General features: G+C 68.5%; 54 protein-coding genes (1 of these 54 running past the window's edge). 9 read left to right on the forward strand and 45 right to left on the reverse strand.

Features of this window, described 5'->3' with window-relative positions; all coding sequences use genetic code 11:
- Positions 1-547 precede the first annotated feature (547 nt).
- Positions 548-1,591, forward strand: a complete 1,044-nt coding sequence (locus E8D38_RS10330; protein WP_140629174.1) for an ABC transporter substrate-binding protein — start codon at positions 548-550, stop codon at positions 1,589-1,591.
- A 134-nt stretch (positions 1,592-1,725) separates the two neighbouring features.
- Here E8D38_RS10330 and E8D38_RS10335 read toward each other — a convergent pair whose 3' ends face one another.
- From E8D38_RS10335 to E8D38_RS10380, 10 genes are all read right to left on the reverse strand, one after another.
- The gene (locus tag E8D38_RS10335; protein ID WP_219851702.1) at positions 1,726-4,035 is read right to left on the reverse strand and encodes a response regulator; all 2,310 of its coding nucleotides are present in this window, start codon (positions 4,033-4,035) and stop codon (positions 1,726-1,728) included.
- 4 nt (positions 4,036-4,039) lie between these two features.
- On the reverse strand, positions 4,040-4,450 hold the full coding sequence (locus E8D38_RS10340; protein WP_140628871.1) for a hypothetical protein: 411 nt from the start codon (positions 4,448-4,450) through the stop codon (positions 4,040-4,042).
- Positions 4,451-5,206: 756 nt separating this feature from the next.
- Positions 5,207-8,797, reverse strand: coding sequence for a hypothetical protein (locus E8D38_RS10345; protein ID WP_140628874.1), 3,591 nt, complete (start codon positions 8,795-8,797; stop codon positions 5,207-5,209).
- 211 nt (positions 8,798-9,008) lie between these two features.
- Positions 9,009-9,533 (reverse strand): DUF4231 domain-containing protein, encoded by a 525-nt coding sequence (locus E8D38_RS10350; protein ID WP_140628877.1) that lies wholly within the window; start codon positions 9,531-9,533, stop codon positions 9,009-9,011.
- A 29-nt stretch (positions 9,534-9,562) separates the two neighbouring features.
- A complete protein-coding gene (locus E8D38_RS10355) occupies positions 9,563-11,095 on the reverse strand; it encodes a sensor histidine kinase (RefSeq protein WP_219851704.1) in 1,533 nt (510 codons plus the stop codon).
- 130 nt (positions 11,096-11,225) lie between these two features.
- Positions 11,226-12,503 (reverse strand): amidohydrolase family protein, encoded by a 1,278-nt coding sequence (locus E8D38_RS10360; RefSeq protein ID WP_140628882.1) that lies wholly within the window; start codon positions 12,501-12,503, stop codon positions 11,226-11,228.
- A gap of 1 nt (position 12,504) precedes the next feature.
- Positions 12,505-13,176 (reverse strand): TetR family transcriptional regulator C-terminal domain-containing protein, encoded by a 672-nt coding sequence (locus E8D38_RS10365; protein ID WP_140628885.1) that lies wholly within the window; start codon positions 13,174-13,176, stop codon positions 12,505-12,507.
- Positions 13,173-13,799, reverse strand: coding sequence for a uracil phosphoribosyltransferase (gene upp, locus E8D38_RS10370; protein ID WP_140628888.1), 627 nt, complete (start codon positions 13,797-13,799; stop codon positions 13,173-13,175). Before upp ends, E8D38_RS10365 begins: the two co-directional genes overlap by 4 nt.
- 10 nt (positions 13,800-13,809) lie before the next feature.
- Entirely contained in the window at positions 13,810-15,069 is a 1,260-nt protein-coding gene (locus E8D38_RS10375) for a URC4/urg3 family protein (protein ID WP_140628891.1), read from the reverse strand.
- Entirely contained in the window at positions 15,066-16,307 is a 1,242-nt protein-coding gene (locus tag E8D38_RS10380) for a GTP cyclohydrolase II (RefSeq protein ID WP_140628894.1), read from the reverse strand. The genes E8D38_RS10375 and E8D38_RS10380 overlap by 4 nt, the downstream gene beginning before the upstream one ends.
- Before the next feature lie 177 nt (positions 16,308-16,484).
- Between E8D38_RS10380 and E8D38_RS10385 the strand changes: the two genes are divergently transcribed.
- Together E8D38_RS10385 and E8D38_RS10390 are read left to right on the forward strand one after the other, a co-directional pair.
- Positions 16,485-17,078: a rhomboid family intramembrane serine protease gene (locus E8D38_RS10385; RefSeq protein WP_140628897.1), complete on the forward strand. Its 594-nt coding sequence runs from the start codon at positions 16,485-16,487 to the stop codon at positions 17,076-17,078.
- 109 nt (positions 17,079-17,187) lie between these two features.
- Complete coding sequence (locus tag E8D38_RS10390; protein ID WP_140628900.1) at positions 17,188-18,243, forward strand: S1C family serine protease; 1,056 nt, start codon at positions 17,188-17,190, stop codon at positions 18,241-18,243.
- Positions 18,244-18,258: 15 nt separating this feature from the next.
- On the opposite strand, the gene E8D38_RS10395 is transcribed toward E8D38_RS10390, so the two are convergent.
- Complete coding sequence (locus E8D38_RS10395) at positions 18,259-19,149, reverse strand: SDR family oxidoreductase (RefSeq protein ID WP_140628903.1); 891 nt, start codon at positions 19,147-19,149, stop codon at positions 18,259-18,261.
- Between the two features lie 101 nt (positions 19,150-19,250).
- Between E8D38_RS10395 and E8D38_RS10400 the strand changes: the two genes are divergently transcribed.
- Positions 19,251-20,282, forward strand: coding sequence for a CDP-6-deoxy-delta-3,4-glucoseen reductase (locus E8D38_RS10400; RefSeq protein ID WP_140628905.1), 1,032 nt, complete (start codon positions 19,251-19,253; stop codon positions 20,280-20,282).
- Positions 20,283-20,295: 13 nt separating this feature from the next.
- On the opposite strand, the gene E8D38_RS10405 is transcribed toward E8D38_RS10400, so the two are convergent.
- From E8D38_RS10405 to E8D38_RS10555, 31 genes are all read right to left on the reverse strand, one after another.
- Positions 20,296-20,988, reverse strand: coding sequence for a 4'-phosphopantetheinyl transferase family protein (locus E8D38_RS10405; protein ID WP_140628908.1), 693 nt, complete (start codon positions 20,986-20,988; stop codon positions 20,296-20,298).
- Between the two features lies 1 nt (position 20,989).
- Complete coding sequence (locus E8D38_RS28260) at positions 20,990-21,430, reverse strand: excinuclease ATPase subunit (protein ID WP_181179032.1); 441 nt, start codon at positions 21,428-21,430, stop codon at positions 20,990-20,992.
- Positions 21,431-21,461: 31 nt separating this feature from the next.
- Positions 21,462-21,869, reverse strand: coding sequence for a hypothetical protein (locus E8D38_RS10415; protein WP_140628914.1), 408 nt, complete (start codon positions 21,867-21,869; stop codon positions 21,462-21,464).
- A gap of 31 nt (positions 21,870-21,900) precedes the next feature.
- On the reverse strand, positions 21,901-23,139 hold the full coding sequence (locus E8D38_RS10420; protein WP_219851706.1) for a beta-ketoacyl-ACP synthase: 1,239 nt from the start codon (positions 23,137-23,139) through the stop codon (positions 21,901-21,903).
- The gene (locus E8D38_RS10425) at positions 23,136-23,879 is read right to left on the reverse strand and encodes a 3-ketoacyl-ACP reductase FabG2 (RefSeq protein WP_140628917.1); all 744 of its coding nucleotides are present in this window, start codon (positions 23,877-23,879) and stop codon (positions 23,136-23,138) included. The genes E8D38_RS10420 and E8D38_RS10425 overlap by 4 nt, the downstream gene beginning before the upstream one ends.
- Before the next feature lie 11 nt (positions 23,880-23,890).
- Complete coding sequence (locus E8D38_RS10430; RefSeq protein WP_181179034.1) at positions 23,891-24,439, reverse strand: hypothetical protein; 549 nt, start codon at positions 24,437-24,439, stop codon at positions 23,891-23,893.
- 23 nt (positions 24,440-24,462) lie between these two features.
- Positions 24,463-24,933, reverse strand: coding sequence for a hotdog family protein (locus E8D38_RS10435; protein ID WP_140628923.1), 471 nt, complete (start codon positions 24,931-24,933; stop codon positions 24,463-24,465).
- 13 nt (positions 24,934-24,946) lie between these two features.
- Positions 24,947-26,140, reverse strand: coding sequence for a beta-ketoacyl-ACP synthase (locus E8D38_RS10440; protein ID WP_140628926.1), 1,194 nt, complete (start codon positions 26,138-26,140; stop codon positions 24,947-24,949).
- Positions 26,137-26,718, reverse strand: a complete 582-nt coding sequence (locus E8D38_RS10445; protein WP_140628929.1) for a DUF3261 domain-containing protein — start codon at positions 26,716-26,718, stop codon at positions 26,137-26,139. The genes E8D38_RS10440 and E8D38_RS10445 overlap by 4 nt, the downstream gene beginning before the upstream one ends.
- A 6-nt stretch (positions 26,719-26,724) precedes the next feature.
- Positions 26,725-27,807 (reverse strand): methyltransferase, encoded by a 1,083-nt coding sequence (locus E8D38_RS10450; protein WP_219851708.1) that lies wholly within the window; start codon positions 27,805-27,807, stop codon positions 26,725-26,727.
- Positions 27,804-30,095, reverse strand: coding sequence for an MMPL family transporter (locus E8D38_RS10455; RefSeq protein WP_140629196.1), 2,292 nt, complete (start codon positions 30,093-30,095; stop codon positions 27,804-27,806). Before E8D38_RS10455 ends, E8D38_RS10450 begins: the two co-directional genes overlap by 4 nt.
- An 82-nt stretch (positions 30,096-30,177) precedes the next feature.
- Positions 30,178-30,813, reverse strand: coding sequence for a LolA family protein (locus E8D38_RS10460; RefSeq protein ID WP_140628932.1), 636 nt, complete (start codon positions 30,811-30,813; stop codon positions 30,178-30,180).
- The gene (locus tag E8D38_RS10465) at positions 30,810-31,226 is read right to left on the reverse strand and encodes an acyl-CoA thioesterase (RefSeq protein ID WP_140628935.1); all 417 of its coding nucleotides are present in this window, start codon (positions 31,224-31,226) and stop codon (positions 30,810-30,812) included. The genes E8D38_RS10460 and E8D38_RS10465 overlap by 4 nt, the downstream gene beginning before the upstream one ends.
- Entirely contained in the window at positions 31,216-32,769 is a 1,554-nt protein-coding gene (locus tag E8D38_RS10470) for an HAL/PAL/TAL family ammonia-lyase (RefSeq protein WP_140628938.1), read from the reverse strand. The genes E8D38_RS10465 and E8D38_RS10470 overlap by 11 nt, the downstream gene beginning before the upstream one ends.
- Complete coding sequence (locus E8D38_RS10475; RefSeq protein ID WP_140628941.1) at positions 32,750-33,757, reverse strand: lysophospholipid acyltransferase family protein; 1,008 nt, start codon at positions 33,755-33,757, stop codon at positions 32,750-32,752. The genes E8D38_RS10470 and E8D38_RS10475 overlap by 20 nt, the downstream gene beginning before the upstream one ends.
- Entirely contained in the window at positions 33,754-34,500 is a 747-nt protein-coding gene (locus tag E8D38_RS10480; protein WP_140628944.1) for a glycosyltransferase family 2 protein, read from the reverse strand. The genes E8D38_RS10475 and E8D38_RS10480 overlap by 4 nt, the downstream gene beginning before the upstream one ends.
- Before the next feature lie 13 nt (positions 34,501-34,513).
- Entirely contained in the window at positions 34,514-36,211 is a 1,698-nt protein-coding gene (locus E8D38_RS10485) for an ApeI family dehydratase (protein WP_140628947.1), read from the reverse strand.
- Entirely contained in the window at positions 36,204-36,770 is a 567-nt protein-coding gene (locus E8D38_RS10490; protein ID WP_140628949.1) for a COG4648 family protein, read from the reverse strand. The genes E8D38_RS10485 and E8D38_RS10490 overlap by 8 nt, the downstream gene beginning before the upstream one ends.
- A 10-nt stretch (positions 36,771-36,780) precedes the next feature.
- Entirely contained in the window at positions 36,781-37,041 is a 261-nt protein-coding gene (locus tag E8D38_RS10495) for an acyl carrier protein (protein WP_140628952.1), read from the reverse strand.
- Between the two features lie 58 nt (positions 37,042-37,099).
- Complete coding sequence (locus E8D38_RS10500; protein ID WP_140628955.1) at positions 37,100-37,360, reverse strand: phosphopantetheine-binding protein; 261 nt, start codon at positions 37,358-37,360, stop codon at positions 37,100-37,102.
- Positions 37,347-38,123: a lysophospholipid acyltransferase family protein gene (locus tag E8D38_RS10505; protein WP_140628958.1), complete on the reverse strand. Its 777-nt coding sequence runs from the start codon at positions 38,121-38,123 to the stop codon at positions 37,347-37,349. The genes E8D38_RS10500 and E8D38_RS10505 overlap by 14 nt, the downstream gene beginning before the upstream one ends.
- A complete protein-coding gene (locus tag E8D38_RS10510) occupies positions 38,116-38,877 on the reverse strand; it encodes a beta-ketoacyl synthase chain length factor (RefSeq protein ID WP_140628961.1) in 762 nt (253 codons plus the stop codon). Before E8D38_RS10510 ends, E8D38_RS10505 begins: the two co-directional genes overlap by 8 nt.
- Before the next feature lie 181 nt (positions 38,878-39,058).
- Positions 39,059-40,270 (reverse strand): ABC transporter substrate-binding protein, encoded by a 1,212-nt coding sequence (locus E8D38_RS10515; protein ID WP_140628964.1) that lies wholly within the window; start codon positions 40,268-40,270, stop codon positions 39,059-39,061.
- Positions 40,271-40,464: 194 nt separating this feature from the next.
- The gene (locus tag E8D38_RS10520) at positions 40,465-41,181 is read right to left on the reverse strand and encodes an ABC transporter ATP-binding protein (protein ID WP_246099426.1); all 717 of its coding nucleotides are present in this window, start codon (positions 41,179-41,181) and stop codon (positions 40,465-40,467) included.
- A 26-nt stretch (positions 41,182-41,207) separates the two neighbouring features.
- The gene (locus tag E8D38_RS10525) at positions 41,208-41,984 is read right to left on the reverse strand and encodes an ABC transporter ATP-binding protein (protein ID WP_140628967.1); all 777 of its coding nucleotides are present in this window, start codon (positions 41,982-41,984) and stop codon (positions 41,208-41,210) included.
- Between the two features lie 10 nt (positions 41,985-41,994).
- The gene (locus tag E8D38_RS10530) at positions 41,995-43,080 is read right to left on the reverse strand and encodes a branched-chain amino acid ABC transporter permease (protein ID WP_140628970.1); all 1,086 of its coding nucleotides are present in this window, start codon (positions 43,078-43,080) and stop codon (positions 41,995-41,997) included.
- A gap of 21 nt (positions 43,081-43,101) precedes the next feature.
- The gene (locus tag E8D38_RS10535) at positions 43,102-44,025 is read right to left on the reverse strand and encodes a branched-chain amino acid ABC transporter permease (protein ID WP_140628973.1); all 924 of its coding nucleotides are present in this window, start codon (positions 44,023-44,025) and stop codon (positions 43,102-43,104) included.
- Between the two features lie 302 nt (positions 44,026-44,327).
- Positions 44,328-45,635 (reverse strand): replication-associated recombination protein A, encoded by a 1,308-nt coding sequence (locus E8D38_RS10540; protein WP_140628975.1) that lies wholly within the window; start codon positions 45,633-45,635, stop codon positions 44,328-44,330.
- 7 nt (positions 45,636-45,642) lie between these two features.
- Entirely contained in the window at positions 45,643-46,251 is a 609-nt protein-coding gene (lolA, locus tag E8D38_RS10545; protein WP_140628978.1) for an outer membrane lipoprotein periplasmic chaperone LolA, read from the reverse strand.
- Positions 46,252-46,259: 8 nt separating this feature from the next.
- Entirely contained in the window at positions 46,260-48,653 is a 2,394-nt protein-coding gene (locus E8D38_RS10550; RefSeq protein ID WP_140628980.1) for a DNA translocase FtsK, read from the reverse strand.
- Positions 48,654-48,731: 78 nt separating this feature from the next.
- On the reverse strand, positions 48,732-49,400 hold the full coding sequence (locus tag E8D38_RS10555; RefSeq protein WP_140628983.1) for a Crp/Fnr family transcriptional regulator: 669 nt from the start codon (positions 49,398-49,400) through the stop codon (positions 48,732-48,734).
- Between the two features lie 249 nt (positions 49,401-49,649).
- On the opposite strand from E8D38_RS10555, the gene trxB reads away from it, so the two are divergent.
- From trxB to rpmG, 3 genes are all read left to right on the forward strand, one after another.
- Positions 49,650-50,600, forward strand: a complete 951-nt coding sequence (gene trxB / locus E8D38_RS10560; RefSeq protein WP_140628985.1) for a thioredoxin-disulfide reductase — start codon at positions 49,650-49,652, stop codon at positions 50,598-50,600.
- A gap of 184 nt (positions 50,601-50,784) precedes the next feature.
- On the forward strand, positions 50,785-51,018 hold the full coding sequence (gene rpmB / locus E8D38_RS10565; protein ID WP_104303251.1) for a 50S ribosomal protein L28: 234 nt from the start codon (positions 50,785-50,787) through the stop codon (positions 51,016-51,018).
- 25 nt (positions 51,019-51,043) lie between these two features.
- The gene (rpmG, locus tag E8D38_RS10570; protein WP_140628988.1) at positions 51,044-51,211 is read left to right on the forward strand and encodes a 50S ribosomal protein L33; all 168 of its coding nucleotides are present in this window, start codon (positions 51,044-51,046) and stop codon (positions 51,209-51,211) included.
- A 142-nt stretch (positions 51,212-51,353) separates the two neighbouring features.
- On the opposite strand, the gene E8D38_RS10575 is transcribed toward rpmG, so the two are convergent.
- From E8D38_RS10575 to purN, 3 genes are all read right to left on the reverse strand, one after another.
- Positions 51,354-52,565, reverse strand: a complete 1,212-nt coding sequence (locus E8D38_RS10575; RefSeq protein WP_246099427.1) for a DesA family fatty acid desaturase — start codon at positions 52,563-52,565, stop codon at positions 51,354-51,356.
- Positions 52,566-52,730: 165 nt separating this feature from the next.
- The gene (locus E8D38_RS10580) at positions 52,731-53,987 is read right to left on the reverse strand and encodes an RsmB/NOP family class I SAM-dependent RNA methyltransferase (RefSeq protein WP_140628994.1); all 1,257 of its coding nucleotides are present in this window, start codon (positions 53,985-53,987) and stop codon (positions 52,731-52,733) included.
- A gap of 12 nt (positions 53,988-53,999) precedes the next feature.
- Entirely contained in the window at positions 54,000-54,629 is a 630-nt protein-coding gene (gene purN, locus E8D38_RS10585) for a phosphoribosylglycinamide formyltransferase (protein ID WP_140628997.1), read from the reverse strand.
- Between the two features lie 66 nt (positions 54,630-54,695).
- Here purN and E8D38_RS10590 point away from each other — a divergent pair, with 66 nt between their 5' ends.
- Both E8D38_RS10590 and trpS read left to right on the forward strand, forming a co-directional pair.
- Positions 54,696-55,367, forward strand: a complete 672-nt coding sequence (locus E8D38_RS10590) for a site-2 protease family protein (protein WP_246099428.1) — start codon at positions 54,696-54,698, stop codon at positions 55,365-55,367.
- Positions 55,364-55,595, forward strand: the 5' portion of a protein-coding gene (gene trpS, locus E8D38_RS10595; RefSeq protein ID WP_140629000.1) for a tryptophan--tRNA ligase. Its footprint extends 764 nt past the window's final position; 232 of the gene's 996 nt are visible here — the first part of the coding sequence; its start codon is at positions 55,364-55,366; the stop codon falls past the right edge of the window. Before E8D38_RS10590 ends, trpS begins: the two co-directional genes overlap by 4 nt.

The following is a 55,595-nucleotide window of genomic DNA, read 5'->3' on the forward strand; positions in this document are numbered from 1 at the left end:
TAACAGAAATGCGCGCGTCATCCAGGCGTTGCTTAGCAGCGAGACGACATACCGTCGGCCAGTGACTGCTTGACGAGCAGCAACCACCACCCATCCCCCCGCCCTTCCCACCAGCGGGAAGGGAGCGCCCAACGACGTCCACAAGGAAAGACACCAACGCAGGGTCGGACCAGCATACTGAGACCCTGAACTACCTTCCGGTTGGGGCGTACGCCTCAAGCCGAACTGCTGCTGAGGACGGGATGCGCGAATCTCATCGAGGCTGCGGGCATGCGACAAACTTGCCCACCAAGCAAGCCGTATACATGTACGCAGAGCAACTTGACATCATCAGCGCGGGCCCTCTGGACCGTGGCCGCGTCGAGCTTGACAATGTGTCTGATGAGACCTAAAAGTTAAGTCTGCTTACGCGGCTGTGCGGGTGCTGCACCCTTCTCGTTCGAATGAAGCGGACGCGAATTCACACGGCTCCCAATGGTTTCGAAGGGGGTGATCTGTGAATCGCCGAACGCTTCTGCTCGCCTCAGCGCATGTGGGCTTATTCAGCATGGCTCGTCCGGTGCGAGCGCAGCAGCAACCGCGGATCGTTTTTCTAAACCCAGGCGAGTCCGTCGAACGCGGAGCCGGTCCGTATTGGCAACTCGTGGCCCAGGCGATGTCACATGCCGCGGCGAGCCTGGGTATGAACCTGGAAGTGCTCTACGGCGAGAGAGACCACCTGGTGACGCTGCGCCAGGCCGAGCAGTTGGCTCAGCGCGCCGACCCGCCGGACTATGTTGTGATCGTCAACGAGAAGCTCACGGCGCCGACGATTCTGCAGATGTTCGCCCGATCCTCTGCAAAGGTACTTCTGATCCACAACGACCTCACGCCCGAGCAACGGCGCGAGATCGGCAACGAGCGCCAGAAGATCAGCAACTGGATCGGCACGATAACGTCGAACGGGAGAAGCAGCGGCTACACGCTCATTGAATACCTGTACGGCCGGCTTGGCGATCGCGAGCCACGCATCATCGCCATCACCGGCGATCCACGGACCCCAGTCTCACGCGAGCGAGCCGACGGCATGGAAGACTATGTCGTTCATGCCAAACGCGGCACCATTCATCAGCTCATGTTCGGAGACTGGACCTATAACGACGCCGAGCAGAAGGCATCCGTTCTGCTCGCACGCTATCCGGACACGAACATCATTTGGGCCGCCAACGATGCAATGGCGCTCGGCGCGCTGCGTGCCGTGAAGGCGAAGGGCGCCCCGGTCCTCGTCGGCGGAATGGGCGGCTGGCCCAACGCATTGGTCAGCGTGCGCGAGGGCGGTCTTACGGCAACCGCTGCCGGCGGCTCTCTCATCGGCGCATGGGCGACGGTGCTCCTCCACGACTATTACCGCGGGCGCGATTTCGCGGGACATGGAGGACTGAATCAGTCATTCGATCAAGTCATCGTCCACCGTCAGAACCTCGATCGGTTCGATCAGGTCGTCATGAAGGGGTTGAACATGCTCGACGTCGCACGCTATTCCAAGTTCCTGAACCCGGCGCCCGGTCCTTATCGGTTCAGCCTGACAGACCTGGTGAACGGCCGCGGGTAGCAGCGCGCTCCACTTGGAACCCATCAGGACGTCTTTGCGCAGGCGAGCGAACGCCTGTTCGACCAGCGGTCTAGGGTCTGCGAACGCTATTTGGAGCTTCACGCCCAGGAATATCCCGCGGCGGCCGCAGCCATTTACTCGGCGGCTGGATGCACCCACCGCAGCAGCACGGCGCGCAGATCCTGCTCGTTGATGGGCTTGACCACGACGTCGTTCATGCCCGCATCCAGGCACTTCTGACGATCCTGCTGCATTGCGTTGGCTGTCATTGCGGCGATCGGCAGCTTCTGCAGTGCCCTGATCTTGCGGATTTCCCGCGTCGCCGTGACACCGTCCATGACCGGCATCTGCATATCCATGAAGACCAGGTCGTAGGACGCTTGCTGCACCATGTGCAGCGCGATCTGGCCGTTGCCGGCAACATCCACGACCAGGCCGAAGTCTTCCAGCAGTTCGGTGGCCACCAGTTGGTTTATGTCGTTGTCCTCCACCAGCAGCACGCGCGCGCCGTGCAGCGCCACGAGGCGCCCGTCGGCTTGGTCAGCCTCGTCACCCGCCATTGCCCTGACGCCCTGCCGTTCGCCCAGCGCGCTCATGGTGATGTCGAACAGGGGCGAGGCGGTGACTGGTTTGATCAGCACGTTGTCGATGCCGATTGCGTTCGCTTGCTGTAGCAGTTCCTCACTACCGTAAGCTGTCACCATCAGAAGCAGCGACGGCCCCTCCAGTCCGAGTGCCTTGATGCGGCGCGCCGTCTCCATTCCATCCATGCCCGGCATGCGCCAGTCCAGATAGATGACGTCGTAGGGCGTGGCCTGGGCCGCGGCCCACCGAACTTCGTCCACTGCGGCTGCTCCAGAGGATACTTGCATCGCGGTGAAGGTCATGCCTTCGAGCATAGTGACCATGGCGGCCCGGGCGTACGCGTTGTCGTCCACTACCAGGGCGCGCCGTCCCCGCAGCTCGGGGTTCGGCATGAGAGTGCGTTCGCGTGCGGTGCTGATCCCCAGCCGCGCCGAAAACCAGAAGGTGCTGCCCTTGCCGTATTCGCTCTCCACGCCAACCTCGCCGCCCATCAGCTGGGCCAGCCTCTTGGAAATCGCCAGGCCCAGGCCGCTCCCTCCGAATTTGCGCGTGATGGAAGTGTCAGCCTGCGAGAAGCTTTGGAACAGCCGGTCCAGCTGCTCGAGCCTGAGGCCGATGCCGCTGTCGCGCACCCGGAAATTGAGCATCACATGGTCTTCGGTGCGCTCGCTGGCCCGCACCGAAATGACGATCTCGCCTTTCTCGGTGAACTTCACCGCGTTGTTGGCGTAGTTCAGCAGGATCTGTCCCAGCCGCAGAGAGTCGCCGACCAGGTACGACGGTACGCCAGGAGCCACGTCAAACACCAACTCCAGACCCTTCTCGCGGGCTTGCTCGCCGATTACGCAGGCGAGGTTGTCCAGCAGAGGTTCCAGCTTGAAATCGGCGTGCTCCAGGTCCAGCTTGCCGGCCTCGACCTTGGAAAAGTCGAGGATGTCGTTGATCACGCCCAGCAGGTGCTGGCCAGAGGTCAGGACCTTGATGATGTGGTCACGCTGGGGCGGCGTCAGCCCGGTCTTGAGTACCAGTTGCGACAAGCCGATGATGGCATTCATGGGCGTGCGGATTTCGTGGCTCATGTTGGCCAGGAAGGCGCTTTTGGCCTCGCTGGCCTCCTCGGCACACCGCTTGGCTTGCTCCAGCTGCGCCGTGCGCTCGTGCACTGTCTGCTCCAGCCGCTGGGTGAAATCGCGCAGGCGGTCAGCCATGGTGTTGACGCGGGTCGCCAGCCGGCCCAGCTCGTCGCCGGACCGGACGGTGCAGCGCGCGTCCAGGTCGCCGCCGGCCACGCGGTCCACCATTTCCTCCAGCCTCGCAATCGGTGCCTGCACTATGCGCCGCAGCAGTACGAAGGTGAGGACATACACCAGGGCCACCATGCCGGCCAGCAGCGCCGCGATGGTGTTGCGCGCGTGCGCGATCGCCTGTTCGGCCACCGAGCGGCTTAGCACCATGCGCACCTGCCCGATCTCGCGCAGCGGGCCGCCCGGGGCCGCGTGGCGGATGACGACCACACGCTCCACGCCGTGGGCCAGCTCTTCAGGGCTGCCCTTGACCACTTCGGCCACGGTGCCGTAACTGACGGCGGTGACATGCAGCAGCGCGACCTCGGAATTGGGCGACAGCGCGGCGAGCTGGCGCGCGACGGAATCCCGGTCCACGTTCCACAGCGGCAGCGCGAGCGACTCACTGAGCAGCGCCGAGACGTGCGTGGCCCGCGCTTCGAGTTCCTGCAGGCGGCGATCCCGCTCGCGTTCGACGAACACGAAGGCGATGCCCGCGGCGAACAGCGCAACCAGCAGCCCGATGACCAGCATCAGCTTGGTCTGCAGGCCGGCTGCCAGTGTGAAGGCCGGCATGGGGTCAGCTTGTGCGGCTGCGCTCGGCCAGACGCTCCAACCTGAAGTCGAAGCCGCCGAGCCGCGGATTCAGGGCCTGGCCGGAGAAACCCACGCCGGGCAGCGCGCCCGGAGCCGGGATCACGTAGTCGGACGCGGGCACCGCCCGGGCCCGGAGTTGTGCCTGGCGCCGCATCAGCAGATGGTGGCCCTCGCCATACTGGACCTCCAGCCCCAACGCGTCGACCGCGGACTGCATGAAAGCGCTGACTATGCGCCACAACGGCCCGGCGCCGCGCCCTACCGACTCGCCGGGGTTGAAGAGTGCCAGCTGGGACACTGCCTGCTGGCCACGAAGTGCCGGCGCCGCTGCCAAGACTGCCGCCTGCCTGCCCAAACGCAACACATTGCGCCGGGGAATCCCGATCCTCTGCACGCTGTGCTCCTGACCCCCTGCAGCCGATATGAGAGATTACATCGCAGCGGGATGCGAATGGGGAAGATACCTAGGCGGTCTCCTTATCTACTAGTTCGGGTACGTATTGTTCAGGCTTGCGCCGCGCCCTCTCCGGCCCATCGGCCAAATGCTGCGGTGGCGCTTGCCGAGGCCTGTCAGGATGTGCCAGTTCGGCATCCTGGTGCACTGAGGCTGCGCTGCGCGCAATGCGGCCACGACAAGCTGCTCGCGTTCAGCTGCAAGCGCCGAGAAACGATGCAAGCGCTGTTGGCGGTGCGCTCGGTGCTCTGAAAATTGCTTGGTCCTTGCGGTAGCGGTCGTCCGCGTATGTCGGGTGTTGGCCGGGTCCGTGAGTTCGGGCCCACGCCCCGACAGCCGACCCTCGCGGGCGAAGGGGTGAGGACCAAGGTCAGCTATCTGGTCGCGCTGTTGACTGACGTACGCAGCTGTTTAGGGTTATCGGACACCTGCCCGGGTGCCGCGATCAAGCGTTGCGTTGTCCCGGGGGTACGGGTCGGGGTACCAGCAAGTATGGTTAAGCTAGAAACAATGCATGCATGCGCATTGCCGATGATCATTCGGGAGAGGCCCGAGCACCAGCTATAAATTCGCCGACGTCCGCAGAGTCCGCGAAGCTCTCCCAAAGCCCCGCCAGTCAACGACCGCCCAGCTCGCGGACCCTGAGCCGGCGTTCATCGCGCGCTTGACGCCGTCGTCCACCATCCAAGCCGCCGCTCAGGCGGGCGCACCGGCGCCGGGCTCGTCCGGACGCCGCCACATCGGCACGAAATGCGTGTCGTCGCAATGCAGGTAGACCGCCGGGTCGTCCGGCGAGCCGACCGACTGCAGCGCGCTGAGGCCGAGCCCCTCGCCCTGCTGCCGGAAGGTATGCACCTGCAGCTCGAGGGCGCGTGCGATCACGTGCATGGCGCCGTTGTCGTCCTCGAACATCTCCCCGTCGCGGCTCAGCCCGAGCCGGTCGGCCGCCTGGCGCAGGCGCTGTGCAAGGTGGTCGACCAGGGGCTGCCCGCCATCCGCACCGCGCGGGCGCTGCAGCTTGAGCTGGGCCATTGAGTCGAACCAGCAGGCATTCCCTCTCCCGCTCGCCTCGCCGCGCTTGAACAGGCGCTGCGCCTGCGACGCCGTCCAGACCTCCCCGGGAGGAACCGCCGCGGCCGGCAGCCCGTGGGCAGGTCGTCCCTGTTCCTGCAGCCAGCCTGTCTGTGCAAGGGAGCGGCGCAGCACGCCGGCCTGCGCGGCGATCTCCCGCACATCGTTCGCCACGGTGGGTGACGGCCGGAAGTCGGTCTCGCGCTCCAGCTGCCGCACGACACCGCGAAAGCTCCGCCGCCCCGCCTCCAGCAGGCCGTGCAGCACCTGCTGCACCTGCTCCCGTCCCACCGGCACATCGAAGGCCGGCGCCGCACCGAGCCGGCGCAGCACGGCCACGCCTGTCTCCGCGGCCTGGTGCAAGGCGACGATCTGTGCATCGCCCGGGCTCAGGGGCACATCGGCCGCAGCGACGGAGGAAGCCCGCGGCCGCAGCGGGGCCGCCACCGACGCATCGTCCTTGCGCGACGGCACATCCAGCGCACGCCGCTTGACGGGTTGCTGCGGTGCCGGCGCGCCGCGCTTGGCCGGCATGCGCAGGGCAACGCGGGAATCGGTGCGCGGTGGCTCGGCACGCGAGGCAGCACGCGGCGGCGTCCCTGGAGCGTCGGAGTCGCTGTCAGTGTCGTGGTCGACCGTCAGCCGGCCTTCGCGGCTGCGCGTGACATAGGTCGGGATCCCCTGCCGGACATTGCGGTCGATCACGCCCTCGGTGTCCGAGAAAGCTTGCGCCGTCCGGCCGAGCCAGAAGGGCCCGCGCCGCGCTTGGTCGTCGAGGCCGATCTCGTCGGCACAGGTGCCGCACGGGCGCATGGTGCCGGCCAGCTGGCTCGGGTCGAGCGGTCGTCCGCGGGCCTCCTTCGACCATTGATCGAGACGGCGCTCGGCATGCAGCCTCAGCTCCTTGCCGTCGAGCGCGAACGCCTCGATAGGCACCACGAAGGACTTGGCGCGGATCGCATCGAGCACCTGGCGGGCGGCCGGGTCGACCGCCGCGCCCGGGGTGTCCTCGGCCAGCCCTTGAAGCAGCTTTCGGGCGTGGCGTGCCTGGCGCGGTGCCAGCTGCCCGGTGTCGAGCGCCTGACGCGCCGCATCGGCCAGCCCCCCGCTGTCAAGCAGATCGCGGATCCGGCGCGCATCCGCGTTGCGCCCCGTCGCGATGGCGATGGAGCCCGAGTCCGGGTCGAACTGGCACTGCACTTCCAAGGTCCCCGGCAAGGCCTCGCGCAGGGCCGTCGACAGCCAGCGCAGCACCTGCCGGGATCGCTCGCCCTCGTAGGAGCGTGGATCGCGCACGAGTTCCGGATTGGCCGCATAGAGATTGTCGAGCTGCCTGCCCTTGCCGTCGGCCGGGTCGCCGGCAGGTACCACGAAGAGTTTCACCGGCTCGTTGAACGCAGGCGCGAATTCGACGCGCTTCATGGTCGAACGCTCCGAGGGACGCGGCGCCGTCCCGCCCTGTGCCAGCGTGCCCAGTGTGGCGAGCAGCTCGTCGAGGCCCTTCGAGAGATGGGGCTCGAGATGGGTGAGGTGCGGTTCGATCTCCGCGCGAGGGCGCACCCGGCCACCGGGAGCTGCCACGAGCGCGAAGACATCGGGCAACACGCCCCGCCGGCGCGCGGCCTCCTCGGGCGAGAGGGTGGCGTCGCGCCGCAGGTCCGCGAGCGCCTTGCCCGCCTCGGGCAGGCGGCCCCGCAACGTCTGCAAGACCTCGGCGGCACGGACAGGGGCGACCGGCAAGGCAGCGGCTTCCCGGGCCAGACCCACGCCCGCGAGCGCCTTGCGCAGCGGCTCACGCTGGTCCCGGTAGTCGGGATACGTCGCCACGGCCTTCGGATCGGCCAGCCGCACCTTGCCGTCCTGGACGGTGATCAGCTTGAGCAGAAGGGTGTCGGAGGTGTCGAGTTGACGGGACAGGCCTCTCGCGGAAAGTGGCCCGTCCGACTTCTGTTCCCAGCCCTTAGCTGCCCGCAGGGTACGCACCAACAGGCGCGCGGAGACGACGTTCTCGGCGGGGGCTTGCGGGGCATCGGGCAGCGCTTCGGCATGCTCCGCGTGCCCCAGGCGCACCAGGAGCTCCCGCAGCTCGGGCAGCCGCTCGGCATATCCGTCGAGGCGGGTAAGACTCGACACGCCGCTCCGCGGCGCGCCATTCGCCTTCAGCCAGCGGGTGATGGTGCTTCCCTTGGTGCCGATCTTCTGCGCAACGTCTGCCAGCGTATCCGGATTGCGAACCAGGTCCGGCCGCTCGATGCGATCGCGCATCGCCTGCAGTGCCCGCACCAGCAGGTCGGCGTCCACATGCTGCTTCACCTCCGCCGGCGGTGGCAGATCGCCCTGGTGCAGATCGAGCTTCCGGGCCAGTTCCTGCAATGGCGCGCGCAGACGCTCGTACTCCGGCATGCGAGCCAGGCTCTTCGCCAGGCCCGCCTTCTCCCATCGGCTCTTCCCCACCCATTCACGCACTCGCTGCACTGTAAACCCGCGTTCCGCCGCGATCTCGAGGGGCGCCTTCCTGCCCGCGAAATCGCTCAGGATCGCGTGCACGTCCTCCGCCGTGAACCGCTTGCGAGGCCCGGGGCCGCGGGGCGCCATGACGGCCTTCTTGATCTCCTGTCTTCGCACCGCCTGCTCAGGCAGGGCGTCCGCGGCGCCCTGCTGGCCCAGGCCGCGCAGCGCGGCCTGCAGCTCGGAACGATGGGCCTCATAGCCGTTCAGCGCGCCAATTTCAAACGCGCGTTTCTGGATGACGCCCTCTTCGCTCACCCAGCTCGCGATGAACTCCCGCGAATGGTTCATCGAGCGTGCCATGTCGGCCAGCGGATCGGCTCCGGCGCCGGCCCCCGCACGGCCCTTGGCGGCAAGGACGGCCTGCAGCGTTTCCGTCAGAGCCTTCGCATCGAACGTCCGGCGCCTGCCCTTCCCCCGGGCCGGCTGAGGCTTGGCGGCCGCCACGGAGGCGGTGTGGGGGCGGGCGCAGACCTGGTCCAGCCGGCCGAGCGCGACCCTCGGCGCGAGGTCCGACGATGCAGCGTCGCGCGCCGGTGCGCGCGCCTGGAGCTCATGGGCGCCCGCAGGTGCGGCCCTGTCCGCGCGGGTAAGCGCGGGTGTCTGCCGTGATGCAGAGGCCGGCGTTTGGGGGTTCCATTCCGCCGACGATGACGATCCGCTGCTGATCGCCGGCGATGAAGATCCGCCGCTGATGCGATGTGTCATGGATGCTCCTCGCCGCCAAGCATGCCTTGCAGGGAGATGGGCGGCTGCAAGACGGCGCAACGCTGTCCCGATTGGCGAAGCCGGCTCCTACTTCACCAACGGTGCGGTGCGGTGCGGTGCGCGATCGGCGGTGCGCGAGGTCGCGCACCGGCTGCGGCGGTTGGTCCGTCGGCCTCGGTCGCATGCCATCGACATCGCTGCGCGGAGGAGCTCATCGTGCCGGCCCCTCCTTGGGCTCGGCAGCCGGTCCGGCGTGGTCGGGCGTTTCGCTCTTCTCCTTCCCTGGATCGTCATTCGCCCTCGACGTGCGCATTTCTATGGTTTGCGCGCGCTCCTTCGCGATCGCGTCTTCGACGCGTTCGACGAGGAGCACGAAGGCTTCGTCGGACGACTTGCGGCGATAGGGGCCTGCGTTGGCCTGGAAAAGGCAAGCCTCCTGGCGCAAGAAGGACTTCATCAGGTCGTAGTTCTTCCAATGCTCCCTGAGATGGAAGACTCCTTCGAGCGTCACGAGCACGGTGACGAGAAGGCTCAGCAGAGTTGGAATGATGGACGGCACGTCCTTCACGTTGATCAGCACAGGCACGGCCGCAGCCGCGACGGCAGCGACCGACGCCACGCAGAGATAGCTCCATCGATAGCGATCGCCCTTGCGTGCATAGGCCTCCGTCTTGTAATCAACCCGCGTTTGAAGGTAGGCCTCGGGTGTCCGTGCGGAGTAAGGTGAAGCAACCATCTTGATGCCCTCCTGCCTATGCTTGATCGTCAGTCCCCGGGGATCGTGAAGTGGAAGGTGGCGCCTTCGCCCGCAGCGGCCAGGGCCCAGATCCGCCCTCCGTGCCGGCGCACGATGCGGGCCGCGGTGGAAAGACCGATTCCGCTGCCCGGAAACTCGGCCGCCGCATGCAGCCGCTGAAACGGCTTGAACAGCCTGCCGGCGTGCTCCATGTCGAAGCCAACGCCGTTGTCGCGTACGAAGTAGGTCCGGCCATCGGGCTGCGTGGCAGCTCCAAACGCGATATACGCCTGGGCCTGGCGGCTGGTGTACTTCCATGCGTTACCCAGCAGGTTGGCAAGGACCACCCGCAGGAGCCCTGCATCACAGGAGGTCACCAGCTCCGGCATCGCCTCGAACCGGACCTCCCGCTGCGGCTCGCGCTGGCGCATCGAATCGATGATCTCCTGTGCCAGCACGCTCAGGTCGACCGGCCGGCACTTCAACTCGGCACGCGCCACGCGCGAAAACACCAGCAGGTCTTCGATGCTCTGGCCCATCCTGCGGGTGGCCTGCTGCACGCGATCGAGGCATTCGCGGGCCCCGCCGGTGAGCGAGTCGCCATGGTCTTGCAGCAGCACATCGCTGTATCCGCTGATCTGGAACAGGGGTGAGCGCAGGTCGTGCGCCAGCGCGTGGCCAAACGACTCCAGCTCCTCGTTCGCGCGCGCCACCTGGGCGCTCAGCTCTTCGCGCGCGCGGGCTGCAGAAATCAGCGTGGAAACTTCCATGGCCACCCGTTCGATGAAGCGTTGGTACGCGTCGTCGTAAGCGAGGCTCGGGCTGAGGCCCACGACGAGCACCGCGACGGTGCCCTGCCCGTCGCCGGTGACGATAGGCAAGGTGAGCGTACGCACCGGCCGGTCGCCGACGAGGACCGGCGCTCGCTCATCGGCAGCCGGTTGCCACCGGCCGTCAGCAGGATCCACGGCGTAGAGGCGGCAGAACGGAAGGTCCGCGGCATGCTGGCCGAGCACTTCGGCGGCCCGGCGCATCACCTCATGGGGCTGGGCGGCATGCGCGGCCAGGCTCGACAACGCATGCAGCACGCCGGTTCGGCGCTCGCCCAGCACGGCCTCGGAGACCTCGGTCATGAGCACAAGCACGGCTGCGACCCGCCCGTGGTCGTCGCGCAAGGCGCTGAGCGAAATGTTGAACCAGGCGTCCTCGGTGAAGCCGGAGCGGTCCACCGGCACCTGCCTGCGATCGAGCCGGACGGCTTCTCCCGTTTCGAGCACCCGCAACACCGATGGATGAATCACCGCATGCGCCTGCGGCCAGACGTCCTGCAAGGGCGACCCCAGGTGCTGCGGGTGGCGCGGGCCCAGAAGGACCGAGTAGCCCTCGTTGTAGAGCTGCAGATGCTGCTGACCCCACAAGATGGCGGCGGCTGCGGGCAGATCGACCAGCATGCCGAGGCAGTGATGCAGGGTGACCGGCCAGCCGTCGCGCGGACCGAGCGGCGTGGCGCTCCAGTCCTTGGTGCGGATCAGGTCGCCGACGGGAGCGCCAGCCTTCGCCATCGGTCGAGCCTCCCCTCGCCTTCGTTGAAGCATCGCCCGCGGCATGGCCGCCGGCGAGCTCAAAGCATAGTCGGCCGGGTCGGGCATGTCACGCCCGCACACTGCCCCGCCCCGCCCCCGCACCAGGCGATCAGCGCTGGAACGAGATTTCCTCGTTCGGCCTGCGCCCCGGAAGGTTCAGCACGGCGGTCGCAGCCGGGGTGCGGGCCACCACCTGCCCCGCCTTCACCACCATGAGCCGTGTCGCGCGCAGCCGGATCGCCTCCACCGGGTCACGCGCCTGCAGCAGCACCAGGTCGGCCCGGGCACCCGCTTCGAGGCCGTAGCCCTGCAGGCCCAGGATGCGCGCCGGCGCGCTGGTCACCGCCTCGAAGCACCGGCGCATCGCGGCCTGGCCGGTCATCTGGGCCACGTGCAGGCCCATGTGCGCCACCTCCAGCATGTCGGCGCTGCCCAGGCCGTACCACGGGTCCATCACGCAGTCGTGACCGAAGGCCACCTCCACGCCGGCGGCCAGCAGCTCGGGCACGCGGGTCATGCCGCGGCGCCGGGGGTAGCTGTCGTGCCGGCCCTGCAGGGTGATGTTGATGAGCGGGTTGGCGATCGCCGCGACGCCCGCCTCCCTGATGAGCGGCAGCAGCTTCGACACGTAGTAGTTGTCCATCGAATGCATGGACGTGAGGTGGGAGCCGGCCACGCGGCCCTGCAGGCCCAGGCGCTGCGCGTGGAAGGCAAGCGTCTCGATGTGCCGGCTCTGCGGGTCATCGCTTTCATCGCAGTGCATGTCCACCCGCAACCCGCGTTCGGCCGCCAGCTCGCACAGCCACTTCACGCTCTCGGCGCCTTCGCCGGCCGTGCGCTCGAAATGCGGAATGCCGCCCACCACGTCGACGCCCATGTCGAGGGCGCGCTTCAGGTGCTCCTTCGCACCAGGCGAACGCAACACGCCGTCTTGCGGAAAGGCGACCAGCTGCAGCTCCAGGTAGGGCTTCACCCGTTCGCGCACATGCAGCAGCGCCTCCACCGCGAGCAGCCTGGGGTCGCACACGTCCACATGCGAACGGATCGCCAGCAGCCCTTTGGCGACTGCCCAGTCGCAATAGGCGAGCGCGCGCTCCACGATCGCGTCCTGGGTGAGCTGCGGCTTCAATTCGCCCCACAGCGCAATGCCTTCGAGCAGGGTGCCGCTCTCGTTCACCCGCGGCAGGCCGTAGCTCAGCGTGGAGTCCATGTGGAAATGCGCGTCCACGAACGGCGGCGACACCAGCTGCCCGCCGGCGTCCAGGGTGTGCGCGGACTGCGCCTGCAGGGCCGGCTGCAAGGCCACGATGCGGCCGGACTCGATGCCGATGTCGATGTCGCGCCGCCCGTCGGGCAGCGTGCAGCCTCGCAAGATGAGATCGAGCATCTCAAGCTCCTTCGGTGTCGAGCCCGCATCCTCGCAGGATCAGCTCCACCACGTGCCGTGTCGCCCTCTCCAGGTCGGCCTGGGTCAGCCTGCGCCTGCCGAGCACCGCGCACACCTGCGGCTCGAAGTCCGCATAGGTCTGCGTCGCCGCCCAGATGGTGAAGAACAGGTGCGTCGCGTCCACCGGCGCCATGCGGCCCTGGGCCACCCAGGCGTCGATCACCGAGGCCTTGGCGCGCACCAGCGTGCGCAGCTCGCGGCGCAGCAGGGCACCCACCTCGTGCGCCCCATGCAGCAGCTCGTTGGCGAACACGCGCGACGCGTCGGGCCGCTCGGCGGTCAGGGTCATCTTGGCGCGGATGTAGCGCGCCAGGGCCTCGCCCGGCTCGGCTCGGGGTTCTATGGCGTCGGTGCCGGCCAGCCACAGCGTGAGGATGTTGCCCAGCACCGCGCGGTAGATCTCCTGCTTGGTGCGGAAGTAGTAGTGCAGGTTTGCCTTCGGCAGGCCGGCGGCTTCGGCGATCGCGGCCATCGTGGCGCCGGTGAAGCCCTTGCGCGCGAACACCGATTCGGCAGCGCGCAGGATCTCCGCCTCGTTGGCCTGGCGGATGCGGCCCTTGCGTGCGGAGGTGTCGGCCGCAACGGCAACCGCAGCGGCAGCGGCGTGGGTCATTTGGTGCCGAAGATGCGGTCGCCCGCGTCGCCCAGCCCCGGCACGATGTAGCCGTGCTCGTTGAGCCGCTCGTCGATGGCCGCCAGCGTGATCGGGACGTCGGGGTGCGCCGCCTGCACCGCACGCACGCCCTCGGGGGAGCCGAGCAGGTTCACCAGCTTCAGCGAGCTCACGCCCACTTCCTTGAGCCGGTGCAGCGCGGCGATCGCCGAGTTGCCGGTGGCCAGCATCGGATCGACCACGATGACCAGCCGATCGTGGATGTCTTCGGGCACCTTGAAGTAGTACTCCACCGGCTCCAGCGTTTCAGGGTCGCGGTACAGCCCGATGTGCCCCACGCGTGCCCCCGGCAGCAGGTCGATCATGCCGTCGAGCATGCCGTTGCCGGCGCGCAGGATGGACACGAGGCACAGCTTCTTGCCGCTGATGACCGGCGACTCGCAGGTCGCCACCGGCGTGGTCACGGTGATCATCTCGGTGGGCAGGTCGCGCGTCACCTCGTAGGCCAGCATCGCGGCGATCTCGCGCACCAGGCGGCGAAAGTTGTCGGTGGTGGTGTCGGCGCTGCGCACATAGGTGAGCTTGTGCTGCAGCAGCGGGTGGTTGACGACGGTGACGGTCATGGTCTCCTCCTCAGAACACGGTGCCGTCGCTGTCGATCGCGACCGGCGGCGGCCCGCCCTCGCGCCGTTGCGCGGCGATGCGCCGGCCGGCCGCCCAGGTGCCGCCCTCGAGCACGCGCGCCAGCGGGAACTCGGCCTCGCTCCTGCCGAGCTGTGCGCGCACGGCCGCCGCGATGCGGTCGAGCGCGACCACGGTGACGGCGCGCCATTCGACGATGGGCTCGTCGGCCACCGTCCAGCGCCGGGCGAAGAAACCCGCGTCGCGCGGACGCAGCAGGCCGAGGTCGAGCAGCAGGCCGCCGTTGCGGTATTCGGGCAGGCCGGTCAGGGCATCGAGCCCGGTCACCTCGAGGCCGGCTTCTTCCAGCGGTTCGAGCAGCGAGTAGGTGAGCCACTGGGTGAGCTTGTGGAATGGGACCAGGCTGTCGCGTGCTGCCGGATGGCGCCAGCAATCGCCCAGCGACACCCCGCCCAGCTCGATGCGCCCCGGCCACACCGGGCCGAGCGCGCGCAGCAGGGTGGCGAGCACGAAGCCGGCTTCGATGCGCCCGTCCTGCGCATGCAGCCGGATGAAGTCGAGCAGGTGCCCGAGCCGGCCCGGCGAGCCGAAGACCACCGGCGTGGCAAACGCCACCTCGCCCAGCCGCCGCAGCAGCGCGGCCCGGCCCTCGAGGCCGACCAGCGGGTTGTCCGCCCCCACCTGGAAGGCCTCGGCCACCCGATGCGTCTGCAGGTGCGCCAGCGCGGTCGCATCGCTGCGCAGCGGCTGGCCGGCGTGGGACGAGAACGCGCCCGACTCGAACAGCGCCAGGCTCGCCACGCCCAGGCCTTCTGAGCGGGCCAGCGTCATGCCGTGCGGTGCATCGGCATAGCGCCAGGCAGCGCCGGCGCCGGCATCGAGCAGCACGCTGGGGATCACCAGGTCGATGCGGGTCCGGGCGCGCTCCTGCGCATCGAGGCTGCACGACGGCGTGCGGGCCACCAGCTCGGACCACCGGTCGATGCCGCCCGCCTCGAAATGGCGCCAGCGGCTGTGATACGGCACCCGCAGGTCCGGGTAGTGCTCGCGCAGCGTCTCGACCACGTAGGCGGCGGTCGGCTCCAGTTGCTGCGGCAGCCAGGCGAAGTGCGGCGACTCGCCGCGCTCCACGCGCGCCATGACCTGCGCGCAACGCTCCCGCACCGCCTCGGCGGTGAGCAGCGCGGAGGCCGGGTGGTCTTCCGGCACCGGCGTGTGCCACCCCGGCGCATGCGAATACGGCAGCCTCATTCCTGCAGCCCCCTGCCCTTGGCGAGCGCGAGCTCGGCAGCGTCGGGTGTGTATTGCGAGAAGTAGCCGGCAGCCTTCTTCGCGTCCATTTCCACGCGCGCATCGGCCGGGATCAGCGCATCGGGAATCGGCACCCGCTCAACCACCTCGATGCCCTGCGCGGTGAGCGCGCCGTGCTTCATGTTGCTCATCGAGGCCCAGCGGTCGATGCGGGTGATGCCGAGCCAGTGGAAGACATCGGGCATCAGCTCCTGGAAACGCATGTCCTGCACGCCGGCCACGCATTCCGTGCGCTCGAAGTAGGTTTCGGCGCGGTCTCCGCCGGCCTGGCGCTTGCGGGCGTTGTAGACGAGGAACTTGGTCACCTCGCCGAGCGCCCGGCCCTCCTTGCGGTTGTAGACCACGAGGCCCACGCCGCCCTGCTGCGCCATCTCGATGCACACCTCGATGCCGTGGGCCAGGTAGGGCCGGCAGGTGCAGATGTCGGAGCCGAAGACGTCGGAGCCGTTGCACTCGTCGTGCAGGCGGCAGGCCACCCGGGTCTCGGGCCGCCCCAGCTTTGCCACGTCGCCGAAGAAATACAGCGTCATGCCGCCGATGGGCGGCAGGAACACCTTGAGGTCCGAGCGCGTCACGAGCTCCGGGAACATGCCGCCGGTCTGCTCGAACAGGCTGCGCCGCAGCGTGCTTTCCTTGATGCCGAATCGCGCGGCCAGCCCGGGCAGGTACCACACCGGGTCGATGGCCGCCTTGGTGACCCGCACGTCGCCGTTGGCGGACAGGATCTCGCCGTCGGGCTCGAGCCGCCCCGCCGCAATGGCGCCCAGCAGCTCGGGCATGTTGATGTGCGCCTTGGTGACTGCGATGGTGGGCCGCACGTCCACCCCGGCGGCAATCGCCTCGCCGAACGCGCTCGACACGAGGTGGCCCCAGGGGTCGAGCGAGACGATCTTCGTCGGGTCCGCCCATTGCGGGTGCGGGCCGATGCTTTCGGCCGGCGCGGTGTTGGTGAGGTCGGGCCGGTGGTCGCGCTGCAGCGCGCCGGAGGCCACCGCCAGGGCGCGGTACACGGCGTAGGCGCCCGAATGCGTGCCGATGGCATTGCGCATCGCCGGGTTGGTGAGGCTGGCCACCACCGGACCGCGCTCCGCCGCGCTGGCCGCGCCCCAGTGCAGGTCGAGGAAGCCCCCTGCCTTGCGGCCGCGCGGGTGCGAGGTGAGGACGATGTGCTCGGACATGGAGACCTCCGGAACCTGACCGATCGGTCAAGTTTCTGCCGCTGAAGCGAGTTGCGTGCCAGCACTTACCCGGAGTCGTGCATGGGTGGGCGTGCTGAAGCGCACGCCGCACCAAATGCACGCGGCTATGATTCGCCCCACTCCGCCCTCCACTCCAGCCGCAAGCAGGCTCTGCGCATGCCTCAACTGCCCCCCGTGACCCAGGCGCTGCTCCTTATCAACACGGGCGTGTTCTGCCTGCAGTTCCTGTTCGGCTTCTGGATGGACCGCCTGTTTGCACTGTGGCCGCTCGGGACCGGCTTCCTGCCCTGGCAGGTGGTGAGCTATGCCTTCCTGCACGGCGACTTCGGCCACCTGTTCTTCAACATGCTCGGCTTGTGGATGTTCGGCTCCGAGCTCGAGCAAGTGTGGGGCCGCAAGCGCTTCATCCAGTTCTATACGGCCAGCCTGCTGGCCGGCGCGGTGGTGCAACTGCTGGTGGCGCCGCTGCTGGGCTCGCAGGCACCGGTGGTCGGCGCCTCGGGCGCGTTGTTCGGACTGCTGCTGGGCTATGCGCTGCTGTTCCCCAACCGCACCATCATGCTGCTGATCCCGCCCATCCCGATGAAGGCGCGCACCTTCGCCATCGTGTTCGGCGTGCTGGCACTGGTGCTGGGGGTGAGCAACACGATGCGCGGCGTCGCGCACTTCGCCCACCTGGGCGGCATGCTCGGCGGCTGGCTCATGATGCGCTACTGGCGGGGGCAGCCGCCCTTCGGCCGTCACCGCTGACGCGCCGGCCGGGGCATGCCCGGTCCGCACCGCGAATGCCCGTGCGCAAGGAAGGGCCTCGCACATCGCTCCATGCTTGCATGCATCGCGTCTTGCGCTGGAGGACGCCATGCATGCCCCCCACCCGTCTCGCCATCTGGTCATCGCCCTGCTGACCGCCGTGCTGCTGGGGCTTGCCTCAGCCACCCTCGCCGCGCCCGCCCCGCAGCCCGGCGCACCGACAGGCGACGCGCAGGTCCAGGCCCTCGCCCGTGCCAGCAATGCAGTGATCGGCGTGAGCGTGCGCGCCACCGACGGCGCGCTTTCGAGCGACACCCTGGGCCGCGAGCGCAATGGCTCCGGCGTCGTCATCGACGACGGCCTGGTACTCACCATCGGCTATCTCATTCTCGAGGCGGAAGACATCGACCTGCACCCCGACGACGGCGGCAGCGTGCCGGCCCGCATGGTGGCCTATGACGTGGCCACCGGGTTCGGACTGCTTCAAGCGCTGCTGCCGCTGCGGCTCGCACCCGTGCCGCTGGGCAATGCGCTGGACGTGGCTGAAAACGAGCCGCTGATGTTCGCCAGCGGCGCCGACGGCCAGGGCACGGCCGGCTCGCTGAGCGTGGCGCGGCTGGCATCGCGCCGGGCCTTTTCAGGCTACTGGGAGTACCACATCGAAGGCGCACTGTTCACCGTGCCGGCGCGGCCGGACCACAGCGGTGCGGGGCTGTTCAATTCACGCGGCGAGCTGGTGGGCATCGGCTCGCTGCTGGTGACCGACGTGCTCGGCAAGAACGAAGCCCGCTATCCGGGCAACATGTTCGTGCCGGTGGACCTGCTGAAACCCATCCTGTCGGAGCTGCGCGAACGCGGCAGCTCGCGTGCCAGCATGCGCGCCTGGCTGGGGCTCAACTGCCAGGAGGCCGAAGGCGCGGTGCGCGTGATCCGCGTCAGCAAGGAAAGCCCTGCCGAGGAAGCCGGCCTCGAACCGGGTGACCTCATCCTCAAGATCGACGGGGTGGCCGTGCAGTCGCTCGAGCATCTCTACAAGACCTTGTGGTCGAACGAGACGCCCGAGCGCGACGTGACCATCGAGATCTCGCGCGGCACCGACTTCCGCACGGTCAACGTGCGCGCGGTGGACCGCATGAAGACCTTGCGCAAGGCCAAGGGCATCTAGGGCCTGACTGCCCGGTCAGACCAGCCCCTCGCGCACCGTCGGATAGCGCAGGCGCACCCGCAACTCCCGCTTGAGCCTGGTGTTGTCGAGGCGGCGGGACTCGCTCATGAACGACAGCAGCACCGGGTTCAGCTGCTGCGCCGCCTGGGCCCGCGCGATGCGCGGCGGCCTCGGCAGCCCGCACAGGTCGGCCGCCAGATCGAAGTAGTCGCCCATCTTCAGCTCGGTGTCGTCGCTCGCGTGGTACGCGCGCTGGGGTGCGCCGCGGAACAGCGCGGCGATGCAGGCGCGCGCCAAGTCGTCGGCATGGATGTGGTTGGTGTACACGTCGTCGTGCGCCGCCAGCACCGGCGTGCCGCGCTCCAGGCGCTCCCGGGGGTGGCCGCCGGGGCGGTCGGCCGCGTAGATGCCCGGAATGCGCAGCAGGCTCACCCGCGCGCCGCCGGCACGGCCGAACCAGCGCAGCCGCTGCTCGGCCGACACCCGCCGGCGCCCGCGCGCGCTGGCCGGCGCGACGCGGCGGGTCTCGTCGAAGCGAGCGCCGCCGGCATCGCCGTACACGCCGGTGGTGCTGGCATACACGAGCCGGCGCACCACGCCGCCGCACATCAGCGCACGCAGCAGCGCGGCGGTGCGCGGGTCGCCTTCGCCCTCACCCGGCGGCGGCGCGAGGTGCAGCACCGCCGGCGCCAGCGCGGCCAGGCGGCCGAGCGTGGGCGGGGCGTCGAGGTTGCCCAGCAAGGGCCGCACACCCGCTTGCCGCAAGCCGTCGCGGCGTTCGGGCTGCGACGTGAGCGCCTGCACGCGAAAGCGGCCCTGCAACTGCCGCACCACCCGCAGGCCGACGTCGCCGCAACCGACGATCAGCAGGCGGGGACGGCGGAAGACGGCGGGCAGGCAGGCCATGTGTGAATTGGTGACGGTGGTTTGGGGCAGCACCGCAAAGGGGCACACCCGAGCGGGCAAAATCGCCTTCGTTTCTTTTCTTGCCGCTCGAGGATACCCAAATGACTTTCAAGGTGACGGTGCAGCCGGCCGAACGCAGCTTCGACGTCGCGCGCGACGAAGCCATCCTGCCGGCCGCCATCCGCCAGGGCATCGGCCTGCCCTACGGCTGCAAGGACGGCGCCTGCGGCACCTGCAAGAGCCGCCTGCTCGAAGGCCGTGTGATCCATGGGGCACACCAGCACAAGGCGCTGAGCGTCGAGGAAGAGGACGCCGGCTTCATCCTCACCTGCTGCGCCACGCCGCAGACCGACGTCGTGATCGAGTCACGACAGGTCAGCGCTCTCGGCCAGTTCCCGGTGCAGAAGATGCCCTGCCGGGTGGCCGGCATCGAGAAGGTCGCGCCGGACGTGGCGGTGGTGAAGCTGCAGCTGCCGGCCAACGTGGTGCTGCAGTACTACGCCGGCCAGTACATCGAGTTCATCCTGCGCGACGGCAGCCGCCGCAGCTATTCGATGGCCAACGCGCCACACCTGGCGCAAGGCGGGCTGGAGCTTCACATCCGCCACATGCCGGGCGGCAAGTTCACCGACCACGTGTTCGGCGCGATGAAGGAAAAGGAAATCCTGCGCATGGAAGGGCCGTTCGGCAGCTTCTATCTGCGCGACGAGTCGGACAAGCCGCTCGTGCTGCTGGCCTCAGGCACCGGCTTCGCCCCGATCAAGGCGCTCATCGAGCACATGCAGCACAAGGCCATCAGCCGGCCGGCGGTGCTGTACTGGGGCTGCCGCAGCCAGGCCGATCTGTACCTGCACGCCTGGGCCGAGAAGGCCGCGGCCGAGATGCCCAACCTCACTTATGTGCCGGTGCTGTCCGAACCCAGGCCGGAAGACGGCTGGCAGGGCCGTACCGGCTTGGTGCACCAGGCGGTCATGGCCGACCTGCCCGACCTGTCGGGTCACCAGGTGTATGCCTGCGGCGCACCGATCATGGTGGAGTCGGCCCACAAGGACTTCGTGGCGAAGTGCGGGTTGCCGGACGAGGAGTTCTACGCCGACTCGTTCACGTCCGAGGCGGACAAGCACGGCGACTGACGTCGAGGCTCGGCTAACCGCCGACCTGCCACCACTGCGGCGAAGCCCATTGCGGTGCTTCGCCGCTGCACTTCAGCTCCACATCGCCCGGCGCCACAAGCGCGAGCGTCAGCCCGCCGCCCGACCACACGCGGGCGTTCGCCTCGGCCGGTGTCGCCGGGCGCGTGTGCACCTGCGCCAGCCGCCCGGGGCTCACGCCTTCGGCATGCCGCTTGAGCCACGCTTCCTTCAGTGTCCAGATGGCGTGGAACAGGTCTGCCCGGGCCGAGGGCTCTGCGGCTGCGACAGCGGCCTGCTCCGATGCGGTGAACACCGCAGCCACCAGCCCGTCGAGATGGCGCCGGGGCTTCGGCACCTCGATGTCGAGCCCGATCGGCACCGTGGCCAAGGCGCAAGCCAGCCAGTCGCCGCTGTGGCTGATCGCGAGGTGAACGTCTGGGGGGCCCGCCGCCTGCAACCGCGGAGGCCCGTCATTGCCGGCGGTCAGCGGCCAGTCGCGCAAGGCATCGCCGCCCATCTCGCCGGCCAGCAGCTGGCGCAAGGTCCAGCGGCCTGCCACGAATTGAGCGCGCCGGCCAGGCGCCGTGATGGCGTCGAGCCTGGCGCGCTCTGCATCGGACAGCCACTGTCGCCCTGCGGCTTCTGCCACGGCGGCCGCACCGGCCACGCGGGCCAGCCGCAGCGAGACGACGGCGGCCGTCGTCACGTCACTTGGCGGCAACCTTGGCGTAGGTGCCCTTGAGCGCAACGCCGACAATGATGGCCCCCGCGTGGCATTCGTAGTCCTTGGGGCTCTTCGAAGGCTGGTGCTTGTAGTTGCTGACGATGTTCACCACGGCATTGGCGCCCACCCGGCGAGCCTGTTCCTGCATGGTGAGCAACACCGACAAGGCGGCCCACTTGCAGGCGGTCACGTCGTCCTTGTTGGCCCCATTCGTCTTCTTCGAGACGGACTCCTCGCCCTTCTTTTCGAGCACCTTGGGCGTCTTCTGACCGGACAAATAGAACTTGATGGAGCCGTCGAGCTTGCTTTGCGCCTCGGGCATTGCAAGAACGTCGGCGAACGGCAGGTGCAGCTCGGTGTCGCGTGCCATCGCAGGCGTGCCGATGGCCCCGGCAAGCAGCGCAAACATCAGAATGTTCTTCATCTTGTGTTCTCCTGTCCTGGGACCAAACAGCTCAGTTGCGAGGGGAGGTATGGGCCAGGCTCACCTTCCTGACGATGTTGTTGACCCACATGTTGTAGGTCGGATGAATCCTTGCAGCGGCCGCATCGTAGTTGAGGTTGGTGCTGTCGACGTACTTCACTTCGAAGCCGTTGGCGTCGTACAGCAGCGCCACCACGGCCACGTGCTTTCCGCCCCCCTTGCTGTACTTGATCTCGAGCCGTCCGGGTTCGTCCTTCACGATCGTCCAGCCGAGCTCAAGCACGGCACGCACGATGCTCGAGTGCGTGCGCTGGGCGCTCGGCGCTCCCTCGACTTGAGGCAGCAGAACACGGCCGGTTTCCACCATCTCCGTGCTGCGGGCATGAGCAACGCTCAGCGCAAGAGTGAAGACGACGGCGGCAAGTAGTTGGCGGATCACGGGTTTCCCTCCGGTGGTTGTGAAAGTTGGATCAGGCATTCCAGCGGCGGAAGATCAACGAGGTGTTGATGCCGCCGAAGGCGAAGTTGTTGCTCATCACGATGTCGGTCTGCAGCTCGCGGCCGCTGCCCATGACGTAGTCGAGCGCCGCGCACTTCGGGTCGGGCGACAGCAGGTTGACGTTGGGTGCGAACCAGCCCTCGCGCATCATCTCGATGGTGAGCCAGGCCTCCAGTGCGCCGCAAGCCCCTAGCGTGTGACCCATGTAGCTCTTGAGCGACGAGATCGGCACGCGATCGCCCAGCACGGCCAGGGTGGCGGCCGACTCGGCGACGTCGCCCTGGTCGGTGGCGGTGCCGTGCGCATTGACGTACCCCACTGCCTCGGGCGCGAGGCCTGCGTCGGCCAGCGCCAGCCGCATCGCCTGCGCCATGGTGTCGGGGTTGGGGTGGGTGACATGCGAGCCGTCGCTGTTGGTGCCGTAGCCCAGCAGCTCGGCATGGATGCGCGCGCCGCGGGCCTTGGCATGCTCCAGCTCCTCGAGCACGAGCGTGCAGGCGCCCTCGCCGAGCACCAGGCCGTCGCGTGCGGCATCGAAGGGGCGCGGCGTGAGCCCGGGCTGGTCGTTCTTGACGCTGGTGGCGAACAACGTGTCGAACACCGCCGCCTCGGTGGCATCGAGCTCCTCGGCGCCGCCGGCCAGCATGGCGACCTGCCTGCCGCTCTGGATGGCCTCGAACGCATAGCCGATGCCCTGGCTGCCCGAGGTGCAGGCGCTCGACGTGGTGACGATGCGGCCGGTGAGCCCGAAGAACACGCCGATGTTGACCGCCGCCGTGTGCGACATCATCTTGATGTAGGTGTTGGCGTTGATGCCTTCGGTGGTCTTCTCGGTGATCATGCGGCCGAAGTCGCCAATGGCCGCCGGCGTGCCGGCCGACGAGCCGTAGGAGATGCCCATCCTGCCGCTCTTCACCAGCGGATCACCCAGCAGGCCTGCGTCGATGAGCGCCAGTTCGCTGGCGCGGGTGCCCATCAGTGCGACGCGGCCCATGCTGCGCATGGTCTTGCGGTTGTAGTGCGCAGGCAGGTCGAAGGGCCGCGCCGGCGCGCCGAGCTGCGTGTTGAGGCCTTCGTAGTCCTTCCACTCGTCGATCACCTGCACGACGTTGCGGCAGCTCCTGAGCTGCTCGCGCGCCGTCGGCCAGTCGTGCCCCAGCGGGCTGATGGCGCCGAAGCCGGTGACGACCACCCTCTTCAAGGCCTTCATCCGACCATCCCCCCGTTGACGGAGATGACCTGGCGCGTGATGTAGCCGGCGTCCGGCCCCATCAGGAAAGCCACCAGCGCCGCCACTTCCTCGGGCTTGCCCATGCGGCGCAACGGAATGATCTTCATGGCCTCCTCCAGCACTTCGGGTGCCACCATCTCGGTGTCGATGAGGCCCGGTGCCACGCAATTGACGGTGATTTCGCGCTTGGCCAGCTCGATGGCAAGCGCCTTGGTGGCGCCAATGATGCCAGCCTTGGCGGCGCTGTAGTTCGTCTGGCCGCGGTTGCCCATCAGCCCCGAGACCGACGCCAGCGTGACGATGCGGCCCGGCTTGCGACGCCGCACCATCGGCATCACCAGCGGGTTCAGCACGTTGTAGAACGCATCGAGGTTGGTGTGGATGACGCTGTCCCATTCCTCGCCGGTCATGGCCGGGAAGGCGTTGTCGCGGGCGATGCCGGCGTTGCAGACCACACCGTAGTAGGCACCGTGCGTTTCCACGTCGGCCAGCAGCACCTCGCTGGCTGCGGCGCGGTCGGCCACGTCGAACATCAGCACGCGCGCCGTGCGGCCGAGCGCACGGATCTCGGCAGCCACCGCCTCGGCTTCGGCAGCGCCGCGGCGGCCGTGCACGACGATGTCGTGGCCGCCCTGGGCCAGGCGCAAGGCGATGGCGCGGCCGATGCCGCGTGTGGATCCGGTGACCAGGACGGTCCCTTGGGTTTGAAGCGTTGTCATGTCGTTGCTGCTCATCGATCTGCCGTGCGGGCCAGTGCCAGCTGTCCCTGCACGCCGACAATCAGCTGGCGAACCCACTGCTCGTAGGCGGGATGGATCACGCCGATGGGGGCGGGCCTGGCATAGACCGACTCGGGCCGCCCGGCAAAGGCCTCGCGCTGCCTCTGCACTTCGATGTCCCTTTGCGGCGGCGCGGCCTCCCGGCCGTCCCGCACCTTGGGATCGAAGTCGGCCCGGCTCGCCTGAGCGTAGTTCATGTTCACACTGCGCAGGTAGCGCACCGAGTACTTGGTGGCGTCATAGGCGATCACCACGCTGACGACGTGCTTCTCGGCCTTCCAGTACGTGGCCTCGAGCATGCCCGGCGCCCTGAGCGTCATCTGCCAGGACTTTGCGGCGCCCGCCGCCTCGATGGCCTGCCGAACCTCTTCGGCGCCCAGTTGCCGGCCGCTCGATCCGGCCACCGGGATGTCTTCGAAATTCATGACCGGCACGGGCTCACGCGCATGCAGCGCTGTGGCAGCCAGGCCGAGGCCGGTCAACAAGAGGGAGCGAAACATTCTTCTCATGGGTCCTGCAGCTTCTAGAGAGGGGTGTTGCCGCCTTCCGTGGCCGGGGGCTCGAACACCGACACCATCGCCTCGGCGATGTTGTGGCCGGTGGCCGCGTCGGCGATGCGGCAGGCGAATTGGCCCAGGCCGTTGTCGCCGATCAGCTCGCAGCGCGCGCTGACGCGCAAGGTCTGGCCGAAGGTGAATGCCGGCTGGCTGCTGCCGTAGCGCCGGCTGCCGAGCAGGTAGCCGATGCCGGGCTCGCGGCCGGCGCTGCGGGCACGCGCGCCGGCCCAGGCGGCAATGGTCTGGGCCATGTACTCGATGCCGACCCAGGCCGGCACGCCATGGTCCCGGGCGAACAGCGTCGCGGGCGTGATGTCGACCTCGGCCGTGGCCTCGTTGGCGTCCACCTCGACGAGGCGGCTGAGCAGGCTCATCGTGCCGCGGTGCGGCACGAACTGCTCGACCTGCAGCGGGGCGGACGGAGCCTTGTTCGTCATGGCGATCGTCTCCTCAGCCGCGCGCGAACAGCAGCGACGCATTGCTGCCGCCGAAGGCGAACGAGTTGCTCAGCACATGCTCGGGCGAGCGGCCCAGCGACTCACCCGGCGGCACCACCCGCAGATCGGGCAGCGCCACATCGCGCACGCCGTCCCACCAGTGCGGCGGCAGCCGGCCCTGCGGGTTGTCCACCAGGGTGCACCACGCGATGGCCGCTTCCACCGCACCCGCTGCCGCCAGCGCATGGCCGGTGAGCGGCTTGGTCGAACTGACCGGCAGGTCGAGCCCGAACACCTCGGCGATCGCCAGGCTTTCCATCGCGTCGTTGTGCGGCGTGGCCGTCCCGTGCAGGTTCAGGTAGTCGACAGCGCCCGGCGCAACGCCGGCGCGCTGCAGCGCCTGCCGCATCGCGTCAATGGCACCGCGGCCGCTGGGCTCCGGCGCCGACATGTGGTGGGCATCGGAGGTTTCGCCCCAGCCCGCGAGCCGCACCGGGCCGCCTTCGCGCGTCATCAGGAACAGCGCAGCGCCCTCGCCGATGTTGATGCCATCGCGATGGGCCGACAGCGGATTGCAGCGCGAGGCCGTCACGGACTCGAGCGCCGAGAAGCCGGCGATCGTGAAGGCGCACAGCGCGTCGACGCCTCCGGCCACCACCGCATCGACGAAGCCGGCGCGCAGCAGCCGCGCCCCCGAGGCCATGGCCTTGGCGCCCGACGAGCAGGCGGTCGAGATGACATGGGCCGGCCCGAAGACGCCCAGCTCGGCGGCCACGAAGGCCGCGCAGTTGCCCATCTCCTGCTGCGCATAGTCGTATTCCGGCGGGAAGTCACCTTGGGCCAGCAGGCGGCGCGCGGCGTGCTCGCCTTCTTCGACGCCGCTGGTGCTGGTGCCCAGCACCACGGCCACCCGCTGCGGGCCGTAGCGCCCGATCGCCGCATCCACCTGCGGGCGGATCTCGGCCAATGCGGCCGCCAGCAGGGCGTTGTTGCGGCTGCGCTGCTTGAGCGGCGCATGCGGGAGCGAAGGCAGTTCACGGTCCGGGGGCAGGCAGCCCAGGTGCAGCACACGGCCCGGCGTGTAGCGGTCGGTGGGGGCCACGCCCAGAGGCTGCGCCGATGCGAACAGCTGCTCGCGCACCGCAGCCGCGCCATGCCCCAGCGCGCACAGCACGCCCATCGCATTGAGGTAGACCGCCGGCGTCAAGTGAGACCTCCGAGCGGGCGCGATTCGATGCTGAGCCGGTAGCCATGCTGCAGGTTCACCAGCTCGGCATGGGCAGCGCTCGGGTAGCTGACGGTGGCCACGACGGTGCCCTGGCGACGCAGCACGCGTTCGGTGTCATGCGCATCGAGCGTCCAGCCGCCGGGCAGCGCCGCGCTGATGGCCTGGGCCGGCCACAGCACCAGCTGCAGGTCCGACAGGATGCGTTCACCCTTCACCGCCGCGGGCCACCACGATGCACGGGTTTCGGTGAGCTCGCGGCCGTCCCACTGGAGCCGCGCCACGGTCTGGCCGAGGTTCATCATGGCAAGCCGAACGCTGTCGGCGTCGGCTTCCAGGATCACGTCGAGCCGGTGGGTCTGCCCGCGCGCAGCCACCGTGAGCTGCTGATGCAGCGCCAGCGTGCGGCCGAGCGATGCAGGCGCCAGCCGCAGCAGCGGCGAGTCGGGTTCGTTGGCGGTCGGGGTGGGGGCCGACGCGCAGCCGGCGGCCAGCAGCAGCGCCAGCAGCGCCGAGAGCCAGGTGCCGCCGCGGCACAGGAAGCGGGTGAACTTGCCCATGTCGCCTCAGTCCTTCGCGAAGCGCAGCAGCGAGTGGCAGTAGCCGATGCCGTCGCGCGCGGTCACCAGCCGCAAACCGGCCGCCTCGCACAGGCGGATGTAGTCGGCGCTTTCGTACACCTTGCTGTTGCCGCTGGCCATGGCGGTGAAGTACGGCGAGGTGTTGATGAGGCAATAGGCCGCGATGTCGTAGCGCTGCCGGTCCCAGAAGGTGTCCATGATGAGCACCTGGCCGCCCGGCGCCAGCGCGGCCGCCGCACGCGCGAGGATGCTGGCGATGACACTTTCGCTGAAGCAGCTGAGGAACTGGCTCATCCACACCAGGTCCATGCCGCCGGGAAAGGCGGCTGCAGGGTCGAGCATGTCGGCTGCATGCAGGTGGGCGCGGTGCGCCAGGCCGGCGCGTTCGAGCGTGGCCTGGGCCAGCGCCAGCTGCTGCGGCAGGTCCACCAGGTGCAGCTCGACCGCGTCGTTGTGCGTCAGCGCCGCGCAGCTGAACTTTCCGGTGTTGGCGCCGATGTCCATGACACGCCGCGGCGCCGTGGCAAACACGTCGGGCAGGATGCTCGGGAACGAGGTGTCCGAATAGTGGTGGTCGAAGGCGAACCAGCTCGACTTCGCCGGCTCGGGCAGCGACGCCAGGCCCTGGTAGATGGTCGGCCAGTCGCCCAGCGCCTTGAGGCCGAGCGGCCGTTCTTCGTCGAGCGACGGGCCGAGGTCGAAGAGCCCCTGGTAGCACACGTCGTGCATGAAGTTCATGTTGACCTGCGTGATCGGATCGCTCAGCACGCAATAGCCGGCCTTGTCGAGCACGTAGCGCCCGTCGCGCAGGCTGACCACGCCGCAGCTGAGGCAGGTTTCGAGCACCACCTTGAGCGCATAACGTGTCCAGCGGCCGGTGGAGGCCAGCGCGTCCAGGCCGGCGCCGCCCTCGCCCGCTTCGGCCAGCGCCTGCAGGACGCCGCGCTTCCAGGCGTAGCGCACGCACTGGAAGACTGCCGGCCCGAAAGCGATCTTCTGGGCTTCGAAGCGGGCCTCGAAGACGGACTGTCCGTCGGGAGAGAAGGTTTTTTCGAGCATGAGCGTCATGAGGTTGCATCCACGGCCCCCGCGGGCCGCAACATGGGTGCCAGCACGGCCACCAGGGCCAGGCCGAAAAGCAGCGTGAGCCCGAAGGCGCGCAGCGCGGGCGTGCTGGACAGCCCCAACAGCCCGAAGGCCAGCCAGGTGCTGCCGGCGCCCAGCGCCACCGCCAGCCAGGCCGAGCCATCGCCTTCGTGTTCGAGCAGGAAGATGCCGTAGTCGGAGCCCACGCCCAGCAGCAGCAGCAGCGCGAGCACGGTGAACAGCTGCAAGGGCTGGCCGGCGGCGCCCAGCACGGCCAGGGCACCGACAGAGGCCAGCGCCGTGGGCAGCCAGGCCCGCCAGGCTGCGCGGCCGAAACGCCACAACAGCGCAGCCAGCACCACCGCATGGCCCAGCAGCAGCAGCCAGCTCATCGACACGCGATAGCGGCCCAGCAGCGACGAGACCTCGGCCGGCTTGTCGACCCAGCGCACGCCTTCGAGGCCCTCGGCCGCCGCCGCGAGGACGGGCAGCAGCGCCGCGTCTTGCAGGCCGCGCAGCATCACGACGCTGGTCTGCGCGCCATGGATCTCGCCCAGCCACAGCAGCCGTGCGCCGGCCGACGCCGGGTGTTGCAGCCAGCGCTGCACCGACAACGGTCCAGCCGCAAAAACGGGACGCGCCAGCGTTTCGCCCAGCGCCGCGTTCACCCGGGCCAGCACTTCGGATTCGACCCGGGCGGTGAGCTGCGCATCGGCGCGCTGGCGTGCCGCCGAGGGCACCCAGTCGGACACGGCGCTGTAGCCGGCCAGCCGGCCTTCGCGCACCAGCACGTCGAGGCGCGCCTTGAGTGCCTCCTCGCGCTGCAGCAGCTCCTCGTCGCCGGCGCCGCGCACGAGGTAGAACTGCGCCGGGCTCGCCACGCCGAGCAGGCTGCTCAGCTGGCGCTGCGAAGCCAGCAGCTCGGGGGGCGAATTCTGCAGCTGGCGCACGTCGTCGTTGGGACGCAGCTGCAGCAGGCCGGCCGCGCACAAGCCGGCCAGCACGGCATAGACGGCCCATGCCCTGCCCGACGCCGTGAGGCGCGGCCAGCGCTGCAGGCTGCCGGCCACCGACACCGCGAAGCGGCTGCTGCCCACCGTCCCGCGGTCGAGCCATGGGAACCAGCACACGACCGTCAGCATGGCGGCGACCAGGCCTGCGGACGAGAACACGGCCATCTGCCGCAGCCCCGGGAACGGCGCGGCGCCCATTGCCAGGTAGGCCAGCACGCTGGTCACCAGCGCCAGCAGCAGGCCCGGCAGCAGCTGGCGCATGAGGCTGCGCGGCTCGGCCCACGGCTGGCCCTGGCGGCTGGCGAAATAGTGGATGCCGTAGTCCTCGGCCACGCCCACCAGGCTGGCACCGAACACCAGCGTGATGAGGTGGACCTGCCCGAACACCCAGGCCGTGATCGACAACGCGGCGGCACAGCCAATCAGCAGCGACAGCCCCACCAGCACGATGGGCCGCGGTGAGCGGAAGGCGAGCCACACCAGCAGCAGCACTGCGGCCAGGGAGCCCCAGCCGATGGTGTTGATCTCGCGGCTGGCCTGCACAGCTGCAGCCTCGGCATGCAGCGGCACGCCGGCTCGCAGCGTCTTCACGCCCGGGAGGGCGGCACGGGCGGCAGTTTCCGCAGCTTGCAGGGCCTCGCCGTAGACGGCCCGGCCGTCGAGGCTGAAGGCCGAGCCGGCGATGTCGTAACGCAGCACCACCCACTCCACGCCATCGCCTGCGAGCCACAGCTCGCCATCGCGCGGGCGTGCACGCGTGTCGCCGGCACGGGCGCTCCACCAGGCCGGCGCCAGCCCCAGCGGGTCTGCCACCCATTCGGACAGCCGCGCCTGCGCAGCCGGCTGGTAGAGGGCCGCCAGCGCCGCCTGCGCCAGTTGCGGCAGCGGCGTGGCCTGCAGCTGCTCGCGCTGCGCCGGGGTGAGCAGGCGATCGCGCCACGGGCGGTAGAAGGCGAGCGACTCGGCCAGGCCGGTCTCGCCGGCACCCCAGTGCACTTCTGACAGCGGTGCCTGCTGCTGCGCCATCGCTTCGCGCCAGGCCCGGGCCGCGCCCTGGGCCTGTGCCCACTGCGGCGCTCCGAGCATCACCACGATCTGGCGCGAGGCGCCGTCGGCCAGCGCCCGCGTGGCCAGCGCCACCTCGGGCGCCTGCTCGTCGGCCGGCAGCAGCGCCATCACGTCGGCGTCGAGCCGGCCGGCCTGCCAGAAGCGCCACTGGTGCACGGCCACGCCCAGCACGAACAGCAGCCATGCCACGGCCGCGAACGCCCACAGCCGGCTTCGGCCTGCGTGGTTCGTCGCGCCGTCTCGAGGCGCTGGCAGTCCGGGCGTCACGGCGTCAGTCAAAGCGGGCGGCCTCTTCGCGGCTGAGGGACTGGGCGATCGCGTGTTCACTGAAGCGGATCACGCTGGCGTCGCCCTGCGCTTCGGCGAGCTTCACGCTGCGCACGAAACGCTCGCCTTCGAGTTCGACTCGCGCGAGCCATTGGGCGAGCGCCGCCTCGCGCGGCGTCAGCACGAGCCGCCAGCCTGCCGCCCCCTGCAGCTCGCCATCGATGCGAAAGCGCGCCGCCAGCGTCTGCAGGTCGGCCGCCATGAGGGCGAACAGCATCTCGTTGACGGCACGCAGGCCGGGTTCGTCGCGCGCCTCGACCTTGGTGTCGACCCGGCCATCGGCCTGGCGCGACAGCAGCCGCTCGCGGGTGACGACGAGCGACGACTCGAACGGCTCGCGCGTGTGCCAGACCACGCCGCGTTCCTTGGCCACCAGGAAGTCGCCTCGCGACACGAGCGGGCTCTTGAAGCCCTTGAGCGTCTTGCGCTGCTCGAAGCGGCCGCGCAGCACCGGCGCGTCTGCCAGGCGCTCGCGCACCTGCTGCACCAGCGGCGACACCGGCTCTGCAGCCGTCAGCGGCAAGGCGACGGCCAGCATGCAAGCGGCGGCAAGGCGACGGCGCGACAGCATCGGCTTCATGGCGTGACGCCCAGGCGCTGCCACAGCACCTCGGGGCAGACGAAACACATTTCGCGGGTCGCCATGTCCACCGCCACCTGGATGGTGTAGGCGCTGTTGAGCCTCGCACCCGTCTTCGCATCGCGGATCAGGTATTCGATGCGCAGCCGGTTCTCCCACTCGACGATCTGCGCACGCACCTTCAGCGCCTGGCCATAGGCGGCCGGCTTCACGTACTTGAGCCGCATGTCGACGATGGGCCAGGCATACCCGGACTCGCGCATGCGCGGGTAGTCGTAGTCGTATTTGGCGAGCAGCGCCGAACGCGCCAGCTCGAGGTACTTGACGTAGTGGCCGTGCCAGACGATTTCCATCACGTCGACGTCGAAGAACGCCGGCGTGACGTCGATCTCGTGGCTGAGATCAGGCTTCATGCACGCTCCAGGCGCGCTCGCGCAGCGCCGCCAGCAGCGACTGCAGGTCGGCGTCGAGAGCGCGATCCTCGACCACCAGGGCGATGCGGTCTTCGAGGTCGGCACAGAAGGCGGTGAGCGCCGGGCTCAGCGCCAGCTGCGCATCGAGGCGGCGGCGCAGCGACAGGCCCTGGCGTGCGGCGATGAGCATGGCGGCCACCACCTGCTCGGTGAGTTCGAGCACCCGCAGGCAGTCGCGCGCGGCGATGGTGCCCATGCTCACCTTGTCCTGGTTGTGGCACTCGGTGGAACGCGAGAACACCGAGGCCGGCATGGTGAGCTTGAGGGCCTCGGCGGTCCAGGCCGACACGCTGATCTGCAGCGCCTTCAGGCCGTGGTTGATGGCACCGCGCGGGCCGGTGGCTCCCGACAGGTTGGACGGCAGGCCGTGGTTGTAGCGGGTGTCCACCAGCAGCGCGAGCTGGCGGTCGAGCAGGTCGGCCACGTTGGCCACCGCGTTCTTGAGACCGTCCATCGCGAAGGCGATGTGGCCGCCGTAGAAGTGGCCGCCGTGCAGCACCTGCTCGCGCTCGCCGTCGATGATGGGGTTGTCGTTGGCGCTGTTGAGCTCGTTCTCGATGAGGGTGCGGAAGAAGGGCAGCGTGTCCTCGAGCACGCCGATCACGTGCGGCGCGCAGCGCAGCGAATAGCGGTCCTGCAGGCGCTGTTCGTTGCGGGCCGGGCGTTCGCTGGCGAGGTCGGCGCGCAGGCGCCGGGCCACCCGCTGCTGGCCGGCATGGGGCTTCACCGCGAACAGCGCCTCGTCGAAGTGGTGGGCGTTGCCGGCGCTGGCCAGCACGTTGCAGGCGGTGAGCCGGGTGGCCAGGCGCGACACGTATTCGGCGCGCTGCCAGGCCAGGCAGGCCAGGGCCGTCATCACCGCGGTGCCGTTCATGATGGCCAGGCCCTCCTTGGGCCGCAGCTTCAGCGGCTCGATGCCCAGCTGCGCCAGCACCTCGCGCGCCGGGCGGCGCTCGCCGCCGAACCACACGTCGCGCTCGCCGCACAGCACCGCGGCCACGTAGGACAACGGCGTGAGGTCGCCGCTCGCGCCCACCGAACCTTCGGCCGGAATGAGCGGCAGCACGTCATGCACCAGCAGCTGCTCCAGCTGCTGCAGCAGCGCCACGCTGACGCCCGACACGCCCTGCGACAGCGAAGCCAGCCGCGCGGCCAGCACGGCGCGGGTTTCCTCCGGCGTGAGGAAGCGGCCGGCACCGCAGCCGTGGTAGGTGTAGAGGTGGTGCGGCAGCTCGGTCACCAGGTCGGGCGGGATGACCACGGTGCAGGAGTCGCCATAGCCGGTGGTGACGCCATAGACCACGCCGTCTTCGCGCAGCAGCCGGTCGAGGAAGTCGGCGCCGCGCGCGATCCGCTCGCGGAAGGCAGGCTCGGGCGAGAGCTCGGCCACGGCGCGGCGCTCGGCCAGCGCGGCCACGTCTTCGATCGACAGCGGGCTGCCGTCGAATCGCACGCGCGGCAGGTCAGTGTGTGGTTGTCTCATGGTGGGCAATCGCATTCGGGCTCCGGTCAGCCTCGGCCGGCTGTTCCCAGAACGAAAAGAAGTTGAACCATTCGTATGGCGCTCGGCGCAGCAGCTCCTCGAGCCGCTGCACGAACACCGCGGTGTACTGCCGCAGCGCCGCCTCGCGCCGGCCTCGCGGCAGCTCCACGCGGTCGCACAGGCGGTCGAAATACACCGCATGCCCGGCGCCCTCGCGCACGCAGCCCATCAGGTAGACGGGGCATTTGAGCAGGGCAGCCAGCACGTAGGGTCCGACGGGAAACGCCGCCTGGGCACCGAGGAACTGCGCGCTGGTGGTCTTGCTCGCCACCACCGGCACGCGGTCGCCGGCGATGGCGACGAACTCACCCTGGGCCACCTTCTCGGCCAGCACGACCGCGGTGGCGGCGTTGACCTCGGTGACCTGCATCAGGTGCACGCCACTGCCGGGATCGAGCCGACGCAGCATGCGGTTGAATTGTTCCGCGTGGGCAGTGTGCACCAGCACGTTGAGCCGCAGGCCGGGCTGGCGCTCGGCGGTGGCCCGGCAGAGTTCAAGGCAGCCCACGTGGGCGGTGATGAACACGGCCCCCTCGCCCCGCTCGATGTGCCGTGCGATGGGCTCGGCCCCCACCATCTGCACCTGTTCGAATCGGTAGCGCCCGCTGAGCGCGAGCGTCTTGTCGAGGATGGTCTCTGCGAACGAGAAGAAGTGGCGCAGCGTGTGGCGCCAGCCCGGCGGCTGGCCGATCACGCCAAACCGGGTTTCGATGCGCTGCAGGTAGTCGAGCGAGGCGCGGCGCGCCCGGCCTTGCGTGGCCCAGTAGTACAGCACCACCGGGTACACGCACAGCCGGAACGGCAGCCGGCCGAACAGCTTGTGCACCCAGTAGAGGAACCACATGCCGGCGACGAAGGTCGATTCGCCGATCTCGGCCCAATGCGGGCTGGCCCCTCGCTCGCGCGGCGTTGACACAGGGTGTCTCATGCCGCACCCACCTTGCGCCACAACAGCAGCGGCGCGCGCAGCAGCATGCCGGCGAACAGCACCGCATGCATGCGCGAGATCAGCAGGTTGTCCCGCCCGAGCCTGAAGTGCGAGATGCCGTCTTGCGGATAGGTCACCCGGGTGGGCTGGTTGATCACCGGTACGCCGCGCCAGAACAGCCGCACCATGACTTCGGTGTCGAAGTCCATGCGCTTGCCGATCTTCACCTGGTCGATGAGCTCGACCACGCTTTGCAGCGGGTAGACGCGGAATCCGCACATCGAGTCGCGGATCGCGAGCGACAGCGTGTTGATCCAGACCCACACGTGCGTGGCGTAGCGTCCGTAGAGCCGGCCCTTCGGCACCGAGGCGTCGTACAGCGGGCAGCCGCAGACCACCGCCTGCGGATGGGCTTCGGCCTGCGCCAGGAAGCGGGGGATGTCGCGGGTGTCGTGCTGGCCGTCGGCGTCGATCTGCACCGCATGGGTGTAGCCGCGGCGATGCACCTCACGCAGGCCGGCCATCAGCGCGCCGCCCTTGCCTTCGTTGTGCGGCAGTTTCACCAGCGACACATGGCCCGCATGCGCGCGCACCAGCAGCTCGAGCACGGCGGCGCAACGCGGCTCGCTGCCGTCGTCCACCAGCAGGCAGTGCAGCCCGTGTTCCATCACGCCGCGCACCATCGCACCGATGGTGTCGGGGTGGTTGTAGACCGGGATCACGACGACGGGCTTGAACTGCATCGGCACGGACCGTTCATTCGCCGGCGAAGACGATGCGCCCGCTCGCGTGCGCACCGGCGTCGGACGTGTACTGGAAACCCAGGACGCCGGCGCCGGCGTTCCACTGCAGTGCGAGGCGCAACGCGGTGCCGGGCAGCACCGGCTTCTGGAACTTGAGCGCATCGGCGCGCAGGAAGTTCGCCGGCAGCGCGAAGCAGCCTCGCGCGAACTCGATGGCCCAGTCGAGCTGGGCGACGCCCGGCAGGATGGCCGCCTGTTCGAAGTGCCCGTCGAACACCATGAGGTCCGGCGTGATGTCGAGCACCGCCTCGGCCTGGTCCGGCTCGCGCCGCTGCCATGCCACCGCCGGCATCGCCGGGCGGAACAGCACCGACAGCAGGGCCTCGGTGCTCTTGCCCTGCGGGTTGACCGGCAACGCGGGCACGTAGCGCCAGTGGCGCGGCAGCGCGATGCGCTCGACGCTGCGCAGCAGCGCGGAACGCAGGCGCTCGTTGAGGGCGCGCTTGCCGTGCTCGCGCAGCAGCTGCCAGCCGCTCGCGCTGGGCACCACCACCATGCCCAGGCGCTGGTGGCCCTGGCTGGCAAGCAGCACGGCGCGCGCTTCGGTGACCTCGTCGCAGGCGGCGAGCGCAGCTTCCATCGCGGTCAGGGAGACGCGCTTTTCCTCGATCTTGACGATGCGGTCAGAGCGGCCGAGCAGGACGAAGCCGCCGGACTCGAGCCGGCGCACGCGGTCGGCCGTGCGCCACCACTGGTCGTCTGCCATGTGAGGCGAGCGCACTTCGAGCAGCTCGTCCTCGATACGCCATTCGACGCCGGGCAGCGGGTTCCAGGCGTCGCCGTGCACCGCCCTCTGCCGCCAGGCGATGCCGCCGGTTTCGGAGCTGCCGAACACCTCGATGGGCGACTGCCCCATCAGCGCCAGCGCCTCTGCCGAAGCCTCGGGCGGCAGCGGACCGCCGGACGAGAACACCGCGCGCAAGCCTTCCCGCGCGGCGCGCCAGTCGAGCGTGTCGGGCAGGCGCTTCAGGTGCGCCGGGCTGGTGATCAGGACGGTCGGGCGCCCACCCAGACGGGCCGCCATTTCTTCGGGGTAGACGATCCGCTCGGCCACGAAGGGCCGGCCCGCGGCCAGCGGCCACAAGGTATGGAACAGCAGCCCGTAGATGTGCTGGTGCGACACGGTGGCATAAACGCAGGCCGGGCCGTCGGCGTCGACACGCGGGCCGAAGGTGGCCTGCTGCGTGTGGATCTCCGCGTCGAGCTGGGCCAGCAGTTTGTGGATGGCCACCGGCTCACCGCTGGAGCCGGAGGTGTAGACCACGAGCCGCGTCGTGTGCGGGTCGAGCGGGGGCCGGCCGGCCAGGGGCTCCTGCACCGAGGCGGCCGGCTGCAGCGCGCCCGGCAGCGAACCGGCGCAGGCATCGACCTCGGGCACCAGGCGTTGCAGCGTGGCCGGTTGCGTGTCGCCGGGCAGGAAGACCTGCTTGCCGGCATGCCAGGCGCCATACAGCGCCGCGGCGAATTCATAGCCGTCGTCGAAATGCAGCGCGACCCGCTCGCCGGGCCGGGCCGCGAACGCCGCCTGCCAGCGGGCCACGTCGGCCAGGAACCGCGCGCGCTGCACGAGTTCGCCGCGGCGCCATGCCACCGGACGTTCGTCCAGCCCGAGCCGCGCGGCCACTTCGGTCAGGGCCAGCCATTCAGACATGCGCTTCTCCGGCCGCGATACGCGCCTTCACCCGCCGCCTCATCAACCATTCACCACCAAACAGCACACCCATCAGCACATAGGCCAGCAACCCGTTGTAGAGCGCCCAGGTGGCGGGCGAGCCCCACAACGCGGTGCCCAGCGACACCGTACCGTTGAACACGAAGAAGCCGCACCACACCTGCGTGACCCGGCGCGTGTAGGCCACTGCCGCAGGCGGCAGGTCGGGGTCGGTGAGCCGGGCCAGCCGCTCGATCGCCGAGGGCGGCCTTGCCAGGCTCGCGGCAAATACCGCAAACAGCACCGTGCTCACCAGCACCGGATACAGCTTCAGCGGCAGCACGCTGTTGCCCAGCAGCGTGACGCCGCCCAGCACGGCCGCGCCTGCCGCCGCCACCAGCCAGAACGGCTCGCGCGTGACCCATGCACGGGCGAGCCCCAGGAGCACCAGCAGCAGGGCCATCCAGCGCGGCTCCACCCGGCCGAGCGCGAGATAGATGACCAGCGGATAGGCCACGGTCGCGAGCGCGACCACGACGGTCAGGAACCGGGACGACAAGACGCGGAACTCAGGCGTGGGCGGCCGTGTCGTTGACGAGGCCGAACAGCGCGTCCACCACGTCCTGCACGGTGCGCACGGACTTGAAGGCCTCGGGCTGCAGGCGCTTGCCCACCAGGGGCTTGAGCTGCACGATCAGGTCGACCGCGTCGATGCTGTCGATGTCGAGGTCGTCGTAGAGCTTGGCTTCGGGCGTGATGCGCGAAGCCTCGATGTCGAATGTCTCCTGCAGGATCGCGACGATCCGGGCAAAGATGTCGTCCTTTGTCATGGTGCGGCCTATCGTGTGGTGATGTGGCAGTGAGGTGGCGGCTCGGCAGGCAGCCGCCTCAGGACTTGCGCCCGGCCGCCACGAAGGCAGCCAGCGCCTGCACGCTCTTGAAATGGCGGCGGGTTTCTTCGGAATCGGCCGACAGGCTCACGCCGTAGCGCTTCTGGAGCGCGAGGCCCAGCTCGAGCGCATCGATCGAGTCGAGGCCCAGGCCCTCGACGAACAGCGGCGCTTCGGCGTCGATGTCCTCGGGCTTGATGTCCTCGAGCGCCAGCGACGAAATGATCAGTTCCTTGATCTCGAGCTCAAGACTCTGCACGACGTGTCTCCAAAGAAAAATATTCGGTGAGGAAATCGGTGAGGCGGCGCGCCGCCAGCGCTTCGCCGGCGCAGCCGGCGGTGAAGTCGCGCACGGGGATGTCGTCGCACACCTCGATGATGAAATGCGCGCGCCGCTCCGGCACCCGGTACCAGGCCACGCCCTTGGTCAGCATGGGCGGTGCGCAGCGGATGCGCACCGGCGTGATGTCGATGCCTCCGCGCACGGCAATGTTGGCCGCGCCGCGCTGCAGGCGCGCCTCGCCGGACAGCGGCGTGCGCGTGCCCTCCGGAAAGATCACCAGGTTGTTGCCGCCGCGGACCGAGGCGATGCAGTCTTCAACCAGGCCGGCGCCCGAGTCGTTGCAGACGAAGCCCGCCGCGCGGATGGGCCCGCGGGTGAACGGATTGCGCGCCAGCGCGCCCTTGACGATGCAGTCGGCATGCCGCACGAAGGAGATGAGGAACACCACGTCGATCAGCGACGGATGGTTGGCCAGGATCAGCAGGCCGCGGCGTCGCAGCTTCTCGATGCCGCGCACCTCGTAGCTGATCACACCCACCAGCGCCATCAGGCCGACGAACATGCGGAACGACTGGTGGATCACCCACTTGGCGAGGTCGGCCCGGCGCTGCTCGTGCCAGACCACCAGCGACAGCAACGGGAAGATCACCACGCGCATGAGCAGGCCGCCCAGCCCGAAGGTCGAGAAGCAGAAGCCGGTGGCGCAGATGCGCCAGTACTGGTCGATGCGCTCAGCCATGGTGGTGGGGCCGCTGCCAGGTCCACAGGCGACCGGCGGCGCTGCGCTGCAGCTGCGCGTCGCCGCTGACGAAAAAGCGCAGCACGTCGAGGCCGAACGGCAGGCCGGCGTGGTCGCTCACCGGGCCCGGCTCGGGCGCCTGCGCTGCGTGCAGCTGCAGCTGCGCCGGCTGCGCCGCGTCGCCAGCGGGTCGCGCCACCTTCCAGGCCCAGGCGTAGCAAGTGGAAGGTTCGTCCTCGAAGCGGGCGTAGTCGCCCGGCAGGGGGGCTTCGTAGTTGACGACCAGCACTTCGCCGGCCCCGTCGGCCAGCAGGCCCGCGGCCTCGACCATCGCCTCGGCAGCGCCGGCCGCACCGGCGGCGATGGACAGGTAGTTGGAGCGGTCGCCGCGCGCAATGGAGTACTGCGCGCCGATGGCGTTGTGCACCGACAGCCCGAAGGCGGTGGGCGAGAGGGCCTGCCCGCGGGCGAGTTCGGCCAGCAGTTCGAGGGAGCGCGTGGCGTCGCCGTACCGCGAGGCCAGCACCACCGGCATGCCACCGGCGGCTGCGCCCTGGCACCACCAGGCCACCTGCACGGCGGCACGGCCGAGTGCGCCCAGGCGGCGTCGGGCCATGGCGGGCATTTCACGCAGGTCCGGCTGCTCGTCTCCCGTGGGCAGGTACGGGGCGGCAGCCCAGGCCTGCCAGTCAGCCGGCGCATGGAGGCCAGCCGCATAGGCCGCCCAATCTTTGATGACGAAGTCGAGGTTCACTGCTCTGATGCGGGTTCGGCATGTGGTCTGAGCACTTTGCCGAGCGAGGCGACAGCCTCCCCCTCAGAAGCCGAGGACACCTCGCTTGGTCTCCCGTAGAGCGCGATTTTATGAAGGAAGCACTTCCGTTCCTGCTGCAAATTTGGCACGCCCCCTAGATTGGGCGCACCAGGAAGCGCTGTTACAGCTCTTTCCGCCGTACAAAACCAACACGTTTGGCGTCTTCGGGGTAATAGAACTGCACTTCGCCGCGGCGCCAGACACCCAGCCAGATCATGTTGCGCGAGAAGGCATCGTGGTCCGACGGCGAAAACGGCTTGTCATGGGTGGTGACCACGCCGACGTAAGGCTTGCGCAGGTCCTCGAGGGCGCGCTTGAGAGCGTCGCCGGAGGTGTCGCCGTTGGTCTGGAACAGCACGCGCAGCATCAGGTGGACGGCGTCGTAGGTCTGCGCGGCGGCCATGAGCGAGCCGATCGGCTGCGCGCCGGCATGGCGCTTCAGCCTCGCAATGAACGACATGCGGCGCTCGTTGGAGAGGTCCTGGATGATGGTCTGCACCATCATCACGCCCTCGGCCGCGGCGCCCGCCTTGTCCCAGACGGTGCGAAACGACAGCGGCCAGGGACCGTACATCGGCCCCTTGAACCCCGCCTCGGCACGCGCCTGGGTCAGCACGGCGAACTCCGGCCCCACGGTGTAGCCGATGATCGCCTCGGCGCCTGCCGCCCTGGCCTCCTGCACCTCGGCAGCGAGCGTCTTCACGCCCAGGTCGAAACGCGCCGCGTAGACCAGCTTGAGCCGCTTGTCGGCCAGGAAGCGCTCGACGTCCTTGTAGCCGCCTTCGCCATAACCGGTCTTGTCGGCGAACACGGCCACCCGGGTGAACCCTCGCTTGGCCACTTCGTCGACCAGGAAGGCGGCCTGCAGCGTGTCGCGTGCCGACATGCGGAAGATGTAGCTGTCGGCCGGCGGGTACTTGGCGGTGACCGCCGAGCCGGTGGCAACGGGCACCACCAGCAGGTGCTTGTTGTCCTGGAAGACGTCGAGCGATTTCAGGGCGACGCCGGTGTTGCAGAAGCCGACGGTGAAGGCCACCCTCTGCTTCAGCACCAGTTCTTCGGAGACCTGGCGGCCTTCGTCCGGACTGGCCTTGTCGTCGCGGGACACCAGTTCGATCGAGCGGCCCATGAAGCCGCCCACCTCGTTGATCTCCTTGGTGGCCAGTTCGGCACCCAGGCGGGCGCTGTTGCCGAAGTCCGCCGAGCCGCCCGAAAACGGGCAGATGAAACCCACCTTCAAGGGCGGCGCCGAGGCCTGGGCCAGCGCCGGCCCGTGCACGGCCAGCCAGGGGACGGTGGCGGCGACGGCCGCCCGGAGTACACGCCTGAACATCAGCATCTCCTTCGCTCGCGATGAGGCGGCAAGCGTAGGAGTCGGTCGCACGGCGAGGCTTAAAGGCGGCCTAAAGCCTAGGGTTGGTCCCAAGCAGGCTTCCGTGCATTGCACACGGATCGTGCTACCCATAAAGAACGAACGCGGCCGGAGCCGCGTTCTTCATGAGGCGCCGTGTGGCCGCCGCGAAAGCGTCACTCGCCCAGGTAGGCGGCACGCACCTTCGGGTCGTTGAGCAGCATCTTGGCATCGCCGCTCATGGTGATTTCGCCGGAGTCCATGACGTAGCCGCGCGCCGCCAGCTGCAGCGCCCGGCTGGCGTTCTGCTCGACGAGCAGCACCGTCACGCCCTGCTGGTGGATGTCGTTCACCACCTCGAAGATCTTGTCGACCATGATGGGCGACAGGCCCATCGACGGCTCGTCGAGCAGCAGCACCTTGGGGCGCGCCATCAGCGCGCGGCCCATCGCGAGCATCTGCTGTTCGCCGCCCGACATGGTGCCGGCCAGCTGGTTGCGGCGTTCCTTCAGGCGCGGAAAGGTCGCGAAGACCTTCTCCATGTCCGCGTCGATCTCGGCCTTGTCGTTGCGCACGAAGGCGCCCATCTGCAGGTTCTCGGTGATGGTCATGCGGGTGAACGTGCCCCGGCCTTCGGGCACCATCACCAGCCCCTGCTTCACCAGGTCCCACGAGCCCTGCCCCTTGACGGAGCGGCCCAGGTACTCGATGTCGCCGTCGGCCGCCGGCTGGGTGCCGGTGACGGCCTTCAGCGTGGTGGTCTTGCCGGCGCCGTTGGCGCCGATGAGGCTGACCAGTTCGCCCTTGCGGACCTCGAGCGAGACGCCCTTGACGGCCTGGATGCCGCCGTAGGCAACCTTCAGCCCGCTGACCTTGAGCATGATGTCGGACATGCGTTGTTCTCCTGCTGTGCCCGTCATCAATGGGCGGTGTGACCGGCGCCCAGGTAGGCCTCGATCACCTTCTCGTTGCGCTGCACGTCGGCCGGCGTGCCTTCGGCGATCTGCTTGCCGTAGTCGAGCACGGTCACGCGGTCGCACAGGCCCATCACCAGCTTCACGTCGTGCTCGATCAGCAGGATGGTGCGGCCGTCCTTGCGGATGCGGTCGATCAGCTCGCGCAGCACCACCTTCTCGGTGGCGTTCATGCCGGCAGCCGGCTCGTCGAGCGCGATGAGCTTGGGGTCGGTGGCCAGGGCGCGGGCGATCTCGAGGCGGCGCTGGTCGCCGTAGCTGAGCGTGCGGGCCTTGTATTCGGCGTACTTGCCGATGCCCACGTAGTCGAGCAGCTCCTGGGCACGCTTGGCGATCTCGGCCTCTTCCTGCTTGAAGCCGGCCGAGCGGAACACCGCGCCGAACAGCCCCGAGTGGGTGCGGATGTGGCGACCCACCATCACGTTCTCGAGCGCCGTCATCTCGGCGAACAGGCGGATGTTCTGGAAGGTGCGCGCGATGCCCGCGATGGCGACTTCGTGCACCGCGGTGGGCTTGTAGGGCGCCCCGCCGAGCTCGAAGAGGCCCGAGTCGGGCGTGTACAGGCCGGTGATCACGTTGAAGAACGTGGTCTTGCCGGCGCCGTTGGGGCCGATGAGTCCGTAGACCTGGCCCTTTTCGATGGTGATGCCCACGTCGGACAGTGCCTGCAGCCCGCCGAAGCGCTTGGAGACGTTGGCAACCTTGAGGATGGTGTCGGTCATGGCATCTTCCTCACTTGCTGGGCACGGGGGTCGGAGCTGCCTTGCCGTGTTCGGGCGAGGGCCACAGGCCGCGCGGGCGCATCAGCATGATGATGATCATCGCCAGCGCAATGAGCAGCTGGCGCAGGATGGCAGCGTCCAGGCGACCGCCGGTGGCGTGCTGCAGCGGGTCGGCCACGTAGCGCAGCACTTCGGGCAGCGCCGCGAGCACGAAGCCGCCCAGGATCACACCCGGGATGTGGCCCAGGCCGCCGAGCACCACCATGGCCACGACCATGACGGACTCCTGCAGGCTGAACGACTCGGGCGAGACGAAGTTCTGGAAGGCCGCGAACATGGAGCCCGCCACGCCGCCGAAGGTGGCGCCCATGCCGAAGGCCAGCAGCTTCATGTTGCGGGTGTTGATGCCCATCGCCTTGGCAGCGATCTCGTCTTCGCGGATGGCCATCCAGGCGCGGCCGATGCGCGACTGCTCCAGGCGATAGCAGATCACCACGCTGGCCACCACGAGCGCGAGGAACAGGTAGTAGTACAGCGTCACCGAGGCGATCTCGAAGCCGAAGATCTCGGTGGGCCGGCCCAGGTTGACCGGGCCCAGGTGCATGGGGTCGATGCCGGCGATGCCCTTCGGGCCGTTCGTGATGTTCACCGGCGCGTCCAGGTTGTTCATGAACACGCGGATGATTTCGCCGAAGCCCAGCGTCACGATGGCGAGGTAGTCGCCGCGCAGCTTGAGCGTGGGAGCGCCCAGCAGCACGCCGGCAATGCCGGCCAGCGCCGCGGCCAGCGGAATGGCGATCCAGATCGGCGTGTGCAGGCCGTTCGGGAACATCGCCTTGACGGCCGGGAAGGTGTCGGTCAGGTGCGGCGATGCCAGCAGCGCGAACATGTAGGCGCCCACCGCGTAGAACGCGATGTAGCCCAGGTCGAGCAGGCCGGCGTAGCCCACCACGATGTTCAGGCCGAGCGCGAGCAGCACGTACAGCAGGGCCAGGTCGATGATGCGCACCCAGGCGTTGCCGAAGTACTGCGCCACCAGCGGCGTCAGCAGCAGCAGCAGGCCGCAGACGACGAAAACGACAAGCTTGTTTTTCATGATGTCTCGGGTCCTCGTCGGTCAGGCACGGTCGGCCACACGCTCGCCCAGCAGGCCCTGCGGACGCAGCGTCAGCACGAGGATCAGCACGACGAAGGCGAAGATGTCCTGGTAGTGGCTGCCCAGCACGCCGCCGGTGAGGGCGCCGATGTAGCCGGCACCCAGCGACTCGATGAGCCCCAGCAGCACGCCGCCCACCATGGCGCCCGGCAGGTTGCCGATGCCGCCGAAGACCGCTGCGGTGAAGGCCTTGAGGCCCGGCAGGAAGCCCATGGTGTGCTGCACCGAGCCGTAGTTGGCGGCGTACATCACGCCGGCCAGCGCGGCCAGCGCGGCACCGATGATGAAGGTGGCCGAGATCACCATGTCGGGGCGCACGCCCATGAGGCCCGCCACGCGCGGGTTCTCGGCGGTGGCGCGCATCGCGCGGCCGAGCTTGGTGTAGTTCACCACGTACATCAGGCCCGCCAGCGTCACCGCGGTGGCGATGAGGATCAGGATCTGGGTGGTGTTGATGACCGCGCCGCCGATGAAGAACGGCTCGCTGGGCAGCAGGATCGGGTACGGCTTGTAGCCCGGCTTCCAGATGATCATGGCCAGCGTCTGCAGCAGCAGCGACATGCCCATGGCGGTGATCAGCGGCGCCAGGCGCGGCGCGTTGCGCAGCGGCCGGTAGGCGATCTTCTCGATGGTGAAGTTGAGCGCCGCGCACACCACGATCGCGGCGATGAGCGAGATCAGCAACAGGAGCCAGCCCGGGAGTCCGCTGCCGGCCAGCACCGTGACGACCGTCCAGCTCGTCAAAGCGCCCACCATCAGCACTTCGCCGTGGGCAAAGTTGATGAGGTTGATGATGCCGTAGACCATCGTGTAGCCCAGTGCCACGAGCGCATACACGCTGCCCAGCACCAGACCATTGATGATCTGCTGTATGAGGATGTCCATCCTGCTGTCTCCTGTGTTGACGACAAACGGCGGGCTCTTGCGAGTCCCGCCGCCGACGATCCCGTCCGGCCTCAGACGAAAGAAGGGCTGGTGGGGAATCGTGCCGGCACTCTACCTACGCCCCACCCTGCCCAGGCCTATGGCTTGTGCGGGTAGCAAAAAGCCCGCCGCGAATGTGGCGGGCTTTGCTTTTGGGCAGGTCGGGCACCAAACGGCGCGCATTGTAACGGCGGCGCCTTCCGCACAAGACACTGAGTTTTCGGATCAACCCATGAATTTTTCGCCACGGGTTATGCGTTTCTTCAGGTTTTGTTCGATTCTTCGTTCAAACGGCGGAGCTCTTGAAGGCGCTCGCCTATGCGGATCTCCAGCCCCCTGGGTACCGGCTCGTAGAACCGCTGTGCCGCCATGCCGTCGGGGAAGTAGTTCTCACCCGCCGCAAAGCCGCCCGCCTCGTCGTGCGCGTAGCGATAGCCCTTGCCGTAGTCGAGCTGCTTCATCAGCCTGGTGGGCGCATTGCGCAGGCGCAGCGGCACCGGCCGGGTGACGTCCTGCTTCACGAAGGCGCGCACGGCGTTGTAGGCCGCATAGACCGCATTGCTCTTGGGCGCCACCGCGAGGTAGACGATGGCCTGGGCCAGCGCCAGCTCGCCTTCGGGCGAGCCGAGGCGCTCGTAGGTCTCGGCGGCGTCGAGCGCCAGGCGCAGGGCGCGCGGATCGGCCAGGCCGATGTCCTCGTTGGCCATGCGCACCATGCGCCGCGCGATGTAGCGCGGGTCCACGCCGCCGTCGACCATGCGCACGAACCAGTACAGCGCGGCATCGGGGTCGGACCCGCGCACGCTCTTGTGCAGCGCAGAGATGGTGTCGTAGAACTGCTCGCCGCCCTTGTCGTAGCGGCGCAGCTGCTCGCCGAGCGACCGCTCGAGCAGCGGCTCGTCGATCTCGGTCACCTCGCCCACCATGCGGGCGACGTTCTCGAAGGTGTTGAGCAGCCGGCGCGCGTCGCCGTCGGCGTAGGCGATGAGCCGCACGGTGGCCGCCTCCGAAAGCGGCGGCGCTTCGAGCAGCTTGCGGCCGCGCTCGAGCATGACCCGCAGGTCCTCGTCGGACAGCGACTGCAGCACGTGCACCGTGGCCCGCGACAGCAGCGCCGAATTGACCTCGAACGACGGGTTCTCCGTGGTGGCGCCGATGAAGGTGAACAGCCCGGACTCGACGTGGGGCAGGAAGGCGTCCTGCTGGGCCTTGTTGAAGCGATGCACCTCGTCGACGAACACGATGGTGCGCTGCGCACCACCCAGCAGCCCTCCGCGATGGCGCGCCTGCTGCGCCTGCTCGACCGCGTCTCGGATGTCCTTCACGCCGCCCAGCACCGCGGAGATGGGAATGAACAGCGCGTCGAAGGCGTCGGCCATCAGCCGCGCCAGCGTGGTCTTGCCGACGCCGGGCGGGCCCCACAGGATCATCGAATGGGGCTGGCCAGACTCGAACGCCGCCCGCAGTGGCTTGCCGGGCCCCAGCAGGTGCTGCTGGCCGATCACTTCATCGAGGGTCCTGGGGCGCAGCCGTTCGGCGAGCGGAGCCTCCAGCGCGTCGGCCGGCTTCATGGAAACGCTACTGGGAAAGCACGTCCGCGCCGGGCGGCGGCGTGAAGCGGAAGCGGTCGGCCGGCAGCGACGCGTTGGCCTCCACCTGGGTGAAGTCGAGCCGCGAACGCTGGCCGAAGCTGTCGACGATCTCGACCGCCGCCAGCTGCTTCGCCCTGAAGGCCACCTTCACCGACTGGAAGCCGCTGTCCTTCTGCCTGGGCGTGGCCAGCACCCACTGCAGCCCGCCCTCGTCCGGCAGCGCCTTCAGGGTGAAGTCCTTGTCGAGGTTGCTGCCGGCGAGCAGGGCGGCAGGCGTGGAGCCGAGGGCCTCGCCCATGGGCCGCACGGTCACCTGGTTCAGGTCGGGGTCGTGCAGCCAGATCTTCTGGCCGTCGCCCACGATGAGCTGCTCGTAGGGCTTGGCATAGGCGAACCGGAAACGGTTGGGACGCGCGAACTCGAAGCTGCCGTTGGACGACTTCTTCTTGGCACCGTCGGGCGAGGTGACCACCTGCGTGAAGCTGGCGCGGCCGGTCTTCACGTCGCTGACGAAGGCCTTGAGCGTGTCGATCGCATCGGCATGGGCCGCAGCGCCTGCGAACAGCAGCGCACCGGCAAGAAGCACTCGTTTCATGGACGGGATCATTCGGAGGGGCGGGCCGGGGCGAGGATGTCCCGGTTGCCGTTGGTGGACATGCCGGATACGAGCCCCGACTTTTCCATTTGTTCCAGCAGGCGTGCTGCCCGGTTGTAGCCGATGCGTAAATGTCTTTGAACCAGCGAGATCGACGCGCGGCGATGCTGCAGCACCACCGCCACCGCCTGGTCGTACATCGGGTCGGCCTCGCCCTCGCCGCCGCCGGCGGGCGAGCCGTCGAGGTTGCTACCTTCATCGTCGAGGTTGCCGCCCTCGAGAATGCCTTCGATGTAGTTGGGCTCGCCCTGGCTCTTGAGGTATTCGACGACGCGGTGCACCTCGTCGTCGCTCACGAAGGCGCCGTGCACCCGCACCGGCAGGCCGGTGCCCGGCGCGAGATAGAGCATGTCGCCCTGCCCCAGCAGCGCCTCGGCACCCATCTGGTCGAGGATGGTGCGGCTGTCGATCTTGCTGCTCACCTGGAAGGCGACGCGGGTGGGGATGTTGGCCTTGATGAGGCCGGTGATCACGTCGACGCTGGGACGCTGGGTGGCCAGGATGAGGTGAATGCCGGCGGCTCGCGCCTTCTGGGCCAGCCGGGCGATCAGCTCCTCGATCTTCTTGCCCACCACCATCATCAGGTCGGCGAGCTCGTCGATCACGACCACGATGTAGGGCAGCCGCTCGAGCGGCTCCGGCGCCTCGGGCGTCAGGCTGAACGGATTGGGCAGCTTCTCGCCGCGGGCGTTCGCCTCTTCGATCTTCTTGTTGTAGCCGGCCAGGTTGCGAACGCCCAGCTTGCTCATCAGCTTGTAGCGCCGCTCCATCTCGCCCACGCCCCAGTTGAGCGCATTGCCGGCCTGCTTCATGTCGGTGACCACCGGGCACAGCAGGTGCGGAATGCCCTCGTAGACGCTCATCTCGAGCATCTTCGGGTCGATGAGGATGAGGCGCACGTCCTTGGCCTCGGCCTTGTACAGCAGGCTCAGGATGGTGGCGTTGATGCCAACCGACTTGCCCGAGCCGGTGGTGCCGGCGATCAGGCAGTGCGGCATCTTCGCGAGGTCGGCCACCACCGGGCCGCCGACGATGTCCTTGCCCAGCCCCATGGTGAGCATGGACTGCGCATCGTTGTAGGCCTGCGAGCCCAGGATCTCGGACAGGCGGATCATCTGGCGCTTGGCGTTCGGCAGCTCGAGCGCCATGTAGTTCTTGCCCGGGATGGTCTCGACCACGCGGATGCTCACGAGGCTCAGCGAACGCGCCAGGTCCTTCGCGAGGTTGACGATCTGCGAGCCCTTCACGCCGGTGGCCGGCTCGATCTCGTAGCGTGTGATCACCGGGCCGGGCGAGGCCGCCACCACACGCACCTCGACGCCGAAGTCCTTGAGCTTCTTCTCGATGAGCCGCGAGGTCATCTCGAGCGACTCGGGCGTCACCGTCTCCAGGCGGCCGGGGGCGGCGTCGAGCAGGTCCACCTGCGGCAGCTTGGTGTCGGCCAACTCGCTGAACAGCGGCTTCTGCTTTTCCTTCACCACCCGCTCGCTCTTGGGCACCTCGACCACCGGCTTCTCGATCACGATGGGCACGTGGTCCTCGATCACGTGGCGCTCGATCTCGACCACCTGCTCGCGCTCCTTGATGGCCTGCTCGCCGATGCGGATGTCCTCGGCCCGCTCGATGCGCTCCTGGCGACGCTCACGCAGGCCCTCGATCGCCCCGCCCAGGCGCTCGGCCACTGCCACCCACGAAAAGCGGAAGGCGAGCGAGAGGCCCACCACGAGGGTGGCGATCCAGAACACACCCGACCCCACGAAACCCAGCAATCGCTGGCTCAGGGGCCCGAGCGTGTAGCCCAGCACGCCGCCGGCATGACCGCCGGGAACGGCGGCCTCCCATTGGTAGAGCCGGCTCCATTCGAGCGACGTGCTCGACACGAGCAGCAGGGCCATACCGAGCCAGAACACCCACACCGGCCGGTGCGAAGTGCCGAGGTTCGAAGCCGGCTCATGCGGCGCATCGGCGCGGAGCAGGCGCGCCAGCGCCCCCAGCCAGCCGCGGGCCCCCAGGGCGAGCAGCCACCACGCCGAATAGCCGAGCAGGAAGAACGCCAGGTCCGAAAGCCAGGCGCCGAGCACACCCGCCTTGTTGTGGATTTCCGGGCCGAGGCCGGAAGTGGAAAACGCGGCGTCACTGCCGCTGTGCGTCACGAAAGCCAGCGCCGCCAGCAGCCAGCCCACGCCGCCGAGCACGACGGCCAACTGCAGCTTCCAGCGCGGCGCGGGGTCGGCTGGCGCCGACGCTGCAGCAGCAGCTGCAGCAGCACGCCCCCGGCCCCGTTCAACGGTAGCGCCGGAGGTCGAGCCTTCCGAGCGCAAGGAACCCAACGGAAATGTCATGCCGCGATTGTGGCCGAACGGCCCGGGCGGCCACTCTTGCGAGCGGCGCGCTTGTCACCGCTCGTTTCGCTTTCACGCTCACTGGGCGGTCAAGCGTTCCTTCAACACCACGGAACCGTTTTCCTGAGTCTCGACGTAGCCGCGCTCTTCGAGGTCCTTCATCACGCGGCTGACCATCTCGCGCGAAGCACCCACGATCTTGGCCAGGTCCTGCCGCGAGACCTTGTTGCGGATGATCTTGATCTCGCCGTCCTGCTCGGACATGTCGAGCAGCGTGCGGGCCACCCGACCGTACACGTCGAGCAGCGCCAGCGACTCGATCTGGCGGTCGGCGTTGCGCAGCCGCGCCACCAGCCCGCGCATGATCGCGTAGGACAGGCTGGAGTTCTCGGGCAGGCAGCGCGCGAATTCGGTGCGGCCGAGCACCAGCACGTCCGTCTGCACCTCGGCACGCACCGTGGCGGAGTGCGGCTCGTTGTCGATGAGGCTCATCTCGCCGACGTAGTCGCCCGGCTGCAGCACCGCCAGGATCACCTCGCGGCCGCGCGAGTCGGCCGTCAGGACGCGTGCGCGGCCGGTCAGCAGGATGAACAACGCATTCGACTTGCGCCCCTGCTCGACGATGATTTCGCCACGGCGGAAGCGGCGCTTCACCACACCCTCGGCAACGGCCTCGGCCTGGTCGCTCGTGAGCATGGAGAACAGCGGCACGCGACGGATCAGGTCAAGGTTGGACAACATCGCCATGGGCACGCTCCTCTGAATGCGTTCTCTTCTCTATTGATGCGATTGCCTGCGTCAAGAATGAGGCGCAGGCGCCGTTCCTACAATGTGAGGCCTTGATTCCCCGGCCGGCGCGGCCAGTTGCCCTGAAAGCAACGGTGCCCTGCCAGCGGATCGTGACATCCTTCACGCGCCGAACTCTAACCGAAGCACGTGCGTGTTGGCATCAGGCGAGTCCCGTGCCAACCCGCTTTCTGCAGCAACGAGCAACACATGAGCACCAATCACCAGCATGCCCAGGTCCTGATTCTTGGCTCCGGCCCCGCCGGCTACACCGCGGCCATCTATGCGGCCCGGGCAAACTTGAAGCCGCTGCTGGTGACCGGCCTCCACCAGGGCGGCCAGCTGATGACCACCACCGACGTGGACAACTGGCCGGCCGACGTGATGGGCGTGCAGGGCCCCGACCTGATGCAGCGCTTCCAGCAGCATGCCGAGCGGTTCAACACGCAGATCGTGTTCGACCACATCAACCAGGTCGACCTTTCCAAGCGCCCCTTCACCCTCAAGGGCGACGCAGGCACCTACACCTGCGACTCGCTGATCATCGCGACCGGCGCATCGGCCAAGTACCTGGGCCTGCCTTCGGAGGAAGCCTTCATGGGTCGAGGCGTCAGCGGCTGCGCCACCTGTGACGGCTTCTTCTATCGCGAGCAGACGGTATGCGTGGTCGGCGGCGGCAACACGGCCGTCGAGGAAGCGCTGTACTTGTCGAACATCGCCGCCAAGGTGCACCTGATCCATCGCCGCGACAAGTTCAAGGCGGAGGCCATCCTGGTCGACAAGCTGATGGACAAGGTCAAGGCCGGCAAGATCGAGCTGCACCTGTTCAACACGCTTGACGAAGTGCTGGGCGACGCCAGCGGCGTGACCGGCGTGCGCCTCAAGTCCACCGAGGACGGCAGCACCACCGAGCTCAAGCTGCAGGGCTGCTTCATCGCCATCGGCCACCAGCCCAACACCGACATCTTCCAGGGCCAGCTGGAGATGAAGGATGGCTACATCCTCACCCGCTCCGGCCTGAACGGCTTCGCGACGATGACCAGCGTGCCCGGCGTCTTTGCCGCCGGCGACGTACAGGACCACGTGTACCGCCAGGCCATCACCAGCGCGGGCACCGGCTGCATGGCCGCGCTGGACGCGCAGCGCTTCCTGGAGCAGTAAAACGCCACGGCGGGGCCGTGCTTTCGCATTGCCGGCAAATCCGGCTATAATCGTCGTCTTTGCCGAACCAGCCCCAGTGCGCCTTCGCGCGCTGGAAGGGCCGCCACCAAGCCGGGGTCAGCACAAACCTGAAGCCCGGCCTGCTCTGGCAGCCGCATCGAAACACATCGTACGGAGAAGCGTCATGGCACGCGTCTGTCAAGTCACGGGCAAGGGCCCGATGGTGGGGAACAACGTTTCCCACGCCAACAACAAGACCAAGCGTCGTTTCCTGCCCAACCTGCAGTACCGCCGTTTCTGGCTCGAGACCGAAAACCGCTGGGTGCGCCTGCGCGTGAGCAACGCCGCGCTGCGCCTGATCGACAAGGTGGGCATCGACCAGGTGGTCGCTGACCTGCGCGCCAAGGGCGAACTCTGATTCACCGCTGATCTAGGAGCACATCATGGCCAAAGGCGCACGCGAGAAGATCAAGCTGGAATCCACTGCCGGCACCGGTCACTTCTACACGACCACCAAGAACAAGAAGACCACGCCCGAAAAGATGGAACTGATGAAGTTCGATCCGAAGGCACGCAAGCATGTGGCTTACAAGGAAGTGAAGCTGAAGTAATTCGGCCCTCTTTCACCGAGAAACCCGCCCGGTTCGCGCCCGGCGGGTTTTTTGTTTGTCGGTTGCTGAGGGGGGCGAAGAAGAGAGCACCAAAAGAAAAAGCGCCTCGATCGAGGCGCTTTGCTACCGGGAGCGGCCTGCCTCAGGCGTGGGCCGCGCGCAGCTTCAACGCGAATTCCTGCAGGGCGGCGATGCCGCTTTCCTCGGCCTTCTTGCACCAGGCCTGCAGGTCGCTCACCAGTTGCTCGGCCGACACGTTCGTGCGGGTCCACAGCTGGCGCAGCTCCTCACGCATCGTGACCAGCTTGTCGAGCACCGGATGCTCGGCACGGGTCGCGGCGATCTGGGCCCGCAGTTCCTGCGGGATCTTGTCGTCGTCGCGGTGCAGCCAGCGGCGCGCCAGGCGCATCTGCGTCCACTTGGCGCCGTTCTTGGCGCCCTGCGCCTTCAGGCGGTCGAGCTCGGCCCCGCAGGCGCGCTTGAGCTCCTTGGCGTACTTGGCCATCACCTCGTAGCGGTTGGCAATGATGGCCTCGAGCGTCTTGGAATCGGCCACCGGCTTCACCACGCCCAGCTTGAGCTCGGGAGGCGTCTTGCGGACCTTGGCCAGCCCCAGCATCTCGAGTCCGCGGATGTAGACCCATCCGATGTCGAACTCGCCCTTCTTCACCGACAGCTTGGCGCTGGTCGGATAGGTGTGGTGGTTGTTGTGCAGTTCCTCGCCGCCGATGATGATGCCCCACGGCGAGATGTTGGTCGAAGCGTCGGCCGCCTCGAAGTTGCGGTAGCCCCACCAGTGGCCCAGGCCGTTGATGATGCCGGCCGCGGTGACCGGGATCCACAGCATCTGCACGGCCCACACCGCGGCGCCCGCGGCGCCGAACAGCAGCAGGTCGAGGATCAGCGTGAGGCCGACGCCCTGCCAGCTGTAGCGGCTGTAGACGTTGCGCTCCATCCAGTCGTCAGGCGTGCCGTGGCCGAACTTGGCCAGGGTTTCCTGGTTCTTGGCTTCGGCGCGGTACAGCTCGCTGCCTTCGAGCAGCACCTTCTTGATGCCGTGGGTCTGCGGGCTGTGCGGGTCATCGACCGTTTCGCACTTGGCGTGGTGCTTGCGGTGGATGGCCACCCATTCCTTGGTCACCATGCCGGTGCCCAGCCACAGCCAGAGGCGGAAGAAATGCATCACCGCGGGATGCAGGTCGAGCGCGCGGTGAGCCTGTGAGCGGTGCAGGAAGATCGTGACCGAAGCGATGGTCACGTGCGTGAAGGCCAGCGTGTACAGCACGATCTGCCACCACGCGGCGTCCAGCAGCCCGTAGGCCAGCCAGTTCACGGTGCCGTCGAACAACGACATCAAAACGTCCATTCTGTAGAGCCTTTTCCGAAGAGTGCGGAATTGTAGGTGCCGGGGTCTCCAAGCGGCGCGTGGAACTACGCACTTTTGGCGACGCAGTTGTGAAGAGTGGGGCCGGGTTGCGCCAGCTCAAACCATCCTCTGCACACATGCCATAGCCAGCGGCTATTTTCGTTCCCAGACGGCGGCGAAAAAACCGTCGGTCTGGTGCCGGTGCGGCCACAACCGCAGGTATTCGCCCGCCACCAGCCCGTCGGCCTTGGAAACCTTGGCCCGCTCCAGCACCTCGCGTGCCTGAAGCGGAACGAAATCCTTGTGCTCTGCGCTGAAGGCTCCGGCGATGTCCTCGTTCTCCGCCTGCAACAGGCTGCAGGTGGCGTAGACGAGCCGGCCGCCGGGCTTCAGCAGCCGGGCTGCGCTGGCGAGGATGGCGGCCTGCTTGGCCTTGAGTTCATCGAGTGCCTGCGGCGACTGGCGCCACTTCAGGTCGGGATTTCGCCGCAGGGTGCCCAGGCCCGAACAGGGCGCGTCCACCAGCACGCGGTCGATCTTGCCGGCCAGCCGCTTGATGCGCTCGTCGCGCTCATGCGCGATCTGGGCCGGGTACACGTTGGACAGGCCGCTGCGCGCCAGCCGCGGCTTCAGCGCGTCGAGCCGGTGCCCGGACACGTCGAACGCGTAGAGGCGGCCGGTGTTGCGCATCATCGCCCCCAGCGCCAGCGTCTTGCCGCCGGCACCTGCGCAGAAGTCCACCACCATCTCGCCGCGCCGGGCCTCGGTGAGCAGGGCCAGCAGCTGGCTGCCTTCGTCCTGCACTTCCACGTCGCCGCGGGTGAACAGCTCCAGCCGGCTGAGTGCCGGCTTGCCTTCGACCCGCACGCCCCAGGGCGAATGCGGCGTGGCCGCTGCGGCAATGCCGGCCTGCGCCAGCACAGGCAGCACGTCTTCCCGCTTGGCCTTCAGCGCGTTGACCCGCAGGTCGAGCGGCGCACTCTGGTTGAGGCTGTCCACCAGCGGCCAGAACTCGTCGCCGAGCGTGTCCTGCAAAGGCGTCGCCAGCCAGTCCGGCAGGTTATGACGCAGCTTTGTGGGCAGCGTCTTCACATCGACGCCACGCGCGCGGCCGACCCACTCGGCTTCGTGCGGGCCCATCCCGCCGCGCAGGTAGCTGTCGCTGCCCTGCCAGCCGAGGATGGCCAGGCGCCGCTCCATGGCGCCGCTGCCCGACTGGGCCAGGTGCTGGTACAGCAGGCGATGCCGCAGCACGTTGTAGGCGGTCTCGGCGAGCGTGTGGCGTTCCCGAGGCCCCAGATCCTTGTGCTGGCGGAAGAAGGCCGACACCACGGCGTCGGCCGGCGAATCGAGCCGCAGCACGTTGCGCAGCAGTTCGGTGGCGAGATCGAGCAGGTGAGCAGGACGCATGGCGATGACCGATCAGAGTTCGAGCTGGGCCGCGGCGGCCTTGTGGCGCACGATGCCGGCCGCATCGACCTGCAGCTGGCCTTCGACCATCCACCGCACGGCGCGCGGGTAGATCACATGCTCCTTGGCTAGCACGCGGGCGGCCAGCGACTGCGGCGTGTCGTCGGCCAGCACCGGCACCGCCGCCTGGGCGATGACCGGGCCATGGTCGAGCTCGGGCGTCACGAGGTGGACAGTGGCGCCGTGCACCTTGCAACCTGCCTCGAGCGCGCGTTCGTGCGTGTGCAGGCCCGGGAACGCCGGCAGCAGCGACGGGTGGATGTTCACCAGCCGCCCCTCGTAACGCTGCACGAAACCGGGGGTGAGGATGCGCATGAATCCGGCGAGCACCACGACGTCGGGCGCAAACCCATCGATGCAGCGCGCCAGCGCGGCATCGAAGTCCTCGCGGGAGGCGTAGTCGCGATGGCTCACCACGGCGGTGGCAATGCCGTGCGAAGCCGCGAAGGCGAGGCCGGCGGCGTCGGCCTTGTTGCTGATGACAGCGGCCACGCGCGCCGGCCACTTCTCACGCGCATTCGCGTGGACGATGGCTTCCATGTTGGAGCCCCGCCCCGAGATCAGGATCACGATGTTCTTCATCGGCCGGCAGTTTAGTCGCCGGGGGTGCCCGGCCAGGCGTCCCGGCCTCCTAGAATCCGCCCCCACATGGAATCCGACGTCATCCGCACCCTCCTGGTGTACGCCCTGCCCGTGCTGTTCGCGATCACGCTGCACGAGGCGGCCCACGGTTATGTGGCGCGCCACTACGGCGACCCGACGGCCGAGCAGGCCGGCCGCATCTCGCTCAACCCCATACGTCACATCGACCCGATCGGCACGGTGCTGATGCCGCTGCTGCTGTACGTGGCGACGTCGGGTGCCTTCGTGTTCGGTTATGCGAAGCCGGTGCCGGTGGACTGGCGCCAGCTGCGCCACCCGAAACGCGACATGGTGTGGGTGGCCTTTGCCGGCCCGTGCGCCAACCTCCTGCAGGCGGTCGGCTGGGCGGTGTTCGGCGCCGTGCTGCTGGGCCTGGGCATCGACGAGGAATTCTTCCTGCTGATGGCCCGCGCCGGCGTGCTGGTGAACCTGGTGATGTTCGCCTTCAACCTGGTGCCGGTGCCGCCGCTGGACGGCGGGCGTATCCTCGTGGGCCTGCTGCCGGTGCGCCTTGCGCTGCCGGTGGCAAGGCTGGAGCCCTACGGCTTCTTCATCGTCATGGGACTGGTGCTGGTGGGCGTCGTGAGCACTTACTGGATGCTGCCGATCATGGCCGCGCTGCTGCAGATGCTGAGTGCGGCGCTGCCCTCGCTGCCCACCCTCATCGGCCTGCAATGAAACCTCGTGTGCTGTCGGGCATGCGCCCTACCGGCGCGCTGCACCTGGGTCACTACCACGGCGCCCTGAAGAACTGGGTGCGCCTGCAGCACGACTACGACTGCTACTACTTCGTGGCCGACTGGCATGCGATGACGACGCACTACGAGGACCATGCCGACCTCGAACGCAACGTCTACGACATGGTGGTCGACTGGCTGGCCGCCGGCATCGAACCCGATCGCGCCA

It is taken from the genome of Methylibium rhizosphaerae (genome assembly GCF_006386545.1).
Taxonomy (GTDB): domain Bacteria; phylum Pseudomonadota; class Gammaproteobacteria; order Burkholderiales; family Burkholderiaceae_C; genus Pseudorivibacter; species Pseudorivibacter rhizosphaerae.

What these genes read in the sequence shown, in the direction of transcription:
- E8D38_RS10330 (WP_140629174.1), top strand. Translation starts at nt 548, where the DNA reads ATGGCTCGTCCGGTGCGAGCGCAGCAGCAACCGCGGATCGTTTTTCTA.
- lolA (WP_140628978.1), bottom strand. Translation starts at nt 46,251, where the DNA reads ATGAAACGAGTGCTTCTTGCCGGTGCGCTGCTGTTCGCAGGCGCTGCG.
- E8D38_RS10555 (WP_140628983.1), bottom strand. Translation starts at nt 49,400, where the DNA reads ATGGCGATGTTGTCCAACCTTGACCTGATCCGTCGCGTGCCGCTGTTC.
- E8D38_RS10365 (WP_140628885.1), bottom strand. Translation starts at nt 13,176, where the DNA reads ATGACCCACGCCGCTGCCGCTGCGGTTGCCGTTGCGGCCGACACCTCC.
- E8D38_RS10345 (WP_140628874.1), bottom strand. Translation starts at nt 8,797, where the DNA reads ATGACACATCGCATCAGCGGCGGATCTTCATCGCCGGCGATCAGCAGC.
- E8D38_RS10395 (WP_140628903.1), bottom strand. Translation starts at nt 19,149, where the DNA reads ATGGCCTGCCTGCCCGCCGTCTTCCGCCGTCCCCGCCTGCTGATCGTC.
- E8D38_RS10495 (WP_140628952.1), bottom strand. Translation starts at nt 37,041, where the DNA reads ATGACAAAGGACGACATCTTTGCCCGGATCGTCGCGATCCTGCAGGAG.
- upp (WP_140628888.1), bottom strand. Translation starts at nt 13,799, where the DNA reads ATGACCGTCACCGTCGTCAACCACCCGCTGCTGCAGCACAAGCTCACC.
- E8D38_RS10520 (WP_246099426.1), bottom strand. Translation starts at nt 41,181, where the DNA reads ATGTCCGACATCATGCTCAAGGTCAGCGGGCTGAAGGTTGCCTACGGC.
- E8D38_RS10400 (WP_140628905.1), top strand. Translation starts at nt 19,251, where the DNA reads ATGACTTTCAAGGTGACGGTGCAGCCGGCCGAACGCAGCTTCGACGTC.
- E8D38_RS10460 (WP_140628932.1), bottom strand. Translation starts at nt 30,813, where the DNA reads ATGAAGCCGATGCTGTCGCGCCGTCGCCTTGCCGCCGCTTGCATGCTG.
- E8D38_RS10350 (WP_140628877.1), bottom strand. Translation starts at nt 9,533, where the DNA reads ATGGTTGCTTCACCTTACTCCGCACGGACACCCGAGGCCTACCTTCAA.
- E8D38_RS10425 (WP_140628917.1), bottom strand. Translation starts at nt 23,879, where the DNA reads ATGACAACGCTTCAAACCCAAGGGACCGTCCTGGTCACCGGATCCACA.
- E8D38_RS10530 (WP_140628970.1), bottom strand. Translation starts at nt 43,080, where the DNA reads ATGAAAAACAAGCTTGTCGTTTTCGTCGTCTGCGGCCTGCTGCTGCTG.
- rpmG (WP_140628988.1), top strand. Translation starts at nt 51,044, where the DNA reads ATGGCCAAAGGCGCACGCGAGAAGATCAAGCTGGAATCCACTGCCGGC.
- E8D38_RS10475 (WP_140628941.1), bottom strand. Translation starts at nt 33,757, where the DNA reads ATGAGACACCCTGTGTCAACGCCGCGCGAGCGAGGGGCCAGCCCGCAT.
- E8D38_RS10360 (WP_140628882.1), bottom strand. Translation starts at nt 12,503, where the DNA reads ATGCTCGATCTCATCTTGCGAGGCTGCACGCTGCCCGACGGGCGGCGC.
- E8D38_RS28260 (WP_181179032.1), bottom strand. Translation starts at nt 21,430, where the DNA reads ATGAAGAACATTCTGATGTTTGCGCTGCTTGCCGGGGCCATCGGCACG.
- purN (WP_140628997.1), bottom strand. Translation starts at nt 54,629, where the DNA reads ATGAAGAACATCGTGATCCTGATCTCGGGGCGGGGCTCCAACATGGAA.
- E8D38_RS10465 (WP_140628935.1), bottom strand. Translation starts at nt 31,226, where the DNA reads ATGAAGCCTGATCTCAGCCACGAGATCGACGTCACGCCGGCGTTCTTC.
- rpmB (WP_104303251.1), top strand. Translation starts at nt 50,785, where the DNA reads ATGGCACGCGTCTGTCAAGTCACGGGCAAGGGCCCGATGGTGGGGAAC.
- E8D38_RS10445 (WP_140628929.1), bottom strand. Translation starts at nt 26,718, where the DNA reads ATGGGCAAGTTCACCCGCTTCCTGTGCCGCGGCGGCACCTGGCTCTCG.
- E8D38_RS10430 (WP_181179034.1), bottom strand. Translation starts at nt 24,439, where the DNA reads ATGTTTCGCTCCCTCTTGTTGACCGGCCTCGGCCTGGCTGCCACAGCG.
- E8D38_RS10450 (WP_219851708.1), bottom strand. Translation starts at nt 27,807, where the DNA reads ATGACGCTCATGCTCGAAAAAACCTTCTCTCCCGACGGACAGTCCGTC.
- E8D38_RS10485 (WP_140628947.1), bottom strand. Translation starts at nt 36,211, where the DNA reads ATGTCTGAATGGCTGGCCCTGACCGAAGTGGCCGCGCGGCTCGGGCTG.
- E8D38_RS10380 (WP_140628894.1), bottom strand. Translation starts at nt 16,307, where the DNA reads ATGTCCGAGCACATCGTCCTCACCTCGCACCCGCGCGGCCGCAAGGCA.
- E8D38_RS10515 (WP_140628964.1), bottom strand. Translation starts at nt 40,270, where the DNA reads ATGTTCAGGCGTGTACTCCGGGCGGCCGTCGCCGCCACCGTCCCCTGG.
- E8D38_RS10435 (WP_140628923.1), bottom strand. Translation starts at nt 24,933, where the DNA reads ATGACGAACAAGGCTCCGTCCGCCCCGCTGCAGGTCGAGCAGTTCGTG.
- E8D38_RS10420 (WP_219851706.1), bottom strand. Translation starts at nt 23,139, where the DNA reads ATGAAGGCCTTGAAGAGGGTGGTCGTCACCGGCTTCGGCGCCATCAGC.
- E8D38_RS10550 (WP_140628980.1), bottom strand. Translation starts at nt 48,653, where the DNA reads ATGACATTTCCGTTGGGTTCCTTGCGCTCGGAAGGCTCGACCTCCGGC.
- E8D38_RS10505 (WP_140628958.1), bottom strand. Translation starts at nt 38,123, where the DNA reads ATGGCTGAGCGCATCGACCAGTACTGGCGCATCTGCGCCACCGGCTTC.
- E8D38_RS10355 (WP_219851704.1), bottom strand. Translation starts at nt 11,095, where the DNA reads ATGGCGAAGGCTGGCGCTCCCGTCGGCGACCTGATCCGCACCAAGGAC.
- E8D38_RS10590 (WP_246099428.1), top strand. Translation starts at nt 54,696, where the DNA reads ATGGAATCCGACGTCATCCGCACCCTCCTGGTGTACGCCCTGCCCGTG.
- E8D38_RS10525 (WP_140628967.1), bottom strand. Translation starts at nt 41,984, where the DNA reads ATGACCGACACCATCCTCAAGGTTGCCAACGTCTCCAAGCGCTTCGGC.
- E8D38_RS10580 (WP_140628994.1), bottom strand. Translation starts at nt 53,987, where the DNA reads ATGCGTCCTGCTCACCTGCTCGATCTCGCCACCGAACTGCTGCGCAAC.
- E8D38_RS10390 (WP_140628900.1), top strand. Translation starts at nt 17,188, where the DNA reads ATGCATGCCCCCCACCCGTCTCGCCATCTGGTCATCGCCCTGCTGACC.
- trxB (WP_140628985.1), top strand. Translation starts at nt 49,650, where the DNA reads ATGAGCACCAATCACCAGCATGCCCAGGTCCTGATTCTTGGCTCCGGC.
- E8D38_RS10535 (WP_140628973.1), bottom strand. Translation starts at nt 44,025, where the DNA reads ATGGACATCCTCATACAGCAGATCATCAATGGTCTGGTGCTGGGCAGC.
- E8D38_RS10540 (WP_140628975.1), bottom strand. Translation starts at nt 45,635, where the DNA reads ATGAAGCCGGCCGACGCGCTGGAGGCTCCGCTCGCCGAACGGCTGCGC.
- E8D38_RS10385 (WP_140628897.1), top strand. Translation starts at nt 16,485, where the DNA reads ATGCCTCAACTGCCCCCCGTGACCCAGGCGCTGCTCCTTATCAACACG.
- E8D38_RS10375 (WP_140628891.1), bottom strand. Translation starts at nt 15,069, where the DNA reads ATGAGGCTGCCGTATTCGCATGCGCCGGGGTGGCACACGCCGGTGCCG.
- E8D38_RS10575 (WP_246099427.1), bottom strand. Translation starts at nt 52,565, where the DNA reads ATGTCGTTGTTCGACGGCACCGTGAACTGGCTGGCCTACGGGCTGCTG.
- E8D38_RS10480 (WP_140628944.1), bottom strand. Translation starts at nt 34,500, where the DNA reads ATGCAGTTCAAGCCCGTCGTCGTGATCCCGGTCTACAACCACCCCGAC.
- E8D38_RS10335 (WP_219851702.1), bottom strand. Translation starts at nt 4,035, where the DNA reads ATGCCGGCCTTCACACTGGCAGCCGGCCTGCAGACCAAGCTGATGCTG.
- E8D38_RS10470 (WP_140628938.1), bottom strand. Translation starts at nt 32,769, where the DNA reads ATGAGACAACCACACACTGACCTGCCGCGCGTGCGATTCGACGGCAGC.